This is a genomic window from Vreelandella lionensis, from assembly GCF_002087295.1.
Taxonomy (GTDB): domain Bacteria; phylum Pseudomonadota; class Gammaproteobacteria; order Pseudomonadales; family Halomonadaceae; genus Vreelandella; species Vreelandella lionensis.
Genome location: NZ_MWVI01000012.1, coordinates 1 through 57,671, shown reverse-complemented (window position 1 = coordinate 57,671; position 57,671 = coordinate 1). Strand labels below are relative to the sequence as shown.

Sequence of the window (57,671 nt, the reverse complement as noted above, 5' to 3'; positions counted from 1 at the left end):
CTTTCTAGCCCGCACGCCGCTAGCGGTCATCGTCATCGCCCAGCTGTTTGGCACCTCGCTATGGTTTAGCGTTAACGGTGTCGGCTTAGCGCTGCAGGACGCCGTAGGCCTTAGCGAGAGCGACCTCGGGCTGCTCACCATCTCCGTGCAGGCGGGGTTTATTACCGGCACCCTGCTGATTGCGACCACTGGCTTGGCCGACCGCGTGCGCGCCAGCCACCTGTTTGCGATGTCTGCTGTACTTGGCGCGCTGATTAACGCGGCCTTTATTAGCGTCGCAGATAGCGTCACCTTGGCGGCAGTGGCACGTTTTTTAGTCGGGCTTTGTCTGGCGGGCATTTATCCGCTGGGCATGAAGCTGGTGGTGAGCTGGACACCCACTCACGCAGGCTCGACGCTTGGCTGGCTGGTCGGTATGCTCACCCTCGGCATTGCTTCGCCGCACCTGCTGCGTGGCCTTACCCTACACCTGCCTTGGCAGTGGCCGCTGCTGTTGGCCTCTGCCCTCGCCCTATTGGCTGCGCTGATGATTTTCCAACTCGGCGTTGGGCCACACCTTCCGGCTAAGGCCAACGGCGGGCGGCCCTGGGCGGGGCTTGCCGCATTTAAGCAAAAGAACTTCCGCGCCGCCGCGCTAGGGTACTTTGGCCACTGCTGGGAGCTTTACGCCCTCTGGGCGCTGGTGCCCTTTTTGGTCGCCAGAGAGCTGGAACGCTTAGGCGCGGCCCCGGGCCTGCAGCCGTGGCTAAGCTTTGCGGTCATCGCCTTGGGGCTTCCCGGCTGCGTATGGGCAGGCTGGTGGAGCCGACGTATCGGTAGCGCGCGGGTCGCGTTTATCGCGTTGGCGGTATCTGGCACCCTGTGCCTTATTTATCCGCTGCTAGGCGGCCTCTCCCCCTGGCTGCTGCTGGCGCTGCTTGCCCTATGGGGCGTTAGCGTGATTGCCGACTCTGCCCAGTTCTCTGCCCTGGCGTCTGCCAGCGCGCCGCCGGAGCGGCTGGGCGCGGCGCTGGCCATGATGAATGCGATTGGCTTTGGCCTCACGATTCCCTCCATCGCGCTGGTCACGGCGCTATGGGCAAGCCAAGGGCCTTGGGTGATTTGGTGGTTGCTACCTGGGCCAGTGCTTGGGCTGATAGCCATGCGTGGATTGCACCTACGGACGCATCTCCGCACAACACAACCCTGACGAGCGCGGGGCGTTCGCGCTATACTTGCTCCCATTTTTTGCAAGCCGTGAGCCGACTCCCCATGGAAAAGACCTACCAACCCGAACAGATCGAAACCCGCTGGTACGAACGCTGGGAAGCCGATAACCGCTTCGCCCCGTCTGGCCGCGGCAAGCCCTTCTCGATCATGATTCCGCCGCCCAACGTGACCGGCAGCCTGCACATGGGCCACGCGTTCCAGGACACCATCATGGACACCCTGACGCGCTGGAAGCGAATGCAGGGCAACAACACCCTATGGCAGGTAGGCACCGACCACGCCGGTATCGCCACGCAGATGCTGGTGGAGCGTAAGATTGCCGCCGAAGAGGGCAAAACCCGCCACGATCTCGGCCGCGAGGCGTTCATCGATAAAGTGTGGGAGTGGAAGGAAGAGTCCGGTGGCCACATTACCCGCCAGCTGCGCCGCATGGGCGCCAGCGTAGACTGGAGCCGCGAACGCTTCACCATGGACGACGGCTTCTATAAAGCGGTTCAGGAAGTCTTCGTGCGCCTGCATGAAGAGAAGCTGATCTATCGCGGCAAGCGCTTGGTGAACTGGGACCCTACCCTGCACACCGCCATTTCCGACCTGGAAGTGGAAAACAAAGAGCAGCAGGGCAGCTTCTGGCACTTCCGCTACCCGCTGGCCGACGGCGTCAAAACCGACGACGGTAACGATTACGTGGTGGTCGCCACCACCCGCCCCGAAACCCTGCTGGGCGATACCGGCGTGGCGGTTAACCCGGAAGACCCGCGCTACGCCTCCTTGGTGGGCAAATTCATCGAACTGCCGCTGGTGGGTCGCCGTATTCCTATCGTGGCGGACGAGCACGCCGATATGGAGAAAGGCTCCGGCTGCGTGAAGATCACCCCGGCCCACGACTTCAACGACTACGAAGTCGGCAAGCGCCAGAACCATCTGCTGATCAACGTCTTCACCAAAGATGCGACGATTCTTGAACAGGCGGAAATCTTCGACCTAAAAGGTCAGCCGCAGCCCGATGAAGACGCCAGCCTGCCGGCCAAATACGCGGCTTGGATCGTTTCGAAGCACGCAAGCAGATCGTCGCCGATATGGATGCCCTCGGCCTGCTGGTGCAGGTAGAGAGCGTTAACAACACCCTGCCCTACGGCGACCGCTCCGGCGATGTCATCGAGCCGCTGCTCACTGATCAGTGGTTCGTGGCCGTAGAGAGCCTCGCCAAGCCCGCCATCGAGGCGGTGGAGAACGGCGACATTCAGTTCGTGCCAAAGAACTACGAGAACATGTACTTCGCCTGGATGCGCGACCTGCAGGACTGGTGTATTTCTCGCCAGCTGTGGTGGGGCCACCGCATTCCGGCTTGGTACGACGCCGACGGCAATGTTTACGTGGCCAGAAGCGAAGAGGAAGCCCGCGAGAAGCATGGCCTGGGCGCTGACGTGGCGCTGACCCAAGACGAAGACGTGCTGGACACCTGGTTCAGCTCGGGCCTGTGGACATTTGGCACCCTGGGCTGGCCGGAAAAAACCCCGGAGCTGGAAACCTTCCACCCCTCCAGCGTACTGGTAACGGGGTTTGACATCATCTTCTTCTGGGTCGCCCGGATGATCATGATGACGCTGAAATTCACTGGCGAAGTGCCCTTCAAAACCGTTTACGTACATGGCCTGGTGCGCGACGGCCAGGGTCAGAAGATGTCCAAATCCAAGGGCAACGTGCTGGACCCTATCGACCTGATCGATGGCATCACGCTGGATGACCTGCTGGAAAAACGCACCGGCAACATGATGCAGCCCAAGCAGGCCAAAGCGATTGCCAAAGCCACCAAAGAAGAATTTAAAGACGGCATCGAGCCCCACGGCACCGATGCGCTGCGCTTTACGTTCCTTTCCCAGGCCACCACCGGGCGCGATATCAAGTTTGATATGAACCGCCTGGACGGCTACCGCAACTTCTGCAACAAGCTGTGGAACGCCTCGCGCTATGTGCTGATGAATGCCGAAGGCGAAGATTGCGGCACCAGCGGCGAAGAGGTGGAGCTGTCGCTAGCCGATCGCTGGATCATCTCCCAGCTACAGAAAACCGAAGCGCAAGTCACCAAGGCCATGGACGAGTACCGCTTCGACCACGCGTCCCAAGCGCTGTACGAGTTCGTTTGGAACGAGTACTGCGACTGGTACCTGGAACTTTCCAAGCCGGTCCTGTGGGACGAAGCGGCCAGCGCCGAAGCCAAACGCGGCACCCGCCGCACCCTGGTGCGGGTACTAGAAACCATTCTGCGCCTGGCTCACCCGATGATGCCCTATATCTCTGAAGAGATTTGGCAGCGCGTGGCACCGCTGGCGGGCACCTATTGTGGGCGACGATGCCTCCATCATGCATCAAGCGTGGCCGGAAGCCGACGAGAGCAAGATCGACGAGCAGGCCACCCGCGACATCGAGTGGCTGAAAGGCGTGATCATCGCGGTGCGCAACATCCGCGCCGAGATGAACATCGCCCCCGGTAAGCCGCTGGATGTGCTGCTGACCAAAGGCCAGCCCGAAGATGCCGAGCGCCTGGAACAGAACCGCCGCTTCCTGGCCAAGCTAGCGAAACTGGAAAGCGTGACGTGGCTAGCCAACCCAGAAGACGCCCCGCTTTCAGCCACGCAGCTGGTCGGCGATATGGAAGTCCTGGTGCCGATGGCGGACCTGATCGATAAAGACGCGGAGCTTGCTCGCCTCGCCAAAGAGATCGAGAAACAGGACAAGCTCATCGGTGGCATCGAGAAGAAGCTGGGCAATGAAGGCTTTATCGCCAAAGCCCCCGACGCCGTGATCGAGAAAGAGCGCGGCAAACTGGCGGAATTCCAGTCCGCCAAAAAGCTACTCGAAGAGCAGCAGGCGAAGATCGCCGCAATGTAAGTCAGCGCTAACGGCAGTAGTTCAACGGCACCCCCTGGGGTGCCGTTGTCGTTAATGCGCTTCGCAATCCCAGCCGCTGCGCGCAGCGTCATCGTTTTTTATGATGAACCGTGTAAGGTTGGTCATGATTCTGCCACTGAATGGCAACACCAAAGGTTCAGCCATCGTTAATTCGGCTACCGTTTCTCACACTACGGAATGCGCTATGTCCACACTCTCTGAGGCTCAACTGCAGGCATTAGACACGACCCTGCAGCAAGCGGAGATCGACTACCAATCGCTGTCGCCCATGGCCGATACCGGCCTGGCCCATGACCACGTGTGGATTCACCGCGAAGGGGACGACTGGGTGGCGCGACTGCCCAAGCAGAGCCAGATGAACCTGCCGCCAGCGGAAAACTTGACGTATCAGGCCGCCTGCTACGAACGGGCCAGCCAAGGCGGGCACACGCCACGCCTACACGGTGTACTGCCGCCCAGCGAAGCGGTGCCACGCGGCGCGCTGCTGGTCGAGGCGATTCGCGGACGCTTGGCCGAACTCCCCCAGGACCTGCCTGCCATTGCCGACACACTCGCCAGCCTGCACCGCCAGCCGCTGCCTCGCCAACGCCCGCCGCTGCTGGCCCCCAAATCACCTTGGCAGGCCATGGTGGAGGAAGTGTCTCAGCAGGCCCAGTGGTTGAGCGATGCCCAGCTTCCCAGCGGCATTCACCTGCGTATTCAGCAGGAGCTGGATTTACTGCCCCGCACGCTGGACGACGCCGCTCCTACGCTGATCAGCTTCGATACGCACCCCGGCAACTTTTTAATCACCGACGATGGCCGGGCGGTGCTGGTGGATCTCGAGAAGTGTCGCTATGGCCTGCCGGGCATCGATTTGGCCCACACCTCGCTCTACACCTCGACCACTTGGGACCTCAACAGCCAAGCGGTACTCAGCCTGGATGATGTCGTTGGGTTCTATCGTCGCTGGCAGGCTGCGATGGCCACAGCGCCTGAGATTACGTTGCCAAGTGTCGATACGCTGATTGCTTGCCGACGCGCCACCTGGCTGTGGTCGCTCACCTGGTGTGCCAAGTGGCGCGCTCAGCACCTGCATCGCCAGGATGACGAGCGCCGGGGCGAGGATTGGTCGGCCGAGCTGACCGATGCGGTCGTGATCGACCACGTGCGCGACCGTGTCGAGCACTACCTCTCGCTGCCCATTATCGAACACGTCCACAGTGAACTTCAGTGCCTACAAACCGCTCTATAACCAACTGATTTAATGAGGTGTGCGATGAAACCACGCTCTGCTCTGGCCACCGCCGTGGCGCTTGCTCTAGTCACCTTCACCGCCCCTGCGGTCGCCGCTCCCGACCCGCAAGAGTGGGAGAGCGTACTGGACGCCGCCAATGGCCAAACCGTGTACTGGAATGCCTGGGGCGGCGATGCACGCACCAATCGCTACATTGCCTGGGTCGCAGAGCAGATGCAGGAGAGCTATGGCGTTCGCGTGGAGCACGTGAAACTCGACGATACCAGCAGCGCCGTGGCGCGGGTGCTGGGTGAGCAGCAGGCGGGTAACGACAGCGAGGGCAGCATCGACTTGATTTGGATCAACGGCGAAAACTTCGCCGCCATGCGCGAGCAAGACCTGCTGTTTGGGCCTTTTGCGGAATCGCTGCCGAACTTCGCCCTCACCTATCCTGACGAGAATCTCGAAGTCGTCACCGACTTCACCCTGCCCACCGAGGGCTACGAGTCCCCCTGGGGCAAGGCGCAAATCACCTTCTACTACGACAGTGCCCAAACCGACACGCCGCCTCAAAGCATTGAGGCACTACTCGCCTGGGCCAAAGAGCATCCCGGCCAGTTCAGCTATCCGCGTATCCCCGATTTCACTGGCAGCACGTTCCTCAAGCAGGCACTGATCGAACTGACCGATCAAGATGAAGCGCTTTACGCGCCGGTCGAAGACGCCGATTTCGAGGAGATCACCGCACCGCTGTGGGCTTACTTGGACGAGCTTCACCCACATTTATGGCGCAGCGGCCGTAGCTTTCCCGAATCCGGCCCCAACCTTCGTACGCTAATGAGCGACGGCGAACTCAGCCTCGCTTTCTCGTTCTACCCCACCGATGCCGCCGTGGCGGTGATGGAGTATGAGCTGCCGGAAAGCGTGCGTAGCTATGTGCTGGAAGGCGGCACCCTGGGCAATGTGCACTTCGTGGCGATTCCCTACAACTCACCCCATAAAGCGGGTGCAATGGCGCTAGCCAACTTCCTGCTCTCCCCGGAAGCGCAAGCCCAGAAGCAGTCGCTCAGCATGTGGGGCGACCGCAGCGTGTTAGCGATCCAGCAGCTTGAGCCGAGCGACCAAGCGCTCTTCGAGCAGGGCGAGAGCCACCCAGCAGCGCGGCCCGCCGATGCGCTCTCGCAAACCCTCGCCGAACCCCACCCCAGTTGGATGAACGCCCTACAGGATGCTTGGCTTGAGCGTTACGGTGTCAACTAAACGCACGACTTACACCCGCATGCGACTCACTGAACCATGCTGCGGCTAGCGCCTATTGTGATCATTGCCCTGCTGGTGATGCCCGTCACCGCAGGGCTTGGCATGGTGCTGCTGCCTGCGTTTGGCTACCTGCCGGTATGGGGAGCGAGCAGGCCAATCTCTCCGCTTGGCAAATGCTGTTCGCCCAGCCGGGGCTTGGCCGCTCGGTGGCGGTGAGTTTTGCCAGCGGCTTGGCCAGTACGGCGCTGGCGCTGCTGATCGTCGTGCTGTTTTTAGCCGCCAGCCAAGGCACTTGGCTGGACCGCAGCCTACGCCGCTTGGTATCGCCCCTGCTGGCGATCCCCCACGCGGCGGTGGCGTTCGGCTTTGCGTTCTTGATCGCGCCTTCCGGGCTGATGGCACGGCTCATCTCCCCTTGGCTCTCCGGCTGGGAAGCACCCCCAGATGCGCTGATCGTCAACGACCCCTGGGGGTTGGCGCTCACCTTTGGCCTGGTACTCAAAGAAGCCCCGTTTCTCTTGTTGATGAGCCTGGCGGCGCTGCCCCAATTACAGGCGGAACAGCGCCTGCGACTGGCGCGGTCGCTGGGCTATTCGCCCACGCTTGCCTGGCTCAAAGTAGTGCTTCCTTCGCTCTATCCATTGATACGCCTACCCATCTACGCGGTCATTGCCTACGCCACGTCGGTGGTGGATATGGCGCTGATTTTGGGGCCACGCTTGCCGCCCACCTTGAGCGTCTCGATTCTTGGCTGGTTTAGCGACCCGGACATCACCCACCGCTTTATGGCATCTGCCGCCGCGGTGCTGCAACTGCGCGTGACGCTGGCCGCACTGCTGAGCTGGTGGCTGTTAGAGCAGCTAGCCCGCAGGCTTAGCCAGCGCTGGCTGACCAACGGCGACCGGCAGCGGGGAGAGGCCCTCTTCACCGTAACAGGCCGAGCGGGGCTAACCCTGGCAAGCCTAGCCGCGCTGGCCGCGCTGATCGGGTTAGGGCTTTTCTCGGTGGCCGGGTTTTGGCGTTTTCCTGAGCTGCTGCCGCAGTCGTTTACCTTCGACCACTGGCAGCGCAGCGCCGACATGCTGGCCGGGCCGCTGGTGAATACCGCGCTGGTTGCGCTGCTCTCGACCGGCTTGGCGGCCGTGTTGGTCGTCGCCACTCTTGAAAACGAGCAGCGCCAGCAGATTCACCCTACCCGTTCGCTCTGGCTGCTCTACTTGCCGCTGCTGGTGCCGCAAATCGCATTTTTATATGGCTTAGTGGTGGCCGCCGAGCGCCTGGGCATTCGCCCCCAGCTGGCGCTGGTGGTGGCGGGCCACCTGCTGTTCGTGCTGCCTTATGTGTATCTCTCGCTAGCCGAGGCCTACCGCCGCTTAGATCCTCGCTGGCTCTACATTGCGCAGTCGCTGGGCGTCTCGCGCCGCCGGGCGTTTTGGCGCGTGCGGCTGCCGCTCCTACTCGCCCCGCTGCTTACCGCCGTGGCGGTGGGTTTGGCGGTGAGTATTGGCCAATATTTACCCACCCAACTATTAGGCGCAGGCAGAGTACCAACAGTGACCACTGAAGCCGTGGCGCTGGCCTCTGGAGGAAACCGCCGCTTAATCGGCGTGTGGGCGCTGGTGCAAGCGGGCCTGCCGCTTGTAGGCTTTATGGCCGCCGTCGCCCTGCCCCGGTGGCTAGGCGCTCCACGCCGTGCCCCTCTCAACGTTCAACGCCAAGGTTAAGACGCCCTGTGGATAAGGAACCCCGTGAATAACGCTGCCAATGCCCTGACCCTAGAGCAAGTAAGCATTCACTTAGCTGGCCGCCCGCTACTGCATGTGGACGCCACGGTGGCCCCCGGCGACGTGCTCACCGTGATGGGCCCCTCGGGTTCCGGCAAATCGACACTGCTGGCCTTTATCGCCGGCTTTTTACAGAGCACGTTCACCGCCCAAGGGCAGGTTCGCCTTGGCGACACCGACGTACTCAGCCTGCCCGCCGAGCAGCGCGGCGTTGGCCTGCTGTTTCAAGACCCGCTGCTGTTTCCCCACTTGAGCGTCGGCGGCAACCTGCGTTTTGGCCTGCCCCATCGAAGCTCGCAAAAGAGCGCACAGATTGCCAAAGCGCTCGAGCAGGTAGGACTTGCGGGGTTTGAAGCCCGCGACCCGGCCACGCTCTCTGGCGGGCAGCAGGCTAGGGTGGCGTTGATGCGTTTGCTGCTCTCCCAGCCCCGCGCCGTGCTGCTGGATGAACCCTTCTCCAAACTCGATACGGCGCTGCGCCAAGAGATGCGCGCCCTGGTCTTCGGCCAACTGCGGGAGGCGGGCCTGCCTGCCCTGCTCGTTACCCATGACGAAGCCGATGCCACCGCTGCAGGAGGGCCGATCATTGCCCTTGGCTGATCCACACCCCGCGCCTGCGTCCCTGAGCATCATCATTCCCATGCTCAATGAGGCAGCGGGTATTCAGGCAACGCTCACGCGGCTGCAACCGCTGCGCGCCTCAGGCGTTCAACTCCTCGTCGTGGATGGTGGCAGCACCGATGCCAGCGTGGCCCTCGCAGCACCGCTGGCCGATGCGGTACTCAGCAGCGCCCCCGGACGAGCACGGCAAATGAACCTGGGTGCGCAGCACGCCCACGCCCCGGCGCTGCTTTTTTTGCATGCCGATACCCAACTGCCCCCCGGCGAAGAGCAGCGTGCGGTGGTAGATCTACAAAAGGCGCTGGCCCAACACGCTTGGGGGCGATTCGATATTCAGCTCGCGGGGCGAAGCCATTGGCTGCCGGTGGTCGCGAGCTTGATGAACCTGCGCTCGCGGATTAGCGGTATCGCGACCGGCTGACCAAGGCATCTTTGTGCGCCGCGATACGTTTTGCGCGCTGGGCGGTTTTCCCAATCAGCCGCTGATGGAAGACATCGAACTCAGCAAACGCCTGAAGGCGCATTCGCCCCCCGCCTGCCTGCGCCAGAAGGTGATAAGCTCGGGCAGGCGCTGGGACGAGTTCGGCGCTTGGCCCACCATTCGCCTCATGTGGCGGCTACGCTACCGCTATTGGCGCGGTGTCAGCGCCACTCAATTGGCTAAGGAGTACCGCGATGCACGTTAAGCTCGCCGCGCCCCACCTGCACCTGCTGGCCAAAGCGCCGCTGCCGGGGCAGGCCAAGACGCGTTTGATCCCCTGCTTGGGCGCAGAGGGCGCCGCCGAAGCCCACGCCGCCATGGTGCGCAACTGTGTTGCCCCCGGCTGCGAAGCGCTGGGGGCGGAGAATGTCACGCTGTGGACCTCGTTAGACCCCCACCACCCGCTATTTTTAGAGCTTCAGGCCCAACACGGCATGGCCTTGGCCGCCCAAGAGCAGGGCGATGTGGGCAGGCGCGTTCGCCATGCACTGAACAGCACCGACGGCCCCGCCATGGTGATGGGCACCGACTGCCCCAGCATTACCAGCGCCATGCTCAAACGCTGCCGAGCAGCCTTGAGCACCTTTGCCGTGGTAATTCTACCGGCTGAGGATGGCGGCTACGGGCTGATTGGCAGCCACCAGGATCACCCCAGCCTGTTTGAAGACATTCCCTGGGGCACCGAACAGGTATTGAGCGTGACGCAAGCGCGCCTGGCGGCGCTGGGCCTGGAAGCCGGCCTACCCAGATACCATGTGGGACATCGACCGCCCCGAAGATTGGCAGCGCTGGCAGCAGTTGCGTCACGCCAGCGTGTAAGGAAACGTTCCGTTTTAGCACTGAGTACGAACACCTTTTCCAAGGAGCCTGCCATGAACCGTCAGCGCCTGCTGATGTTTGCCCTACTGCTACTGGCCGTGATTGGCTTCTACGTTAGCGGCGCCCATACGTTCTTCACTCTGGATACCCTGCAGGCCTACCGCAGCGATTTTCAGGCAGCGTTCCAGCAGTCGCCCTGGCAGGTGGCGGGCATTTTCTTTGCGGTGTATGTGGCGATGGCTGCACTCTCGCTGCCCGGCGCGTCGCTGTTAACGCTGCTAGGCGGCGCGTTGTTTGGGTTGGGCTGGGGGCTAGTGATCATCTCATTTGCCAGCGCCATCGGCGCGACGCTCGCCTTTCTACTCTCACGCTTTTTGTTTCGTCAGCCCATCGAAACAACGCTTTCCCCGCCAGTTCCACACGGTGAACCGGGGCGTCGAGAAAGATGGCGCGTTTTATCTGTTCACCCTGCGTTTGGTGCCCATTTTCCCGTTTTTCATGATCAACCTGGTGATGGGGCTAACGCGGATTAAAACCACCACGTTTTACTGGGTGAGCCAGCTCGGGATGCTGCCCGGCACGGCGGTGTACGTGAATGCGGGCGGCCAGCTCGGCGAGCTGGAAAGCCTGAGCGGCATTATCTCGCCTGGGCTCATCGCCTCGTTTGCGCTGCTGGCGGTGTTCCCCTGGGTGGCCCGCCGCATTGCACTGATGGTGCAAAAGCGCAACGCCTACAAAGGCTTCACTCGCCCTAGCCGTTTTGACTACGACATCGTGGTGATTGGCGGCGGCTCGGCGGGGCTGGTGACCAGCTATATCGCCAGCGCCGTGAAAGCCAAGGTGGCTCTCATCGAAAAGCACAAGATGGGCGGCGACTGCCTTAACACTGGCTGCGTGCCTTCCAAAGCCTTGATTCGGGCTGCCCGCGCGGCCCATGAAATTCGCACAGCAGACCGCTTTGGCGTGAGCGCCAGCGAGCCCAGCGTGGATTTCGCCAAGGTGATGGGGCATGTGCATCAGGCCATCCGCGATATCGAGCCCCACGACAGCGTCGAGCGCTACACCAAGCTCGGCGTGGAGGTGTATCAAGAGCACGCCACCCTCGTTTCACCATGGGAAATTCGCGTGGGCGATCAAACCCTCACCGCTCGCCATATCGTGCTGGCCACCGGAGCGCGCCCTCGCGTGCCGCCCTTGCCCGGCATCGAGCACGCGCCGCTGCTCACCTCTGAAAACCTCTGGTCGCTCACAGAGCTGCCCAAACGGCTGGTGGTGCTGGGTGGCGGTGCGATTGGCTGCGAACTGAGCCAAAGTTTTGCCCGCTTAGGTAGCCATGTCGTCTTGGTAGAGGGCGCGCCGCAATTGCTGGGCCGGGAAGATAATGAAGTTGGCGAGCACGTAGAGCGTACGCTCACTCAAGAGGGCGTGACGGTGATGACCGGCGCGAAAGCGCTGGAGGTAAACCAAGTCGACGGGGAGCATCAGCTTGTTATTGAACACTTGGGTGAGCGCAGCACCCTAGCGTTTGATTATCTACTGGTGAGCGCGGGCCGTCAGGCCAACGTGGAAGGGTTAGGACTGGAGGCGCTAGGGATTACCACCACCGACGGCGGCACGCTGGCCCTCAACGAGCGGCTGCAAACGCGCCTGCCTAACATCTGGGCCTGCGGCGACTTAGCGGGCCCCTACCAACTTACCCACGCGGCCGCCCATCAGGCGTGGCACGCCGCCGTGAATGCGCTGTTTGGCGAGCTGAAAAGCTTCGCGGTGGACTACCGCTTTATGCCTACCGTTACCTACGTGCAGCCGGAAGTAGCGCGAGTGGGTTCAACGAAAAAGAGGCCACCGCGAAAGGTGTCGCCTTTGAAGTGACCCGCTACGTCATGAGCGAAAGCGACCGCGCCATTGCCGAAGGCGCGCCCGAAGGCTTTATCAAAGTGCTTACCGTGCCCGGCAAAGACAAAATTCTGGGGGCGACGATCGTCGCGGAGAACGCAGGGGAGTGGCTGGGTGAGTTTACCATCGCCATGAAGCACGGGCTGGGGCTGAATAAACTGCTCGGCACCATTCACCCCTACCCCACACTAGGCGAAGCCGCCAAAGCCACCGCAGGCGTTTGGAAAAACGCCCATAAGCCAGAACGAGTGCTGGCACTGCTGCAGAAGTACTTTAGCTGGCGGCGCGGTGAGGGCCAATGACACGGCAGCTACTGCTCATCGGCGCGGGTCACGCCCACGCCCTTCGTGCTGGAGGCGTTTGCTCAGCGCCCGGATAAAGCGGTGTCGATCACCGTCGTAAGTGACAACCCATTTGCCGCCTACTCGGGCAGCGTGCCTGCGTGGCTTTCTGGGGAGTGCACGCTGCGGGAAACTCAGATGGATATCGCGGCGCTCTGCCTGCGGGCAGGGGCTCGCCTTATTGCATCTCCAGCTGTGGCGTTATGCACGAGCGAGCGTCAGGTAACGCTGGCGGATGGCAGCGTGATTGCGTTTGACGTGGCCTCCTTCAACGTCGGCTCGACGCTCGCGTTACCGCAAGTTATTGCCCCGCAAAGCGATGAGGCGATCGGGCCAAAAGGTATTGAGGAGAATACGCTGCCCACGCTGCTGGCCATGCGCCCGCTCAGCTCGTTGCACCACCGTTGGCAAGCATTACGCGAAGAGGTGGCCAAACTGCCAGCAGGAGCGCATCAGATCGTTGTGAGCGTAGGCGGCGGCGCAGCAGGCTGCGAGACGCTGATGAGCGTCTTGGCGCAGCTTCGCCAGCAGCGCCCGGACATTCACTGGCAAGGCGAGCTGATCAGCGCCGCCAAAACGCTGCTGCCCGGCGCTGGCTGGCTGCCCCGCTGGTTAACGGCGCGAGCGCTCACACGTGCGGGCGTGCGCGTCCATACAGGCGTGCGAGGGCACGCCTTGGTACCCGGCGGCGTGCAAACCGACACCGGCAACCACATCGCCGCGGATATCGTGCTCTGGGCGACCGGAGCCGTGGGGCAAACGTGGCTGCAGCAAACGGCGCTGCCGTTGGATGAGCAAGGCTTTATCCCGGTGGATACGTCACTTGAGGTCATCGGCCAACCGGGCATCTTTGCCGCTGGCGACTGCGCTGCGCTGCGCTCGTCACCGCTGCCTAAGGCAGGCGTTTATGCGGTGCGCATGGGGCCCGTATTGGCAGAGAATTTACGGGCTGCCTGTCACGGCAAACAGCTCACCTCGTGGCAGCCTCCGCGTCGCGTGCTGGCACTGATTGGCACCGGCGACGGTCACGCCATTGCCAGCCGTGGAGCGATTGGCTTTTCGGGGCGCTGGGTATGGCAATGGAAAAAGCGGATTGATGCGCGCTTTATCGCTCGCTTCAACCCGCCTTTTAATGACTAAGCCGATAGCGGCTTAGTTAGCTTCCCGCCAGCCGCCGAGCACACGGCTATCCGGTCCGAAGAACACCAAACGGTCGTGGTCGATCAAGTAACGATACGCGGTATCCAGCATATCGGTGACCCGCTTGGCGTCTTCCATATTGGGGCAGGCCATTCGGGTGGAGGCCAGTTCGCTAACTCAATGCGCTGGCTTTCGCCCAGGCTCACCTTGCCGGTGAACTGGTTGCAGCCATCCGAGCCGCTAACCTTGCCGTCGCGGCCGATGCGGAAAAACGGCGTCTCGGGCATTGATAGCCGTTCATCGGTCCCTACCAACAGCAAGTTCCAGCGCTGCTCGACCACTGGCCCAGAGAGCGTGCCGCCTTGCGGCGCGTCGATTCGCTCTTGCTGCGGTGCGCTGCTGCAGCCCGCCAGCGTGACCATGCTTAGCGCGGCTAGCCATCCCTTTATGCCCTTTGGTTTCATATCGACTCCCTTATCCGATTAGCTCGTTAATCCTGAATCAAACTTGAACCGATGATTTAGTCTCGGTTCAGCAGCGGTTGCGTAGGCTTGGCATTGTCACTTGCGGGGCTAACTCTTCACAAGCTTGCCCCAACTTGCCAACAAGAGGAAACCACTATGCAACCGACTCCATTAAAAGCCCTGGCTGCTGCCATCTGCACCCTTGCCCTCTCCGCTCCGCTGGCGGCGCAGGAAGAGGTGCGCATCAACGGCGAAGTGGTCGAACGCTTCAATGACCTGCTCGTGGTCGATGAAGGCGACCGTCGTCTGCTGGTTCGCCCGCGAGGCAACAGCGGCGAGCGCTTCCAAATAGGCGACGATATTATGGTGGAAGGCCGCTTGGAAGGCGATACCGTCACCGCCGCGTCGCTGCGCGGCTCGGCAGATGAGCCAGGCAACGGTGAGCAGCCACAAAGACGCGTCGTAGCACCCAATGTCGAAAATCTACAGCGCCAGCTTGAAGCACAGGGCTTTGGTGAAATGGTGGAGCTGAAGCGCCGCGACGACGTCTATCGCATTACTAGCGTTAATGAGGAAGGCTACGACGTTCACAGCCTCTTCTCACCGGACGGTGAGTTACTGGAATGGCACATCAAACGTCCTGGGCATGACCGGCCTCACCGTGATGAGAGCCTGTCGAACCTAGAGCAGAGTGACGTGGAGAACGCGCTGAGCGACCAGGGCTACCGTAATGCCGCCCTGGTCGACTTCAAGGGCCGCCATATGGAGTGGATGGCGCAGAATGACGCCGAAGAGCAGGTCATACTGCATGTGGACTACCGCGGCGACGTTTACCGCGAAAAACGCCTCCCCGCGTGGCCCGCTGAATAAACTCACCGCTCTTTTGGCGTTACGATGTACCTGAAAGGTCGCCCTTGGGCGGCCTTTCGGCGGCGGGTAGCGTCAGCTCGACGCGTAACCCGCTGGGCGAGTTGGCGGCAAGCGCCAGGTGCCCCCCGTAAAGCCGCGCCAGATCCTGCACAATGGCAAGCCCCAAGCCATCGCCCGGGGTCGATTCATCGAAGCGCTCGCCTCGCTCCACGGCTTTTAGCCGCTGGGGTTCGGGCATACCCGGGCCGTCATCGCTAATCACCACGGTCAACTGCTCTGGCGATACCAGGCATACCTCGATCATCACCTGCTGACGCGCCCACTTGCAGGCGTTATCCAGCAGGTTGCCCAACAGCTCATCGAGATCCTGGGACTCACCTCGAAACGCTAACGCATCATCGCAATGAACGCTGATATGGAGTGGTGCGGGGCCGCGGGCGTATACATGGCGCATCACGCTCACTAGCCCCTCTAGCGTGGCTGCTACCGGGGTGCGCTCGCCCATGTGGTAACCCGCACCGACGGCCCGAGCGCGGCGCAAATGGTGGTCGACCAAGCGCTGCAGACGCGACAATGCCTCCTCGGTGGTGGCGTCGTGTGTCTGCTGAGCCGATAGGCTGTTGGCTAACATGGCGAGGGGCGTTTTGAGGCCGTGAGCTAAGTTGCCCACGTGTTGACGACTGCGAGCAATCACCTCTCGGTTATGGGTCACCAGCGCATTGATCTCATCCACCAGCGGCTGTAGCTCTTCCACCGTGGCGTGGGCTAACTGTTCGCGGTACCCCTGGCGTACCGCAAGAAGGTCGCGACGCAGCCGGGTGAGCGGCTTTAACCCCCAGCGAACTTGCCACCACACCGCCACCGCTAGCCCGATTCCCAGCAGCGCCAGCGAAGCCACTAAAGGAAGGACGATGCGCGACAGGGCATCATCAATTTCGTTTTGTGGGCCGGCCACGGTGATACTCAACGGCGGGCCGCTGCCTGGGGCTGAGAAGTGACGGCCTCGGGCGCGTAGCGCTTCGCCCTCTGGCCCGGTGAGCGCCAGCGCCTGAGAAACATCGCTGGTCAGCGCGGGCAGGCTGGCATTCAGCAGCGAACGCGAGGCAATCAGCACCTCATCGTCGTGGGCAATTTGCCAATACCAACCCGAGTAGGCGCGATCGAACTGAGGGCCGCCAATATCACGGGTTTTGATCAACTGACCCTGCTCATTGAACTCTACAGAGGCCATCAGCCCCAGTAGGTTGGCGTCCAGTCGGGCGTCAAAGGTGCGCTCGGCGTGATCTTTGAACAGCCAGTAGATAAATAGCCCCACGCCCACTAACGCAATGGCACTCCATAGGCCAGCGGATCCTAGCAGACGCGCTCGCAGTGAGAGTTTCACGAGCGGTCGCACAGCCGATACCCCTGACCACGCAGGGTTTCGATACGCTCTGCCCCCACTTTGCGCCGCAACCGACTGATGATCACTTCGAGGGAGTTATGGTCACGATCGTTATCGTAAGAGTAGAGATGTTCGGAGAGCTCGGTACGGCTGACCACCCGCTCAGCGTTATGAATCAGATACACGAGTAGCTGATGTTCAAAGGCGGTGAGTTTTAACGGCAGGCCAGCGAGATGGAAGGTACCTAGCTGAGTGTCATACTCTAGCTCGCCGCTGCGGATCATCACATCAGCGTGGCCCGACGCACGGCGAATCAGCGCACGCAGCCGCATGATAATCTCCTCCATGCGAAAGGGTTTGGTGACGTAGTCATCCGCCCCGGCGCGGAACCCCTGCACCTTCTCACTCCAGCCATCCCTGGCGGTCAAAATCACCACCGGTAGCGTGCGGCCATGTTGTCGCCAATCGTGCAGAACACTTAAGCCATCCCGCCCAGGCAGACCCAGATCCAGCACCGCCGCGTCATAGGTCTCGTGATTGCCCACGTACACGGCTTCGTTACCGTCGTTGACGACATCGACGACGAAACCATTACCCTCAAGCGCTTCACGCATTTGAGCCGCGAGATGCTGCTCATCTTCTACCACTAACACTCGCATTATTAGGCTCCGCCGTTATCGCTGGTAGGCGGCAAACGCGCCTCAATTTGGCCCCTGCCGTCAATTTCTAGAAAACGACCATCTTCGCGGGCAATGCGAATTTTGAGTACGTTGCCTTGGGCCGTCAGCAGACGCAGCTCATACACCTGCTCGCTATTTTCCCAGCCACGTCCGCTTTTCATTTCGATATCGAGTAGTTCGCCCTCATAGCGCTGCTGTACCACGGCGATGGCGTCATCCACCGTCAGGGCGGATTGAGCGACCACCGGCGTAGGAACGCTGACGAACAAGAGTGTGCTCAGCAGGGCGCAGCGAAGCACGCTGCCACGATGGCCACTGTTCATAAAAGACTCCTGGCAAACGCCATACTCTAAGAGTAATCCAACACTATAACGGGAAGCGCCTTAACCTTGACTGAACAAACGAGCCATTCAAGTTACCGTCAGCTTTAAGCTCGTATACTCGACACATTGGCGCTAAGTGAGGCCCGACCTATGATTTTCTCTATCGTACTGCTAAAGCGGCGTGTTTGGTTACCCTGGGTGAACACGATGCGCGGCTTGTTGCTGTGTACACTCACGCTGCCGCTGCTGGGCTTACCGGTGCTTGCGGCACCACCGTCTCTGGAGACGCCCGCCACCCCGATTGCCACTGCGCAAAGCGCGGGGGTTTACTTGAAAGGCCGCATTAGCGAGCGGTTCGGTAATAGCTTCATTCTTGAAGATGAGAGCGGTCGCGTCTTAGTCGATACCTGGCCGGAGGGGCGTTCAGCACTCACTGCGACAGCGGGTGATGAGATCGGTGTGTTTGGCCTGCCGACGGGCCAGCGCATGCAGGCTCGCTGGCTGTTGATCGGTGAAACGCTCGTAGAAGTGGAGGAGCCCTACGCGTCTCGCTTACCCGGCGACCGCTTGAACCGCTCCGTCCCAATCTCCGCGCCTCCGCTCACCGAGCGGCCTAATAGTGATGCTTTTTTTATGCAGCGCGCCGAGCAGGCGGGTTATCAACCGCTGGGCGGCGTCGAGTACAAGCCTCGCCATGTGGAGCTACGCGCAATGAACCCCTATGGCGAGGTGGTTGAACTCCATATGGAGTTCAGTGGCGACATCTATAAAGAGCGCCACCGAGAGTAGTTTTACCAGCTACCGCTGTTTTCCATGGAAGCCCAGGGCTCCTGGGGGGCCAACGCATCGCCTTTTTGCAGCAGCTCCACGGAGATACCGTCTGGCGATTTCACGAAGGCCATGTGACCATCGCGGGGCGGGCGGTTGATGGTGACGCCGTTATCCTGCAGATGCTGGCAAAGGGCGTAAATGTCGTCGACACGGTGTGCTAGGTGTCCAAAATTACGACCGCCAGTGTACTCCTCTGGGTCCCAGTTGTAGGTCAGCTCAAGCTCAGGGGCCGTGAGGCGCTCGGAGCGCGCTTCATCTTCAGGAGCCGCCAGGAACACCAGCGTAAAACGGCCCTTTTCGTTCTCTTTGCGGCGCACTTCTTTCAGGCCGAGCAGGTCACAATAAAAGTGAAGCGAGGCGTCTAAGTCGCTGACACGTACCATGGTGTGTAAAAACTGCATGTCATTTCCTCTTCATTGAAGAATGGTAATTATATCCCGTGCTACCGCCGAGTGCGGTGCCGAGCCGGTCACGTAGCACCATTAAAACATAGACAATAGTGCGACAGTAAAATAGAAAGTAGACACGTTGTATAATGGCGTCACGGCTGTTCATCTAGTGTGTCACTCTTCAGTGACAATCACGATTCGCTATCAGCACGTCGAGGAGAGGTCTGTGGATTCGATTACGCAAGCGGCGCTTGGCGCAGCGGTAGGTGGTGCCGTGTTAGGTAAGCGCCTGGGCCGCAAGGCCATTCTGATCGGTGCGCTGCTAGGCACCCTGCCCGATCTGGACGTCGCGCTGGATTATGGCGACGCCATTGCCAATGTCACGGAGCATCGCGGGTTTAGCCATTCACTGTTCGCACTGACGGGTCTTGGCACGCTGCTGGCCGTGCTGAGTGCCCGCTTTGCTCCAGCCCGGGACATCTCGTTGGGTCGCTGGTGGTGCTTTTTTACGTTGATATTAGTGACTCACCCGCTGCTCGACTCGCTGACCACCTACGGCACGCAGTTGCTCTGGCCGCTAGACGCCCCGCCCGCCGCGTGGCCTATCGTCTTCATCATCGATCCGTTCTACACGCTACCGCTGCTTATGGCGCTGATCATCGGCAGCGTGTCGGGCAAGGTACGCAGTGCCTGCCGCACGGGGCTGGTCATCTCCTGCGCTTACCTCATGATGGCCGCAGGTGCCAAATGGAGCGTCGAGCAGCGCCTAACGCCAGCCCTAGCCGAGGCGGACTTACAAGCAGCCCCCGTGCTCATCCAACCCACGCCGTTCAATATCGCACTATGGCGGGCAACGGTCATCGATGAAGACCGCTATTACGAGAGTTTGATCAGTGTATTCGATCGTGCCGAGTCCTCGCACTGGAACCGCTGCGTCGTAACGTCGAACTGGAGGCCAGCGCTTTGGAGGGACCGCTAGGGCAGCGGCTGACGTGGTTCACCGGGCCGTTTTTACGTTTCGAAACCCGTGATATCAATGGCCAAGAGACGCTGATCGCCACCGACATTCGGTTGGGCTTCCCAGGCTTTCACCCCTTCAACTTCACCTTGGCAACCCGTGAGGGCGACCACTGGATGCCGGTGGCCGTTAGCGAAGAAGTAGACAGCCCGAGAGGATTACACATGGCCACGCTGGCGCGGCTTGCCGCGCGAGCGGGTGGCGATGTATCAGCTCTGTGCGCCAGCGATTACGTGGAACCGCAGTGGCGCGCAGAGCCGTTTCTGTACCGCTGCTAGTGGCTGAGATGCTAGATCATGATGGCTAGGGCGCGATGCCCTGGCCGCACCCTTTGTACTGTTCGCCACCGATGGTGAGCGTGACGCGAGCAGGATAAGGCTCGCCACTCATGTCATCGAAGCAGGCACCCGATTCAATGCGTACGCGGAAAAACTGCTCGGCGTTAGCGTTCTCGATCACTACCCTGCCTGCCTCGTTGTCCATCACGCTGACCATATAAGGCATGGTGGTGGTGTCGCTGCCGTAGTTGGTAGTCCAGGTCATTACTGGCGCATCGTTCGCCAGTTCAATCGTCCAACCCGGCTCGTTGCCGCGGGCTAACAACATCACGCCTGGGTGGCTTGACCGGGTCGCAATCTCCCGGTCAACCCCTTGCTGGCACTGCAATTGCCCACGGGGCGTTTCAATTTGCGCCTGATCGCCGCGGTTCCAGAAGCTGATATCGCCATTTTGATAGCGGGCACCGCTGGCCACCACGGCTTGAGGCAGTCGCCACGCGCCATGTAGCGACCACAGCCGTAACTCCTCACCATTGACGGCCGTCACTAAGTCTTGATTGGCTGGTTGGCAGTTCCAAGCTTGAAAGCGCTCAGCGCTACCGGGAAACAGCACCGAAGGCAACAATGGTGCGCTGCTCTGCACGGTGGTTTTTACCGGCTGCTCCGGGGCGGGCGCACTGGTCGCGCAGCCCGCTAGCAGTAAACCGGCAGCCACCACCGTGGCGAATCGTAGTGACGTAACATTAGCACTCATTGAATACGCTCCCTGTTAATCCCTCATCGGTAATACCCTTGCGCGCGACTTACTTTTGTTTGAAAGCGCTCAAGTCATGCGGGTCAAACGTGGTGACTTCTTTGGGTAGGCCCAACGCTTCACGCTTCACTTTAACCTGCATTTTTTCCGCTAAACGCTCGGCATCGTCGTCGGTGGTGCGGCCATTTAGCTCGGCAAGCTGGGCCATGCCCTGATGGTAAAAGGTCAGAATATCCAGCGCTAGGCGATTATCCTGCTCCACCTCGCGGCGCAGTGGCTGTAAGTAGCTACTGATGCGCGACAGGTGATGCTTGAGCTGCCAAACATAGCGCATCTCAGTCATCCATGGGCGCTCTCTTAACGCAGCGAACATAGCGCTGGTGGCAAGCAGGCCCAACAATACGCCCAGCGCGTTCAGCCAGACGCTGCTGCCAAAGGTAGTGGTGAGGAGCATGGAAAACAGCAGGCCAAAAATAATCAACTGTCCGGCCATCGCTACGCTGATAATGCGAGCTTTACGCCGGTACGTTTCGGGATCGTGCTGTTCAAGGGAAAAGGCCATGGCCAACCTCGTGATCAAAAGGAACTCTTATGATACGGGGCTGGCCGGGGCAGTCAACGCACTAGGATTTGTACGAAAACTAAGCAATACGCTCAGCGGCAGTTTTTAGCAGTCGCTCAGTGGTTTCCCAGCTTACGCAAGCGTCGGTGACCGATACACCGTAACGCAGCGCGTTGGGGGCAAGCGTTTGCTTGCCTTCGAACAGGTGACTCTCCAACATCAGCGCGACCAAGTTGGCATCGCCCTCTTGACGCTTGGGCTAATACATCCAGCATTACTTCGCTTTGGCGGCGGTGATCTTTGCGGGCATTGGCGTGGCTGCAGTCCACCATCAAACGCGGATTCTGGCCTGCTTCGCGCAGTGTATTAACGGCGCTGCGTACATGGTGGGCTTGGTAGTTGGGCTCGCCGTGGCCGCCGCGTAGCACCACGTGGGTGTGCGGGTTGCCTGCGGTCTCCTGCATGATAGGGCGGCCCTGGCGATCCATGGCGAAACGCTGATGGGAGTGGGCGGCAGCCTGCATAGCATCAATGGCCACCTGCACATCGCCGCTGGTGGCATTTTTGAATCCTACGGCAGCGCTGAGGTCGCTGGCCAGCTCACGGTGCAGCTGGGATTCCGTCGTGCGCGCCCCAATCGCTACCCAGCTCAGCAGGTCATCCAGGTACGGGGCTAACATGGGCTGTAACAGCTCGGTGGCCACCGGCAGGCCGCGGGAGGCGACGGCGTGCATTAGCTCACGGGAAAGCGCGATTCCCCGCGGCATGTCGCCACTGCCATCAAGATCAGGGTCGTAGACCAACCCCTTCCAACCGACCGTGGTGCGCGGCTTTTCAACGTACACTCGCATCACTGGCAAAATCTGCTCGCTCACCTCATCGCTGAGCGCTGCTAGCCGGTCCGCATACTCCAAGGCAGCATCCGGGTCGTGGATTGAGCACGGACCCACTACGACCAGCAGGCGGTTATCTTGCCCGTTAAGGATATGCTGTACCGCTTGGCGCTGCTGGTCGATTTGTGCACTAAGCGTGCTATTCACCGCCACACGCTGGCGCAGCTCAGCGGGTAGCGGCAGCGCCGTCGCAGTCATAAGCGTGGAGGCCTGGGCAGTAGAGGAACAAGCGGTGTTGATTGGGGCATTCATAGGGTTAACTCTCCGAATTCGTATGACATAACGCGTGACATCGCATCATCAACTTGCCACCCAGGTGGGCACGATCGGAGGTGGCAGCTTGCACCGAACGCGCGTCGCTAAATCGCCAGCCATAGCCGAGATAACGGATGGCGTTGGGGCTAGCGATTGGTGGGCGCGATAAGACATGGTGCAGCTCCTTAATAATCTACCTATGAAAAATGAGGGTTAATAAAACGAAAGAAGCCTCGGTGGGGTTACCCACCGAGGCTTCTTTGCATGCGGCAGGCAACCGGGGCGGTGTGCCTGTTGGCGCGACGCTAGGCGTCGGCCAGGGGCACACCGTGGCTAAACCAATACGCTGCATAGTTAAAGCTATAGGAAGTACCCACCTTCGCCCAGGCCCCAACCACCGTTTCCGGTTTGGTGTGAGTGCGCTGTAAAGGCTTGCCATGTGGCATGGTTACTTCCTCAATATGACGTGTGTACTACGTAATGACCTAATCCTGCCTGCCTGCGCGCTAAATGGCAACTAGCAATTACCGCAGAGCGTTCAATTTCCTAGCGACGAGTATTAGCTGCTAAACGCCTGAATCCAGCCAATAGTGGCAGGCAGTGCGCTCATACCTACCAATACCACGATACCGAGAATAATCGGCAGAATGCCGGAATCGTCTTTAAAATTATCGTCGTGATGGGCCATGAAAGCCTCCTAGTGATCAGTAGTATCTACGGTGTATGCCGTACGTCAGAGAGTGGCCGACCATTTTAGTGAGGGCGGGGTGCGTAGGCAAATACATCCGAGAACATTCGCTCACTGCTGACCCCAAGGCGCTCCAGAACATCTACGCAGGCATATACCATGCCCGGCGAGCCTGAAAGATAGATATCGCAGTCGCTGGGCGTGATCGGCGCATTCGACAGCTCGCCCTCTAACACCAAATCAACGCGCCCCTGATGGTGGGCAATGCGCTCGCCTGGTGCCAGCGGCTCGGTCAGCGGAAATTCGGTGACCGCATGAAACGCAACGTTTTCATACTGCTGCGCCCACTCGCAGGCAAGGTCTTCCGCATACAAATCGCGGTGCTCACGGTTCGCCCACCATAGTGAAATGGGCCGTGCGGGCTGGTCACGAAGCGCGGCTTCGACGATGGCCTTCATTTGGGCAAAGCCGGTCCCTGCGGCAATCAACAGCAGCGGGCGCTCACTTTGCGTATCCAGCACGCAATCACCGCTGGGCAGGCGCACCGTTAGCTGGTTGGCTACCTGCAACAGTTGGCGCAGCCGCTGGGAGTTATCACGCTCGGGCCAGTGCTGAATTTGCAGCTCCAGCGTGCCATCGCCACGGTCACAGCTAGCAATCGAGAAAGGCACCCAAGTGGCCTCGTCTAGCATTAGTTCAAGGTACTGACCAGGGGCGTGCTGCATTGCTTCAGCGCGACCGGCAAGCGTGACTTTAAATACGTCAGGATTAAGATCCTCGACGGCGGTGACTTGGCAGGTTAGCGTTTTACACGTTAACGTCCTAGCGCTCATGAAAGCCTCTTTATGGAAAATCGTTCGGCCCATACGGCCGATTAACCGTGGCGCGGTGTGGGTAGCGGAATATCAATGCCCAGCTCATCCCAACGCTCGTCAACGCGGGCTTTCACCGTCTCATCCATCACGATGGGAGTGCCCCACTCCCGGTCGGTTTCGCCGGGCCACTTGTTCGTTGCATCCAGCCCCATCTTGGAGCCAAGTCCGGATACCGGTGAGGCGAAGTCGAGGTAGTCGATAGGCGTGTTTTCCACCATCACCGTGTCGCGGGCAGGATCCATGCGCGTGGTAATCGCCCACATCACGTCTTCCCAGTTACGCGCATCCACATCATCATCCAGCACGATGACGAACTTGGTGTACATAAACTGGCGCAGGAAGCTCCAAACCCCCATCATCACGCGCTTCGCGTGGCCGGGGTACTGCTTCTTCATCGTCACAACCGCCATACGATAGGAGCAGCCTTCCGGCGGTAAATAGAAGTCGACGATCTCGGGGAACTGCTTGCACAGAATGGGCACGAACACTTCGTTAAGCGCTACGCCTAAAATGGCGGGCTCATCGGGTGGACGACCGGTATAGGTAGAGTGATAAATGGCATCACGGCGCATGGTCATCCGCGTCACGGTAAACACAGGGAAATGATCCACTTCGTTATAGTAACCGGTATGGTCACCAAACGGCCCTTCCGGTGCCATATCGTCCGGGTAAATAAAGCCTTCCAGAATAATTTCGCTGGAGGCAGGGACTTCCAGATCTGCGTGACCACATTTCACCAACTCGGTACGCGAACCGCGCAGTAGGCCAGCAAAGGCGTATTCTGAGAGCGAATCGGGCACCGGTGTGACCGCGCCTAAAATAGTCGCCGGGTCAGCGCCTAGCGCCACGGCAACGGGAAAGGGCTCACCGGGATGGGCTTTTTGAAACTCAAGAAAGTCCAGCGCTCCACCGCGGTGGGAGAGCCAGCGCATAATCAGGCGATTCTTGGCGATTTTCTGCTGGCGATAAATCCCCAGGTTCTGGCGCTTTTTATGCGGGCCTTTGGTAATGACCAGCGGCCAAGTGACAAGCGGTGCCGCATCGCCGGGCCAGCAGTGCTGAATCGGCAAACGACCTAAATCCACTTCCTCCCCTTCGTAAACGACTTCCTGCACAGGCGCGCGCTTAACGGTGTTGGGCGCCATGCTGGGCACCTGCTTAAAGATCGGCAGCTTATCCCAGGCATCTTTCAGGCCTTTGGGCGGGTCTGGCTCTTTCAGAAATGCCAGCAGCTTCCCCACTTCACGCAACGCTTCTACTGAATCCTGGCCCATACCCAGCGCTACCCGCTTCGGGGTGCCGAACAGGTTGCCCAGTAGCGGCATATCGTGGCCCTTTACATTTTCAAACAGCAGTGCAGGGCCGCCGGCGCGCAGCGTACGGTCGCAGATTTCAGTAATTTCTAGGTAAGGATCAACTTCCGCTTTAACTCGCTTTAGCTCACCCTGGGCTTCAAGCGCCGCAATAAAATCGCGCAAGTCGTTATACTTCAAAGCACTCTCCTCAACGCGGCTGTCAGACGCTGCTCTTGCAAACGCATGGCAGTAGATGCAGCGCCTTAACGACGCTTCATCGCTTCAAAGAATTCCAGATTGGACTTGGTATCTTTCAGACGATCAATCAGGAACTCGGTCGCTGCGGTATCTTCCATCGGGTTAAGCAGCTTGCGTAGAATCCACATGCGCTGCATTTCTTCTTCAGAGGCCAGCAGGTCTTCACGACGAGTGCCGCTGCGACGAATGTTGATCGCAGGGAAGACGCGTTTTTCAGCCAGCTTGCGGTCAAGGTGCGCTTCCATGTTGCCGGTGCCCTTGAACTCTTCGAAGATGACTTCGTCTATTTTCGAGCCGGTATCGACCAGCGCAGTGGCAATAATCGTCAGGCTGCCGCCCTCTTCGATATTACGCGCCGCACCAAAGAAGCGTTTCGGCTTCTCAAGGGCGAGGGCATCCACACCACCGGTCAGTACTTTGCCAGAGCGAGGCACCACGGTGTTGTAAGCACGCGCCAAACGGGTGATGGAGTCGAGCAGAATCACCACGTCTTTTTTGTGCTCAACCAAACGCTTGGCTTTCTCGATGACCATTTCGGCCACCTGAACGTGGCGGGCGGGAGGCTCGTCGAAGGTAGAGGCGACCACTTCACCGCGTACGGTGCGGGACATCTCGGTGACTTCCTCCGGGCGCTCATCAATCAGTAGCACGATCAGATGGCACTCGGGGTTATTACGCGTGATAGACGTCGCGATGTTCTGCAGCATCAGCGTCTTACCCGCTTTCGGCGGAGACACTAGCAGGCCACGCTGACCCTTACCAATCGGCGCGGTCAGATCAATGATCCGAGCAGTGAGGTCTTCAGTAGACCCGTTACCGATCTCCATGCGCAGACGGTCGTCCGGGAACAGCGGCGTTAAGTTCTCAAAGAGAATCTTATGCTTGGCGTTTTCCGGGCGGTCAAAGTTGATCTGGCTAACTTTGAGCAGGGCAAAGTAGCGCTCGCCCTCTTTGGGCGGGCGGATTTTGCCGGAAATGGAGTCGCCTTTGCGCAGATTGAAACGACGAATCTGTGAGGGCGATACGTAGATATCGTCCGGTCCAGCGAGGTACGAGCTGTCGGCGCTACGCAGGAAGCCGAAGCCATCCTGAAGAATTTCCAGCACACCGTCGCCATAGATATCCTCGCCGCTTTTGGCGTGTTTCTTGAGGATGGCGAAAATGATGTCCTGCTTGCGCGAACGGGCTAAGTTGTCGATACCCATTTAGCGGGCGATATCGAGCAGCTCGGGAACGGTTTTTTGCTTGAGTTCAGTGAGATTCATCGGTGTGTTAGAAAATTGCTCATGAAAGCTAGGCGCTAGGCGCCGGGAATAAGACAGGAGGCTTGGCCTAAATATAGGGCTAAGCGCCGAGTGATGCGTTCAGAACCCCATCTAGGCACACGCTCGAGTGGTGAAAGCTGGGCAGTCGCTGTAACAATGCCTAAAGCATAACAATGACATCAATGACTGCTTGGCGTGAGGGTGCAAACAAACTAGTTAATCTGATTGGCACAGAAAAATGCTGTTTCAGCGGGTTATCTGACGACTTGGACATCTGGCTGATGCCATCTGGATACGTACTGCTCGGGGTGCCCGAGTCAGTGCGCTTGTTAGACGAACAAGCCAACTCGGATCAAGCCAGTAGCTCGATGGTAGTCAAGGCCCGCGACAAACGCAAGCCTTTGGCAATTGACAATAGTCAGAGGTCACCGCAACCTTGGCATAGCCAATTTGAAGGATAGCTCATGCCCAAGGACATTTCGCTCCCCATCGCCGCACCCACTGCCGAATTTGAGAGCGGTGAACCGCAGCGCCTAGCCGCCATTGACCTTGGATCCAATAGCTTTCACCTACTGGTTGCCAACTACCAAAATGAACGTTTACAAGTAGTGGCACGACTAGGTGAAAAGGTCCAACTGGCGGCAGGACTTGACGAGAACGGTTACCTCAGTGAAGCCGCCATGCAGCGCGCGCTCGACTGCTTGGGCCGTTTTGCGCCGTTTTTAACCGATATTGAAGGTCCCAACCTTCGCGTGGTGGGCACTAACGCCCTACGCGACGCCCACAACAGCCAAACGTTTATCGAGCGCGCGGAAGCCCAGCTTGGCCACGCCATCGAGATTATTGCCGGGCGCGAAGAAGCCCGCCTAATTTATTTGGGTGCCGCCCACGCCCTGGCCGAAAGCGGCCGCCGCTTGATTGTCGATATTGGCGGCGGCTCTACCGAGTTTATTATGGTGAAGCCTTTGAGGCCAAAGCGCTGGAAAGCCTGCGCATGGGTTGTGTCACGTTTACCGGACGCTTTTTTGCCGATGGCGAACTTACCGAAAAGCGCATGCGCCGCGCCGAGCTGGCAGCGCTTTCAGAGCTGGCCAACATCCAGCGCCCTTACCAGCGCTTAGGATGGGATGATCCGGTAGGCTCCAGGGCACGATTAAGGCCGCTGCCAGCGTGCTGCACGCTTACGGCGACACGCCCCAAGAGTGGGTGATTACCCGCAGCGGCTTGAAAAAACTGCGCGAGCGCCTGTTGAAATGCAAACATCTGGAAAAGGTCGAGCTGGACGGCCTCAAACCCGATAGGGCTCGGGTATTTCCGGTGGGCATTGCCATTTTGAGCGCCATTTTTGAAGCCTTCGACCTTCACCAAATGCGGTTTGCCGACGGCGCACTGCGTGAAGGCGTGCTCTATGACATGGCGGGGCGCAACAGCGCCGAAGATACCCGCTCCAAAACCCTCGACATGCTCAAGCGAGGGTATGACGTAGATACCCGGCAAGCAGAAAATGGGGCGGAAACCGCCAAGCACTTGTTTGCCGTAGTGAAGCAGCCGTGGGGCTTAACCGCCGAACAGGGCCACTATTTGAGCTGGGCAAGCCATGTGCATGAAATTGGGCTAGCCATCTCCCATAGCCAGTTCCACCGCCACGGCGCGTATCTATTAGAGCATTCGGACCTAGCCGGGTTTTCTCGCCCCGAGCAGCGCTTGTTGGCGTTTTTAGTGCGTGCTCACCCGCGTAAATTCCCGCTTAAGGAGTGGCAAGCGCTGCCTGCCTCACAGCAGCCAAGCGCGGCTAAGCTTGCCCGCTTGCTACGCCTCGCCGTGCTGATTAATCATTCGCGGCCTGAAGGCGCGCCCATGCCGCCCAAAATTGCTGCTGACAGCAACGGCGACGCGCTCACCATTCGCTGCCCCCCAGCGATGAACCCACGCTGCTCAGCACCGATTTAGAGCAGGAGCAGGCATTTATGGCCAACGCCGGGTTTGCGTTCAACCTGAATACGCCTTCCTAACCCTCGCGATGAAACGTCGCCCCTTCCGCCTGCCACAGAACGTTGGCAGGCGGTTGGAGCACGCCCAGACAGCGCCCTCCGACCATCACAACAATCAGCCGCTCCCGCTCCCAAGGCGGAAGCGCCCGTTCTTGCAGCAAGCGTTTGAGGTCGCGTCGGCCACGCCCAGGCAATACGAGCACTTCCCCGCCCTGCCGCCAGCGCAGCATGAACGGTTCTGCTAAGTAGGTGTCGCGTTCCAGGCGAAGCTGTAGCGGCCCAAAAGGAGTACTCACCCCTGGCTCTCCGTTCCAAGGCGCTTGCCAATCCGGCAACGCAGCCAACGGCGTCATAAGATAAAGCCTGCGCCGCCACACCCGCGCCTGGGCTCCGGGCCACTCTACTAGCACCTGGGCATCCTGGGCGGCGGTAAGCTGGCCGAGCAGGCTGGCCAGACGCGCCTGTGGAGGCGTTGGCAGCCTTAGCTGCTGACACAGCGTACGAACGAGCAGCCGCTGACGGGGTAACGGCAACGCGGCCAATGCCGACGCATCGAGACAGCCCGTTCCCAACGTAAGCACGGCCAACTCCTCGGCGGCGTAGCTGGCAAGGAGCGTGTCGGCCTCACCGGCCAAGCCAGCGCTCTTGGCCAACGAACGTACCGCATCAGGCCAGCGCTGAGTCAGCGTTGGCAGCACTTCGTGGCGCAAACGGTTGCGATCAAATTCAATATCGCGATTGGTGGGGTCTTCACACCAAGTCAGTGCCATAGCGTGGGCCGTATCGGCCAGAGTTTGGCGGCTGACGCTGAGCCAAGGGCGCACAAGCGTAATGCCTTGCCACTCCCGTTGATATGGCATGCCCGCCAACCCACGAATACCGCTCCCCCGCAGCGCTGCCAGTAAGAGGGTTTCCGCTTGATCATCCTGATGCTGACCAAGCCATAGCGCGTCACCCGGCTTCACATGCTGCGCAAAGGCCGCGTAGCGAGCGCGCCTAGCAGCGCCCTCTACCCCTTCGCCTCGCGATTCAATCGCCACCGCTCAACCGTTAGCGGCACGCCAAGGCGCTGACACAGCTGTTGGCAGTGGGTTTCAAAGTCGGCCGCCGCCGCCTGTAGGCCGTGATTAACATGTAGGGCGCGTAGCAATTGGCCGCTGTCTTGGCAGGCCTCCGCGGCTAGCATCAGCAGCAGCGACGAGTCCAAGCCACCGGAGAGCGCGACCCAAATGCAACGCCCCGGCGGGGGTTGCGCCAGGGCGTCGTGAAGCAAGCGCAAAAGCCGTTTAGGCGGCTGGGGCGCCATAGCTCATCAGGCGCTCATAGCGGCGCTCAAGCAGGGCATCACTATCCAGCGCTTGCAGGCGCTCAAGGCTGGCAGAGAGCGCGTCTTTAACCCGCGCTGCGGTGTCTATCGGGTGACGATGGGCGCCGCCCAACGGCTCTTTGATCAGCGAATCTACAAAGCCCAGCTCTTTTAAGCGCTCGGCGGTGATTCCCATGGCCTGAGCCGCATCGGAGGCTTTTTCGGCGCTCTTCCACCGAATGGAGGCGCAGCCTTCCGGCGAAATGACCGAGTAAGTGGAGTACTGCAGCATATGCAGTTCGTCGCACACCCCAATCGCCACGCGCCGCCTGAGCCACCCTCGCCCACCACGGTGGAAATAATCGGCGTCTTCAGGCGCGACATCACCGCCAGGTTATAGGCAATCGCTTCCGACTGACCACGCTCTTCCGCGTCGATACCGGGATACGCGCCGGGAGTATCGATAAACGTCAGAATGGGCATTTTAAAGCGCTCAGCCATTTCCATTAAGCGGCACGCTTTGCGGTAGCCTTCCGGGCGCGGCATGCCAAAATTACGGCGCACTTTCTCTTTAACATCGCGGCCTTTTTGGTGGCCAATTACCATCACCGGCGCATCGTTTAGGCGTGCAACGCCGCCAACGAGGGCAGCGTCATCCGCAAATTTTCGGTCACCGTGCAGCTCATCGAAATCGGTAAAAATATGTTCTAATAATCCAGCGTATAGGGGCGCTGGGGGTGCCGCGATAGCTGGGAAACCTGCCAAGGGGTCAAATCTTTGAAGATTGATTCCGTTAACTTGCGGCTCTTCTCCTCCAGCCGTGAAATCTCATCTGAGAGGTTCACCTGGCTGTCGGAGCCCACCAAACGCAGCTCCTCAATTTTTGCCTGGAGTTCCGGCAACGGGCTGTTCAAAATCGAGATAGTTAGGATTCATCGGCTCTGCCTGTAAGCTGCCTATAAAAAATAAGCCTTGTCGAAACGAGCATCTATGGGGCCATTATCGCACCCTGACCCTGCCACGCAAGGCACTACCCGTTCAATTCAGCGCCAGCGCTTTCAAGGACGCTTGCGCTCTTGTTCATTAACGGTAGCGTAACTGGACGCCCACCTGCCCTTGCACATCGCGCAGAGCGAGCAGCAGATCATCGCTAGGCGCGACTTTCCACTCCTCCGCCAGCTCCAGCCAAGCGACAGCATCGGGGTGGCGATATTGAAGTCGCACGGGTAGGCCGGTGTTATCCCGGTAGGGTGTCAAGCTATCCCGCAAGCTTTCGACCAGCCGGCCGTTAATCTGCCCGGCGTCCAATGCCAGCTCAACGGACTGGCCGTAGCGCACCCGCGCGGTCACCATCGGCGTCACGTCTTTACCGCGCAGGCGCAGCCCGCCGGAGAAGTCATCGCTGGAGACTTCGCCCTCCACGATAATGACTTGGTCTGACTCAATTTGGCCACGTAGCTGCTCAAAGAGTTCACCAAACAGCGATGCCTCAATGCGCCCAGTGCGATCATCCAGGGTGATAAACGCCATGGTGTCGCCCCGCTTGGACTTCATGGTACGCATGGCGACCACTAAGCCTGCCACCCGCTGCGGCTCCCGAGAGGGTTTCAAATCGCTGATACGGGTCGACACGAAGCGCTTGAGTTCGCGTTCGTACTCGTCGATGGGGTGTCCGGTCAGGTAGAGCCCCAGAGTGTCTTTTCACCAGAGAGCCGCTCGCGATCGGTCCACTCACGGACATGGCGATACTCGGCGTAGACATCGCTGGCTTCTTCCTCGGCAGCAAAGGCATCGCCAAACATATCCTGCATACCCAGGTTCTGGTTGGCGTGATTCTGCGCGGCGGCTTTGAGCGCATCTTCCATCGCCGCAAACAGCACCGCCCGGTTAGGCCCAAGGTTGTCCAATGCGCCAGAGCGAATAAGCGCTTCCAACGTACGCTTGTTCATCCGCTTTGGGTCGATGCGTCGGCAGAAGTCGAACAGATCTTTGTACGGGCCATCGGCTTGTCGCGCTTCCACAATCGCGCCAATCGGACCTTCACCAACGCCACGGATAGCCCCTAGGCCGTAAACCACGCGGCCTTCCGTATCCACGGTGAACTTGTAGCCACCTACGTTGACATCCGGCGGTGTCACCGTGAGCTTCAAGTGGCGGCACTCTTCGATCAGCGGCACCACTTTGTCCAGGTTGTCCATCTCTGTGGACATCACCGCCGCCATGAAGGGGCCTGGGTAGTGCGCCTTCAGCCATGCGGTCTGATACGACACCAGCGCGTAGGCTGCCGAGTGTGATTTGTTGAAGCCGTAACCGGCGAACTTTTCTACCAGGTCGAAGATGTTGCCCGCCAGGTCTTTATCGATGCCGTTGGCCGCACAGCCTTCCATAAAGCCTGCCCGCTGCTTGGCCATCTCTTCGGGCTTTTTCTTACCCATGGCACGGCGCAGCATGTCGGCTTGGCCGAGGGTATACCCCGCCATCACCTGGGCAATCTGCATGACCTGCTCTTGGTAGAGAATAATCCCGTAAGTGGGCGTCAGCACCGGTTTCAACAGGTCGTGCTGGTAATCAGGGTGTGGATAAGAGACTTCTGCCCGGCCATGCTTACGGTTGATGAAGTCATCCACCATGCCCGACTGCAGCGGGCCAGGGCGGAACAGCGCCACCAAGGCGATCATATCGTCCAAGGAGTCGGGCAGCAGGCGCTTAATAAGCTCCTTCATCCCGCGGGATTCGAGCTGGAAAACTGCCGTGGTCTCTGCCCGTTTGAGCATCTCGAATGTTTTGCCGTCATCCAATGGGATGGCGTCAATATTCAACGGCCCTTGGCCGTTAACGTCACGCACCTTGTCCACCATCTCAAGCGCCCAGTCGATGATGGTAAGGGTACGCAGGCCCAAAAAGTCGAACTTCACCAGCCCGGCGTCTTCGATGTCATTCTTATCAAACTGCACCACCAAGCCAGAGCCATCTTCGTCGCACAGCAGCGGCGAAAAATCGGTGAGCTTGGTGGGGGCAATGACCACGCCGCCTGCGTGTTTACCGGTGCCGCGGGTGGTGCCTTCGAGCTTCAGGGCCATTTCCCAAATCTCTTCGGCCTCTTCGTCGTTGCCAATGAAGTCCTTGAGCGCGGGCTCTTGCTCAATCGCCTTGGCTAGCGTCATTCCCACTTCAAAAGGAATCAGCTTGGAGAGCTTGTCGCCCAGCGAGTAGGGTTTGCCCTGGGCACGGGCCACGTCTCGCACCACCGCTTTGGCGGCCATGGTGCCGAAGGTGACGATCTGAGAAACCGCGTTGCGGCCATAGCGGTCGGCTACGTACTCGATGACCTTGTCACGCTTCTCCATACAGAAATCGACGTCGAAGTCGGGCATGGAGACACGCTCAGGGTTAAGAAAACGCTCGAACAGCAGGTCGTAGCCGATAGGGTCCAGGTCGGTGATTTTCTGCGCGTAGGCCACCAGAGAGCCGGCGCCGGAGCCACGCCCCGGCCCTACCGGCACGTTGTTATCCTTAGCCCACTGGATAAAGTCCATCACGATCAGGAAGTAGCAAGGGAAGCCCATCTGAATGATGACGTTGAGCTCGAACTCCAGACGGTCGCGGTAGCGCTGATCAATCTCGCGGAACGCCTCGCTATCGCGCGGATACTGCTCGGCGGGGAACAGAAAATCGAGCCGCTCCGTTAGGCCATCATGGGAGACCTTGCGGAAGAATTCATCCTGGGTCATGCCCTCGGGGATGCCGAACTCCGGCAGGAAGATCTCTCCCAAACGCACATTCACGCTGCAGCGCTCGGCAATCATCACGCTATTTTCCAGTGCTTCAGGGATATCGGCAAATAGCGCCGCCATCTCTTCTGGGCTTTTTAGGTACTGCTCTTCGGTTACGGCGCTCGCGGCGGGGGTCGTCCAACGCCTTGCCCTCGCCAATCGACACGCGGGTTTCGTGGGCCCAGAAGTCTTCCCGTTCCAGAAAGCGCACATCGTTGGTGGCGACAACCGGCGTATTCGTCTCGATAGCCAGTTGGACACTGGCATGCACACAGGCCTCTTCCAGCGGGCGACCGGTACGGATGAGCTCTAGGTAGAAGCGATCAGGGAACGCCTGCTGCCACTCTTCCAGCAGCAGCCGTGCTTCCCGCTCATGCTCAGAGAGCAAGTGGCGGCCAATCTCGCCCTCTCGACCACCCGACAGCGCGATGAGCCCTTCGCTTTGTGCCAGTACCCACTGCTTATCAAGAATCGCCCGCCCCTGGCGCTGCCCATCGGTCCACCCTTTGGAGATCAGCTCGGTGAGATTGCGGTAACCCACATCGTTCATCGCCAGCAGCGTAATGCGGTACGGGTGGGCTTCGTCGTGGGGTTCGCCAGCCAGAGGTCGCTGCCGACAATCGGCTTCAGCCCGGCGCCCTGGGCGGCTTTGTAGAATTTGACTAAGCCAAACAAGTTGGCTTCATCGGTGAGCGCCAGCGCCGGCATCCCGCGCTCAGCGGTCGTACTGACCAGTGACTTGAGTTTGACCAAGCCATCGACCAGAGAGTATTCACTGTGCAAACGAAGATGAACGAACGGAACCGTCATGAGACTCTCAGCATAAAACGCTAAATAAAATAAATAGAACGGCTACAGCAGCGCTAACTGGCGCTGTACCGGCGCGAAGCTTTTGCGGTGCTCTGCCAGCGGCCCGTGGGCTTCCAGCGCTGCCAGGTGCTCTTTGGTGGGGTAGCCCTTGTGCCGCGCAAACCCGTATTCAGGATAGCGCAGATCCAGCTCGGCCATTTGTGCATCCCGCGCTACTTTGGCCAAAATAGACGCAGCGGCAATGGCCGGATGGCGGGCATCGCCCTTCACTACGGCCTGACCCGGCAGCGCATGCCCCGGCAGCCGGTTACCATCCACCAGCAGATACTCCGCCTGGGGAGCTAGCGCATCCACTGCACGACGCATGGCCAGATGCGTCGCGTGATAGATATTGAGCGAGTCGACCTCCTCTGCGCTCGCTTCCGCTACTGCAAAGGCCAGCGCACGCTCGCGAATCAGCACATCCAGCGACTCACGCCTGCGAGCGGTGAGCTTCTTGGAGTCGGTTAAACCGTCGATGGGGGCCTTGAGGTCAAGAATCACAGCGGCAGCCACCACACTACCCACCAGCGGCCCACGCCCAACCTCATCGACCCCGGCCAAGAAGTCACCGGTATACTCCACGACTAGCGGTGGAAAGTCCGCTGGTTTAACCGCCATCAGGTTTAGCCTCCAGCAGCTCGCCTGCTACCAGGGCGGTAATGGCCTGCGCGGCACGCTCGCTGGCATTACGCTGCAGCGTCGCATGCATTGCGGCAAAGCGCACCTCCAGACCGTGACGCATCTCGGCATCGCTAAGTAGCTGGCCTATTTGCTCGGCAATCGCCTCCGGCGTGGCCTCGTGCTGAATCAGCTCTGGCACCACGCTCTCCTGGGCAATCAAATTTGGCAGCGAGATCCACTGGGTTTTCACCAACCGTTTGGCGAGCCAATGGGTCGCGGGCGCCATTTTGTACGCCACGAGCATGGCGCGGTGGCACAGCATGGCTTCCAACGCCGCCGTACCGGAGGTCAGCAGTACCGCATCGCTGGCGACCATCGCCTCACGGGCTTGGCCCTCCAGAAGCGTTACCTGCTGGGCCAATGCGGGGTAGCCTGCCAGCAGCTCGCGCAGCTCTTGATGGCGCTGAGCGGTTGCCGCGGGTACCACCACCTGTAAGCCCACGTGGCGCTGGCACAGCAGCGTGACTGCGTCCAAAAAAGTGGTGCCCATAAAGCGAATTTCGTTACCCCGGGAACCGGGTAGCAGCGCTAGTACCGGCGCGTTTGAGGCTAAGCCCAGCTCACGGCGAGCCGCGTTACGATCATTCTCCAGCGGCAGCTCGTCGGCCAGTGGGTGACCCACAAAGGCAACCGGCACGTGATGATGATGATAAAAATCGGCTTCAAAAGGCAGCAGCGTGAGCATGGCATCCACGGCTTTGGCGATATTCTTCACCCGGCCCTGACGCCACGCCCATACCGAGGGGCTCACGTAGTGAGCAGTGGTGACGCCAGCGGCGCGAAGCTGCTTCTCTAGGCCGATATTGAAGTCGGGAGCGTCGATGCCGATCATGATATCCGGCTGCCAGGCCAGCGCCTCTTCGCGCAGGGTGCGGCGTACGCGGATCAGTTCAGGCAGGTGCTTAAGCACCTCGACCAGTCCCATTACCGAGAGGGTTTCCAGAGGGAAGCGGCTAACCAGCCCCTGGGCTTCCATGCGGGGGCCGCCCATACCGCGAAACTCCACCTGGGGATGCGGGCGCGCAGCGCCTGCATCAGCCCAGCACCAAGGATATCGCCGGAGAGTTCGCCTGCCACAAGGTATACGCGCTGCAGTGTCATAGTGACGGGAGAGCCGGTTAGATGAGTATTAGCGAACGATACCGCGTGTTGAACGCTCGATGGAGTCAGCGAACAGGGCCACTTCAGGCAAATCAAAGCGATTACGCATTTCGCTCACTGCCTGCTCGACGGTTAAGCCTTGACGATAAACCAGCTTGTAGGCCGTGCTGAGTGCAGCAATCGCTTCGCGGCTAACCCCTCGGCGCTTCAACCCCACGAGGTTAAGCCCACGGGCTTCCGCGGGGTTGCCGTTAATCATCACATAGGCAGGAGTGTCTTTAGTGATAATCGAACCGCCGCCCGCCATGGCGTGATCGCCAAAGTGACAGAACTGATGCACTGCCGCCAGGCCGCCCAAAATAGCGTGATCACCTAGGGTGACATGGCCTGCCAGCGTGACTTGGTTCGCTAAAATGCAGTCATTGCCAATCACACAGTCATGCCCTACATGCACGTAGGCCATAAACAGATTACGTGAACCGATGGTGGTTTCGCTGCGATCCTGAACAGTGCCGCGATGGAGGGTCACCCCTTCACGAATGACGTTATCGTCACCCATCACCAGCCGCGTTGGCTCGCCCGCGTACTTTTTGTCCTGGCAATCTTCGCCCACCGAGGCAAACTGAAAAATACGCGTGCGCTCGCCTAGCACCGTGGGGCCTTTCACCACCACATGGGGGCCAATGACAGAGCCAGCGCCAATCGTGACATCTGGTCCAATCACGCTAAACGGACCGACCTCAACGTCGTCAGCAAGCTGTGCCGCTGGGTCGACCAATGCAGTAGGATGTATCAAGCCACCTTCCTCTCGGCACAAATGATTTCCGCTTCGCAGGCCAGCTCGCCGTCAACCGTGGCACGGCAGGCAAACTTCCAAATACCGCGTTTACCGCGAATCACATTCGCTTCAAGCGTTAATTGATCGCCAGGCATGACCGGGCGCTTAAAACGCACGTTGTCGCTGCCAACGAGATAATACACATAGCCATCAGCGGGCAACTTATTGACCGTTTTAAAGCCTAGAATACCGCATACCTGAGCCAGCGCTTCAACAACCAGTACCCCGGGCATAATCGGGTGATGAGGAAAGTGGCCATTGAAAAACGGCTCGTTGATGCTAACGTTTTTATACGCAACGATGGTTTCGCCCACGGTTAACTGCGTGACTCGATCCACCAGTAAAAATGGATAGCGGTGGGGCAAGTATTCGCGAATTTCGTTGATATCCATAACCATCGTAACGACCTCTAAAATGACAAAAGGCCTGAGCAGTATCAGGCGCGTACCAGCATTCCTGCTGGTAAAAAGGCAGTGGATTATAACCTGCTGCTATTAAGCCTCAAGCCATCTGCCCGGTAATTCTTTCCTTCTCAACCCGACGCCTTACCCGTCGCGCTGGCTTTTTTCCAGCCGCGCCAACCGTTTGGCAATATCCATCAAGCTGTTTAAAGCGCACCGCATTTTTACGCCATTGGGTGTTTGCTCATGGCCCCGGTCCCCGAAGAATAAACCCCCGGCTCATGAATTGAGTTGGTCACTAGGCTCATGCCGGTGACCTGAACGCCATCACAAATTGTGAGATGACCAGATAGGCCCACACCACCGCCCAACATGCAGTGTTTGCCCACTTTGGTGGAGCCTGCAATCCCTACACAGCCTGCTAACGCGCTGTGGTCCCCAATGGTAACGTTGTGGGCAATCTGCACTTGGCTGTCGATTTTGACATCGTTGCCAATGACGGTGTCACCTAACGCGCCTCGGTCAATACTGGAGCAGCTGCCCACTTCGACATCATCACCTAGCACCACGCCGCCAAGCTGAGCAATTTTGTGCCAGCCCGCACCATCATGGGCAAACCCAAAGCCATCACCACCAATCACACAGCCGCTGTGCAAAATCACTCGCTTGCCCACGACCACACCGTGGCAAACGGTGACATTGGCATGCAGCCGCGTGTCGTCACCGATGACACAGTCAGCGCCAATCACGCTACCGGCGCCAACCACTACACGGTCGCCCAGGACAACGCCTGACTCAATCACCGCATTGGCTTGGACGCAAACCTCGGCCCCAAGCGTCACGCCCTCTGCGACTACTGCAGAGGGATGAATACCCGGTACATCCCGCGCTGGCAGCGGATCAAATAGCTGGGAGAGCTTGGCGTAGCCCAAGTAGGGGTTATCCATCTCTAGGCGCGGCACAGGGCAGTTCTTGCCGTGCTCCGGGTGCAGCAGTACCGCTGCCGCTTTGGTGGTAGCGAGATCTTTTAAGTACGCACGGTTGGCTAAAAATGCGACTTGGTCTGGCGCTGCTTCCTTGAGCGTTGCCAAACCACGAATTGGCTGGTCGGCGTCGCCCTCGAAATCAACGTCCAGGTGACGTGCGATATCCGCAAGGGTGAGGTGATGAGAAGCGTGCGTCATGAGAGCCCAAGGAAGCAGTGGTGCGGCTAAGCCGCACCAGTAATCATTAAATTAGTTCAGCGAATCAAAAATCTGAGTGACTTCGTTCGTCACGTTGGGCAGGTCCGTCGAGGAGTGCAGCACGCCCTGAGGCTCAACCAACACGTCGATATTATGACGTTCTAACACCTGCTCTACCGCCTGTTCCAGCTTAGCTTCAGCCCCTTCTAGGAACTGTTGCTCTGAGGTCTGCTGGGCCTGTAGCACTTCACGGCGCAACTGTTCGAAGCGGCCGCCTTTCTGCTGAAGCTCGGCAATCAGCGATTCGCGCTCGGACTGGGACATAGTCTCCCCTTCCTGCTGCAGGCGGGTTTGCAGTTGCTGCAGCTCGCCGCCCAACGCTTCGGCTTCGCGCTGCTGGCTACCAATTTGTCCTTCCAACTGGCTCAGTGATGACTGAGCCGACTGGGTATTCATCAACGCAGTGCGCCAATCCAACACGGCCACTTCGGCAGCATAGGCAGGTAGAGTCATCGCCCCAAACAGGCACACAGCGGCGGTCAGTTTACGCATCATTGTGATACTCCTTAAATTAGAACGTTTGACCCAGCGAGAACTGGAAGAACTGCGTATCGTCACCACTTTCGTCGTTCAGCGGCTCAGCCACGCTGAAGGTCAGCGGGCCAACTGGCGTCAGCCAAGAGAGACCGACACCGACACTGTAGCGCAAGTCACCAAAGTCAACGCCTGAGCTGCACTGCTGACGATCCGCGTCTGCTTCCAGCACGTCGTAGCACGAGCTTAAGAAGGTATTACCCGCATCTAGGAACAGCGAGGGCTGAACCGAGCGCTGGTTTTCCACAAACGGCATGGGGAAGAGCACTTCCGCAGAACCTTCTACCAGAACGTTACCGCCCATCGTCCGGTCACGACCACCCTCGCGGGCAGGAGTGGTTCGCTCGCCCAAAGTGTTAGAGGTAAAGCCACGCACCGAGCCTAAACCACCCGCGTAGAAGTTCTCATAGAACGGATAAGGGTCGTTACTGCCTAGGGTGTCGGCGTAGCCTAAGTTACCGCTAAACTTCAGCGCCCAGGTTTCATCATCGTTAATTGGGAATAGCTGCTGAGCACGGGCCTGAAGCTTGTAGTACTCCGCATCGCTGCCCGGCACGCCGGTTTCAAGCGATACGCGCTGGTAGTTACCGGCGGTGGGCATAATGCCACGGTTCAGGTTGTTGCGCGTCCAGCTAGCGGATAGCTTGAGACTCTGCGCATTCTCACCTTGGTCTTCTACATAGCGGCGAATCTCAGAGGCGGTGTCAAAGTAGGTTTTCACCGTCACATCTTCAACGCTGGCACCAAAATTCAGGCGAGACAGCTCGCTGATGGGGTAGCCTAAGTTGATACCTGCACCGTAAGCATCGGTAGAGAAGGTCGAGATATCCGAGTCGGCATAGTCGGTTTCCCGGTAAAACAGGTTATATCCGCGGGAAATACCATCTAGCGTCCAGTAAGGGTCGGTAAAGGCAAAGTTGACACTGGTAAAGGTGTCACTGCGCTGGGCACCAACGTTGACCCGATTACCAGTACCCAGGAAGTTATTCTGGGCTAGACCTACCCCATAAATCACCCCGGCACTTTGAGAGAAACCGACGCTGGCTGAGACCGAGCCAGAGGGCTGCTCCTCAACGGTATAGGTCACATCCAGCATATCCGGCTCACCCGGAACCGGCTGGGTATCGACTTCCACCTGGCTGAAGAAGCCTAACCGCTCCAAACGCTGACGCGACTGGGTAATAGACTCGGTGGAGGCGGGCCCGCCCTCTAGCTGAATCATTTCCCGACGCAGTACTTCATCCTGTGTCGTGGTATTGCCGTAGAACTCGATGCGGCGAACATAGGCCCGCTGGCCGGGGTTAACGGCAATGACCAAATCGACGGTTTCACCGTCATCGGCCATTTCAGGGACACCCTGCACATCGGCAAAGGCAAAGCCCTCGGCGCCTAAACGCTGGCGCAATGCTTCGGTGGAGGCGTTCACCTCTCCGCGAGAGAAAATATCACCACTGTTGATTTCCAGCAGATTACGAGCTTCGTTCTCGCTGATTTGAAGGTCGCCAGCGAAACGAATATCGCCCACGCGATACTGGTTGCCTTCATCAATATTCAGGGTGATAAAGATTTCTGACTTTTCAGGGCCGATAGAGACTTGCGTGGAAGTAACATCAAAGTTGACGTAGCCACGGTCAAGATAGAACGAGCGTAGGCGTTCGATATCACCAGAGAGCGCTTCTCGGGAGTACTCATCTTTCGAGAACCAGCCGAAGATACGGCCAGGGCGGTCGTTTAGCTCGAACACTTCACGCAGGGTTTCATCGTCGAAATCCTGGTTACCGACGATATTGATCTGGCGGATCTTGGCGACTTCACCTTCATTGATATCGATGTTGACCTGGACCCGGCCCTCATCAATCTCTTCCACCTCAACATTAATGCCAGCGCTGTAGCGACCCTGAGCCTGATACACGCCCTCAAGCTCGCGCTCAATCTCGTCAAGGGTAGAGAGGTGCAGTACCTGACCTTCCGACAGGCCCGACTCACGCAGGCCGTTGCGCAGGTCTTCGTCCGAAATCTGGTCGTTGCCTTCGATGTTCAAGCGCGCGATGGTTGGCCGCTCGACCACTTGGATCACCAACACGTCGCCTTCCCGGGCCAGCGAGACATCTTCAAACAGTCCGGTAGCGAACAGATCGCGGGCGGCAGCGGCTAGCTGCTGCTCGTCCACGCGGTCATTAGCGCTGACGGGAAACGCATTAAAGACCGAGGCGGCGGAAACCCGCTGCAGTCCTTCCACACGAATGTCTGAAACATCAAAGGATTGTGCTTGGGCGCCGCTGGCGCCTACCAGCAAGAGTGCCGCCATTCCAAGGGGCTTGATTTTCATGCAGTCAGTTCGCTCGCGTTGGTCTGCCCGTCGGTTAAGACAGGCACCATATACATTTGTGCAGGCAGATGACAAGGCATCCTGCGCGCTACACGCGTTATTACCACAGGCGCATCAAATCGAAATAGAGCGCCATCAGCATCAGGGTGCCAACCATGGCAAGTCCGATGCGCAGCCCTAGCGCTTGTGTCTGCTCAGATACCGGCCGCCCACGTACGACCTCGCCAAAATAGCAAAGCAAATGACCGCCGTCGAGCACGGGAATGGGCAGCAAATTCAGCACACCTAAACTAATCGAAAGATACGCTAAAAAACCAACAAAGGCTTCTACCCCGGCACGCGCAGAGTCTCCGGAAATTTGCGCAATCGTGATCGGCCCCGATAGATTAGAGGGAGAAATTAACCCCACTAACATTTTGCGAATGGCGTCGACCGTCAGCAGCACCATTTCACCAGTGCGCGACAGCGCTTGTCCAACCGCTTCAATCGGCCCGTAACGAATTTCCCGTTGCAGCGTTTCAGGCAAGCTAAATGGCTCCGCGCCAGCTCCAATGTACCCAACCTCGGCACCACTCTCCAGCGTATTACGTCTTGGCGTGAGCGAAAGCGTTCCTGCTTCGCCATTACGCTGATAACCAACGCTCAGTGTCTCGCCTGCGCTATCGCGGATCACCGCGACAAACTGCATCCAGTCATTAATGGGCTCACCGTTAAGGGCCGACGATGCGATCCCCTGCTTGAAGCCCGGCTTCAGCGGCGGCTTGCCCATCCACTACTTGGCCAAGCACGGCGGGCACATCGGGTCGCCAGGGCCAGAAGCCAAGGCTCTGCAGCGGCTGTGGCGGATCCTGGCGAACCATGTAGGTGTTAAGCGGCAGTTGATAGCTGCGGGTGGCACTAGCGCCTTCCGGCACTACCTCAATGGTTAAATCACCGCTGAAGCCAATCATGGAGACCAGTTTTAAATTGATCTCTTCCCAGGAGCGCATCGCATCGCCCTGAATCGCGGTAATTTCACTCCCCTGCTCCAACCCTGCCTCTGCGGCTGGGGAGTTAGGCGTAATATCACCAACTACTGGCGCTACGGTGGTTGTACCCGCCACAAACAGCGCCCAGTAGGCCACAATAGCCAGCAGGAAATTAGCGATGGGGCCCGCGGCCACAATAGCAATACGTTGCCAAACGGTTTTACGATTAAACGCTTGGTCTAGCTGCTCTTCCGGTACCGGCGCTTCGCGCTCGTCGAGCATTTTGACGTAGCCGCCCAGCGGAATGGCCGCCACAGCGAACTCGGTGCCATGGCGATCAATCGTTGACCAGAGCGGCTTGCCAAACCCTACGGAGAAGCGCAACACCTTGACGCCGCAGCGGCGTGCAACCCAAAAGTGACCAAACTCGTGAAAGGTCACCAGCAGCCCCAGCACCACGATGACGGCTAAGATATTCTGTATCAGGCCCACTTTTTGCTCCTTTGCACGACACGCTGCTCAACAATAGCTGAGGCTAAGCGGTTAACTGGCGTATGGTGTGCGCGGCTTGCTCTCGAGCCCAGCGGTCCGCAGCAAGCACGCGTTCAAGTGAACCCGCCTGACCGGGATACGGCAGGGCCATCACCTTCGCACAACGTCCGGAATCGCACCAAACGCGATGTTCTCCGCTAAAAATGCCTCAACAGCAACTTCATTAGCAGCGTTAAACACCGCCGGAGCGGCCCCTCCTGCCTGCATCGCCTCTCGGGCTAGTCGCAGGCAGGGAAAGCGGGGTTCATCCGGGGCTTCAAAATCGAGCCGCGCAACTTGGAACAGATCTAGCGTTTCTACGCCGGCATCAATGCGCTCTGGCCAAGCAAGCCCATAGGCAATCGGTGTGCGCATATCGGGATTACCCAACTGAGCAATCACGGAACCGTCGTCATAGGCTGCCATAGAGTGGATCACGCTTTGCGGGTGAACAACGACCTGAATCTGCTCGGGGGTGGCATCAAACAGCCAGCACGCTTCGATTAATTCGAGTCCTTTATTCATCAGCGTGGCGCTATCTACGGAGATTTTACGTCCCATGGACCAGTTAGGATGAGCGCAGGCCTGCTCTGGTGTTACGTTAGCAATATCGGCAGCCGACCAGCCGCGAAACGGCCCGCCCGATGCGGTTAGAAGCAGCTGACGCACGCCGTGTTTGGCTAATCCGCCGCGATGCTCGCTGGGTAGACACTGGTAGATGGCATTATGTTCAGAATCGATCGGCAACAGCGCCGCCCCGGAGCGTGCAACGGCATCCATAAACAGCGACCCGCTCATCACCAGGGCCTCCTTATTGGCCAATAGCACGCGCTTACCGGCTTCGGCTGCCGCCAGCGACGGCAACAGGCCTGCCGCCCCGACGATCGCCGCCATCACGGTGTCGACCTCAGGGGCTTGGGCGACCTCGCACAGCGCGTCCTGCCCCGCCAGCGCCACGGTGTTGGAGCCTGCTTGGAGGAGCCCTTGCTGCAACCACTGGGCATCGGCGTCGTCATCCAACACGGCAACCCGGGGAGAGTGCGCTTTACACTGGTCAAGCAGCGCCTCTTTTGAGGTATGCGCCGTTAGGGCATAGACGCGGTAACGCTCCGGATGGCGCGCGATGACATCCAAGGTGCTTTTACCGATGGAGCCGGTGGCACCGAGCACAGTGACCAACTGAACCGAGACGTGACTCATAGCGCGCTCACCTGAAGTGACAGTACCTGCAGATACAACAGCGCAAAGATGGGGATGGCTGCGGTGAGACTATCGATACGGTCCAGCACACCACCATGACCCGGCAGCAGCTGGCTGGAGTCTTTAATATTACGGTAGCGTTTCAACATACTTTCAAACAGGTCGCCAAGCACTGAAGTAAGCGTCACCACTGCGGTAATCACGATCAGCGCCACGCCCCCCATCACTCCAAGGGGCTGCCAAAGGGCAAACAGCAGGGCTAGCAGCATCGTGGCAGCAAGCCCCCCATACACGCCCTCCCAGGACTTGCCTGGACTCACCCGCGGGGCTAATTTTCGCTTACCCCAGCGGCGACCAGCAAAGTAGGCGCCAATGTCTGCCGTCCATACCAGCAGCATCACAAACAGCAGCCACACCACCCCGCTATCACGCAGCACGTTAAAACCCACCCAGCACGGCAGCAGCACCCAAACGCCCATGAGTAGACGGCGTGAAGTGGCTTGCCACTGCTGACTGCTTTCCGGGTAGTGCGTCACCCAGTAAAGGTTCAGCAACCAGCCAGCGGCGGCCAGCCACAACGGCCAAACTGCAAAGGCAGCGCCGCTTAGCCACAGCAGGGCCATGAGCACCGCCATACCGGCCACCAGCGCCAGGCGCGTGCGCGAGACGATAACGCCCGCCAAGTTGGTCCATTCCCAGGTACCTAACAGCACGATCAGCGCTGTAAACAGCGCAAAGGCACCTCCCTGTAATCCAAACAGACCAATTAGCGTGACAGGAGCTAACCAGGCTGCGGTGATCATCCGCTGTTTAAGCACCTTGCGCCTCTATTTGTTCGTCGGTCATGCCAAAACGGCGACGTCGTAAGCAGAAATCATCGAGCGCTTGTCGAAGGCCGCCCCATCAAAATCTGGCCATAACAAGGGCGAAAAGTGCAGCTCGGCATAGGCCAGCTGCCATAACATAAAGTTCGAGAGCCGCTGCTCGCCGCTGGTACGGATACACAGATCCACCGGCGGTACTTGGTCGGTGTTCATGGCCGCATCCAAGCGCGCTTCGTCGATGGCCTCGGGCGCCAGCTCTCCGGCAGCCACCTGCTCGGCGAGCTGGCGGGCGGCGCGGGCGATGTCCCACTGGCCGCCGTAGTTCGCGGCAATCACCAGATGCATGCCCGTGTTCTCGGCGGTCAGCGCTTCGGCGCGCTGAATAAGCTTTTGAATCGCGTGGGAAAAGCCACGCTGTTCGCCAATAATCGACAGACGGATATTGCGCTCATTAAGTTTTTTGACTTCGCGTTTAAGCGCCATCAAAAACAGCTCCATCAGCGCATTCACCTCAGCGGCAGGACGTTTCCAGTTTTCGCTGGAGAACGCAAACAGGCTTAGCGTTTGAACGCCTCGCTCAGCTGCACGCTCAATCACCGCTCTCACGGCTTCGACACCGGCGCGGTGGCCGCGCACACCCGAAAGCCCACGTGCCCGCGCCCAGCGGTTGTTACCATCCATAATGATAGCAACATGAGACGGCAGTGCTTCCTCGGATCGAGAAAGCGTCGTGCCGCCCGGCTGCTCTTGGGGAAGCTGCGGAGACGTCATGGGTTCTCGCACCAAAGATCAGTCATAAGTAAGCCAAGCGATGGCCCACGGGCAGCTGAGCTACCCGTGGCTAAGTGAACGCAGGCAGTGATGTTAACAACAATCACTAAACCTGCATGAGATCCTGTTCTTTTGCGGCAAGTGGCTTATCGCACTCAGAGATATACTTGTCGGTCAGCTTCTGGATTTCGTCTTCGCCCTGGCGCTGATCGTCCTCGGTAATTTCTTTATCCTTAAGCAAGGATTTGAAATCACCGTTAGCATCACGACGAACGTGACGCACAGACACGCGCGCGTTTTCTGCTTCACTACGTGCCTGCTTAATGTAACCCTTGCGTGTCTCTTCGGTCAGCATCGGCATTGGCACACGAATCACGTTGCCTGCGCTTGAGGGGTTGAGGCCCAAGTCAGAGGTCATGATCGCTTTTTCGATCTTGGCCACCATGGACTGCTCCCAAGGAGCCACCGCCAGGGTACGGGCATCTTCAACGTTGACAGAAGCCACTTGGTTCAGCGGCACTTGGCCACCGTAATACTCAACGGTCACTGCATCCAGGATGCTGGGGTGAGCACGACCCGTGCGGATCTTGTTGAAGTTGCTGTGCAGCGCCTCAACGCTCTTCTTCATGCGAGACTCTGCATCTTTCTTGATGTCGTTGATCACGTTGTTACCCTCTGTCTATCAGCGTGCCTTCCTTGCCTCCAACCACGAGGTTAAGCAGGGCACCAGGCTTGTTCATATCAAATACCCGCACCGGCATATTATGGTCACGTACCAGGCAGATTGCGGTCAAATCCATTACGCCCAGCTTCTGATCCAGAGCGTCGTCATAGGAGAGCTGGTCGTATTTCACGGCGTCAGGGTGCTTCACCGGGTCCTTATTGTACACGCCGTCCACCTTGGTGGCCTTGATGACATCGTCTACATCCACTTCAATGCCGCGCAAACAAGCAGCAGAGTCGGTGGTAAAGAAAGGGTTACCGGTGCCAGCAGAGAACAGCACCACGTCGCCAGACGTTAAATAACGGATGGCAGTGCGGCGGTCATAGTGCTCCACCACACCGCTCCTGGGAATCGCTGACATCACCCGCGAGCGAATATTAGAGCGCTCCAGGGCATCACGCATGGCGAGGGCATTCATCACCGTTGCCAGCATTCCCATGTGGTCACCCTGACCCGATCCATTCCGGCTTCGTTCAACGCCGCACCACGGAACAGGTTACCACCACCAATCACAATACCGACCTGTACGCCAATACCGACCAGCTGGCCGATCTCGAGCGCCATACGATCCAGCACTTTCGGATCAATACCAAAATCGTGCTCACCCATCAGCGCTTCGCCCGATAGCTTCAGCAAAATACGCTTGTATTTTGACTTTGACTTGTCGATTTTGGGGGCAGCAGTGGGGGTAGACTCTTGAACATCACGTGACATGGCAGCTCTCCTGAGGCAGACCTGGGCACAGGTGGGCGAGGTGGCACCTGTATTTCACAGGGGCCGGATACACGAAGGCGTGCGCTCGCGCGCACGCCATCTTCTTACTGGAACCTCTGACCTTAGCGACGGCCAGCCTGTTCCATGACTTCTTTAGCGAAGTCGACTTCTTCTTTCTCGATGCCTTCGCCCACTTCAAAGCGAGTGAAGCTAACCACTTCACCACCAGCTGCTTTGACGAACTCAGCAACGGACTGGTTCGGGTCTTTAACAAACGGCTGCTCGGTCAGGCTGTTCTCGGCCAGGTACTTCTTCAGGCGGCCTTGAACCTTCTTCTCAGCGATTTGCTCAGGCTTACCGGCCATGTCCGGCTGAGCCAGGATGATTGCCTTCTCTTTGTCCAGCTGCTCTTGCGGCATCTCTTCAGGATGCGCAACCGCCGGGTTGATCGCCGCTACGTGCATCGCAACATCTTTGGCTGCTTCGCTGGTGCCGCCTTTCAGAACGGTCAGAACGCCAATGCGGCCACCGTGAACGTATTCGCCCACCAGACCACCTTCAACGGCATTCACGACAACGGCACGACGCACGCCGATGTTTTCGCCGATTTTCTGAACCAGCTGCTCCCGAGGGGACTCAAGGTCACCCGCCATCACCGCTGCAACGTCTTCGTTTTTCGCCGCAAAGAACGCATCAGCGATCTTGTTGGAGAAGTCGATGAAGTTGTCGTCACGGGCAACGAAATCGGTTTCAGAGTTGATTTCGACCATTACGCCGTAGCTGCCATCTTCTGCTACACGAGTAACAACCGCACCTTCTGCAGCGGTACGACCCGCTTTTTTCGCGGCTTTAAGACCAGAGCTTTTACGCAGGTTTTCGATCGCGACTTCGATGTCACCGTCGGCTTCGGTGAGTGCTTTTTTACACTCCATCATGCCAAGACCGGTACGTTCGCGCAGTTCCTTAACCTGAGAGGCGCTGATAGCTGCCATGAGATTTCACCTTGAAATGGTTCTAACTGAGAGTTAAACGCGCTACAGAGTATAAGCACGATAGATGACCGTTGCGTATCACTGTGCAGAGCGCTTGCCGGCATTAATCCGGCATGATCGGCCCGCCTGAGCGAACTCAAAGCGGGAAAAAGGGGGCATAAGGCCCCCTCTTAACACAGGGCGGCTCAACCTGCCCGCCGCACCACTGCAGCCTTACTCGGCAGCTGCGTTAGTGTCGGCGGAAGCGGCTTCTTCAGTCACTTCGCCGAACTCGTCCGGACGACCTTCTTTCGCGCGACCACACGCGTCGGCAATCGCCTTCACGTAGATCTGGATAGCGCGGATGGAGTCATCGTTACCCGGGATCACGTAATCAACGCCATCTGGGTTAGAGTTGGTATCTACCACGCCAATACCCGGGATCCCCAGCTTGTTGGCTTCGTTAATCGCGATGCGCTCGTGGTCAACGTCAATCACGAACAGTGCGTCCGGCAGGCCGCCCATGTTCTTGATACCGCCGATAGAACGCTCAAGCTTCTCTTGCTCACGCGTTGCCATCAAGACTTCTTTCTTGGTCAGCTTCTCGAAGGTACCGTCTTCGCGCATCACTTCCAGATCACGCAGACGTTTGATGGACTGACGAATGGTCTTGAAGTTGGTCAGCATGCCGCCCAACCAGCGATGGTTGACGAACGGCTGGCCAACGCGATTCGCTTCTTCTTTGATGATCTTGCTAGCGCTGCGCTTGGTGCCAACAAACAGAATTTTGTTGTTGGATGCCGCCATCTTCTCGACCACGTCGATCGCTTCGTTCAGCGCCGGCAGGGTGTGCTCGAGGTTGATGATGTGAATCTTGTTGCGCGCGCCGAAGATGAATTTACCCATCTTCGGATTCCAGTACTTGGTTTGGTGACCGAAGTGAGCACCTGCTTTCAGCAGGTCACGCATATTAACGTGAGACATGGTAAAACTCCTGAAACTCGGGTTAGGCCTCCACGCACCCCATGGATCCGACCAGTAGCGTCGTTGAACGTCGCTAAAGGCACCCGGGACCATGTGCCGGTGCATGTGTGTTTTCAAGGCTTGCTGTTGTGCAACCCAGCGGTGCTGCGTTGCGATCTCGTTGCCCTTTCGCGTAGCGCCAGCCAGTATAGAAGCATTGGATGGCGATTGCAGGAAAGCGCGCGGCTTTATACCATAGATCATTGCCAAGATGAAGTCGCGGCCGCGTTTCGGCATTTTCATTTGCGACCCATCACTTACCCAGAAGCCACATCGAGAATTCATGAACGTTCCTATTAAGACGCCTTCTGAAATCGAGAAAATGCGCGAAGCCGGTCGCCAGGCAGCCAGCGTTATCGAAATGATCACTCCCCACGTTAAAGCGGGCATTAGCACTGGCGAGATCGTCCCTCTGTGCCACGAGTACATTGTTAACGAGCTGGGCTCGACGCCGGCACCGCTGAACTACCACGGCTTTCCCAAAGCAACCTGTACCTCCATCAACCACGTGGTGTGCCACGGCATCCCCGATGACGCCAAAAAGCTCAAAAACGGCGACATCATGAACCTGGACATCACCGTGCGCACACCGGATGGCTACCACGGCGACTCCAGCGTGATGTTCGTGGTGGGCGACACCATTCAGGGCGAACGGCTGTGCCGCATCACCCAAGAGTGCCTGTATAAAAGCATTGAGCTGGTGAAACCCGGCGTGCGTCTTTCTGAGCTTGCCCGTGTGATTCAGCAGCACGCCGAAGCCCATGGTTACTCGGTGGTACGTGATTTCTGCGGCCACGGCATTGGCGCGGACTTTCACGAAGACCCGCAGTTCCTGCACTACGACGGCTATGCACCGGATGCTGACATCCGCCTAGGAGCGGGCATGTGCTTCACCATCGAGCCGATGATTAACGTGGGCGGCTACAAAACCAAAGTGCTGCGCGACGGCTGGACCGCCGTCACCAAAGACCGCAGCCTGTCGGCCCAGTGGGAACACACCCTGCTAGTGACCGACACCGGCGTTGACGTGCTCACTGCACGCAGCGACGAAGACTTTAGCTTTCTGAACGCCTGATGCTCCTTCACCACTACCGGTTCGAGCCGGACACGTCGCTTTATGATCTAGACCTGTTTCGCACTGAGCTTGCCGGGTCGCGCTCTCCTATCGCCCCGTTTAAAGCCGCGCTGCGGGAAATCCAGGCACGCCTGGATGAACGCTTTCGCGCAGGCAGCGATATTCGCGATCTGGTACGCGGCAGGGCTTGGTATCTTGTCCAGCTTCTCGCCATTGCCTGGGCGCAGCATGCTTGGCCCGATGACGGCGTTGCGCTGGTGGCCGTGGGCGGCTACGGGCGTGGTGAACTGCATCCCCATTCGGATATTGATCTGCTCTTGCTGCTTGAGCACGACGACGATACCCCCTACCGGGAGCCGCTGAGCGCTTTTATCACCTTCCTCTGGGATATCGGTCTGGAGATTGGCCACAGCGTTCGCTCGCTCAACGACTGCGAGCGGGAAGCCGAAGCAGACGTCACGGTGATTACCAACCTGCTGGAGTCGCGCCTCATTGCCGGGCCGGAAAGTCTGCGTGAGAAGATGCGCGAGCGCCTGAGCACCCCGAACCTGTGGCCCGCCGACCGCTTTTTTGAAGCCAAGTGGCAAGAGCAAATTGCTCGCCACGACCGCTACAACAACTCCGAGTACCACCTGGAGCCCAACTTAAAAAGCTCTCCCGGTAGCCTGCGGGATATCCAGATGATTGGCTGGGTGGCTAAGCGTCATTTCGGCACCGAGCAGTACACCGACATCGTCGCCAACGGCTTTATGAATGACGCGGAGCTGCGCATTCTCAGCCAGGGCCAGGCGTTTCTTTGGCAGGTGCGCTACGCCCTGCCTATGCTCACAGGCCGAGCCGAAGACCGCCTGCTGTTTGATCACCAGCGCACCATTGCCGAGATGTTTGGCTTTAGGGATACCCCCGAGCGGCTCGCGGTCGAGCAGTTCATGAAACGCTACTACCGCCACGTGACGGCCCTCGCCGGGCTCAACGATATGCTGCTACAGCACTTCGACGAAGCGATTTTGCGCGGCAAGGAGTCGTTGGAAACCGTTAAGCTGAACGAACGCTTTGAAACCAAGGGCGGCTACATCCAGGTGCGCTCCCGCAACCTGTTCCGCGAGCGCCCGGCGGCCATGCTAGAACTCTTCCTGCTAATGGCCAAGCACCCGGAGATCGAAGGCGTGCGCGCCGATACCATGCGGCTGATTCGCGACCACCGCCACCAGATTGACGACCACTACCGGGAAGCCCCGCGCCCCCAACGGCTGTTCATGGCCCTTATGCGGGCACCGGGCAACGTCCCCCGTCAGCTGCGTCGCATGAACCGCTACGGCATTCTTGGCAAGTACCTACCGGAGTTTGGCCGTGCCGTAGGACTGATGCAGCACGACCTGTTCCATATCTATACGGTGGATGCCCACACCCTGCGCCTGCTGAAGTTTCTTCACGGCTTCCGCAAGCCAGATGCCAAACGCGACTTCCCCGTCGCGGCCACGCTGATCCATCAACTGCCCAAGCTTGATTTACTCTGGGTAGCCGGACTGTTTCACGACATCGGCAAAGGGCGCGGCGGCGACCACTCAGAACCCGGCGCGCGGGACGTCGAGCAGTTCTGCCATCGCCACCATATTTCCCAGCACGACACCAACTTGGTGAGCTGGCTGGTGGAGCATCACCTGCTGATGTCGATGACCGCCCAAAAGCGAGATATCAGCGACCCGGATGTGATCCGCGACTTCGCACTGATCGTGCGCGACGAGACCCGCCTGGACTACCTTTACGTGCTCACCGTTGCCGATATCAACGCCCCAATCCCACACTGTGGAACGGCTGGCGGGCGTCGCTGCTTCGTCAGCTTCACGCGGAAACCAAACGCGCCCTGCGCCGTGGGCTGAAAAATCCACCGGACCGGGACGACTGGGTGCGCGAAACCCGCACCGAAGCACGCTCGCTGCTGCAAACAGTCGGAGTCGATAGTGGCCAAATAGACCAGCTCTGGGAGTCGCTGGGGGAAGATAACTTCCTGCAGTACGCACCCAGCGAAATTGTCTGGCAGACTCAAGGCATTCTGGCGCACCAGCCGTCACCGCTGCCGTTGGTGCTGATCAGTGCTCCCACCGCCGACATGGCCGAAGGCGGCACCAAAGTGTTCATCCACACCCGCTCGGTGGATGACCTGTTCGCCGCCACTGCTGCCGCCATGGAGCAGCTCGGACTCTCGATCCACGATGCCCGCATCGCCATCGCACAACGACTGGACGCTCAACACCTTTATCGTGTTGGATAGCCACGGCCAGCCGATTCGTGACCCGGAGCGCATCGAAGAGATGCGCAGCCATTTGGTAGAAGAGCTGGATGACCCGGACGACTACCCCGAGATTGTCACTCGGCACACGCCGCGCCAGCTCAAGCACTTCAAAGTGCCGACCGAAGTGGTGATCGAGCAGGATCCGGCCAATGAACGCACCCTACTGGAACTGACCGCCCCCGGCCGCCCCGGTCTGCTGGCTCGGGTAGGGCGCATTTTCATGGAGCAGGATATCTCGCTCTCAGCCGCTAAAATTGCCACGCTAGGCGAACGGGTAGAGGACGTTTTCTTCATCACTACCAAAGCAGGCGAGCCGCTCACCGACCCAGAACGCCAGCAGCAGCTTCGTGAACGGCTGATAGAAGTGCTAGGCGTCTAAACCATAAAGTCGCCCTGCCCTGGTGGTTAGGTTTGAGCCTGCACCAGGGCTTGCCTATAATCGGCGGTTCGATAAATGGTTTTGCCTACCGCTCCCGCCCTTAAGCTCTCAACGGACGCACCATGAACCCTGATCTCAATTCCCTACATCCCTATCCGTTTGAAAAGCTGGCCGCTCTCAAAGCGAGCCTAACGCCACCGGCGGGACTGACGCACATTCCGCTCACCATTGGCGAACCCCAACATGCCCCCTATCAAGGCGCGCTGGACGCTCTCATTGTCCACCAGCTAGAAATGGCCCGCTACCCGGCCACCAACGGCCTTCCCACCCTACGCGACGCGATTGCGACCTGGGCCACCCAACGCTTCCAACGGGCGGGGTTGGATACCGAGCGCCCAGTACTGCCGGTGAACGGCACTCGCGAAGCCATCTTCGCTTTTGTACAGGCCGCGTTGGACCGCACCCGCCCCGCAAAAGTGGCCGTACCCAACCCCTTCTACCAGATTTACGAAGGCGCCACTCTGCTGGCAGGCGGCGAGCCACTCTACCTGTGGACTGCACCGCCGAGAACGGCTTTCGCCCCGATTTTGCAGCGGTCAGCGCCGACACTTGGCGCGACGTGCAGATCGTGTTTATCTGCTCGCCGGGCAACCCGACCGGTGCCGTCACGCCGCTGGCCGAGTTCAAACAGCTGATTGCTCTGGCCGATGAGCACGACTTCATCATCGCCTCCGACGAGTGTTACTCCGAACTCTACCTGGATGAAAACGCACCGCCGCCTGGACTTTTACAGGCCTGCGTCGAGCTTGGCCGCGATGACTACCGCCGCTGCGTGGTCTTCCACTCGCTCTCCAAGCGCTCCAACCTGCCGGGCCTACGCTCTGGCTTCGTGGCAGGCGATGCAGACCTACTCGCCCCGTTTAAGCGCTACCGCACCTATCACGGCTGTGCCATGTCGCTGCCGCTACAGCATGCCTCCATTGCCGCTTGGCAAGACGAAACCCACGTGCGCACCAACCGCGATGCCTACCGCGAAAAATTCAGCGCGGTGACGGATGTGCTGGCCCCGGTGATGGATTTTCCCACTCCGGAAGCGAGCTTCTACCTCTGGCCTGCGGTGCCGGGTGGCGACGATATCGCCTTTACCCAGCGGCTATTCAGCGAACAGCACGTAAGCGTGCTTCCTGGGAGCTTGATGGGCCGCCCAGGACAAAACGGCCATAACCCGGGCGCAGGTCGGCTACGCTTAGCGTTAGTGGCGGAGCTTGAGCCGACCTTAGAAGCGGCAAAGCGCCTTCGCCAACTGATCGAGCGCGGCTAACGCGCCGCGCCGCTTAAGACGACGACGGGAGGCTCTATGCTGACGCTCTACATCATTCATAACCTGCGACACCTGCCGCAAAGCGCGCCAAGCGCTGGACGACAAAGCGCTGATGTATAAAACCCACGACCTGCGTAAAGATGGCGCCTTTGCGGCGCTGCTTGAGCACATCTTGAATCGCGTACCGTTGGTTGAGGTGATCAACAAACGCAGCAAAACGTGGCGCGATCTTTCTGACGAAGAGAAAGATTACGATGGCAACTCGGCGCGACAGCTGCTGCTCACCTACCCAACGCTACTGAAACGGCCGCTACTGGAGCTCGACGACGGCTCCATTCAGATCGGCTACCGCGATGGCGACTATGACAAGCTAAGCGGCTAACCCTGAATCACTTTCTCTCACCCACTTTCTCTCACTAACCTCTAAGGAATACGCGTTATGCTGAGCTTCGCGCTTGGAATCGGCACCCAAAACACCCAGGGCGACTGGCTGGAAATCTACTACCCGGCCCCGCTGCTCAATCCGGATGCGAGCCTGGTCGCCGCCGCCAAAGAAGCGCTGGATGCACCGGCAGGCAATGCCCCGGTGAGCTTCCTGCCGGAAGATTGCACCCGCCTGGCCAAAGCGCTGGAAGCGGCAGGCCACTCCGAGCAGGCCGCCCTGGCCGAGTCGCTGGCCACTAGCAAGCGCCCGCTGGTGGCGATGTTCCTGGAGAGCGACCAGCCGCCGCAAACCGCCCCTGAGGTATACCTGAAGCTACACCTGCTGTCGCATCGCTGAGTGAAGCCCCACGGCCTGGACCTGACCGGCATGTTCGGCCTGCTGCGTAACATCGCCTGGACCAACGCAGGCGCAATCGATATCGAAGAGCTGCCCACGCGCCGCCTGAAGGCGCGCCTGGCTGGCCGTACGCTGTCCGTCGACTGCGTGGACAAATTCCCCAAAATGACCGATTACGTGGTGCCCACCGGCATCCGCATCGGCGACACCGCTCGTGTGCGCTTGGGCGCTTACCTGGGTGAAGGCACCACGGTCATGCATGAAGGGTTTGTTAACTTCAACGCAGGCACCGAAGGCCCCGGCATGATCGAAGGGCGCATTTCCGCAGGCGTTATGGTCGGCAAAGGCTCTGATCTGGGCGGCGGCTGCTCCACCATGGGCACGCTCTCTGGCGGCGGTAACATCATCATTAAAGTGGGCGAAGGCTGCCTAATTGGTGCCAATGCCGGTATCGGCATTCCGCTGGGCGACCGTTGCACCGTGGAAGCCGGCCTCTACATCACCGCAGGCTCCAAAGTGACGCTGCTGGATGACCAGGGCCAGGAAGTGAACACCGTTGCCGCCCGCGAGCTGGCGGGCCAAGACGACCTGCTGCTGCGCCGCAACTTACAAACTCGACGCATCGAGTGCCTGACCAATAAAAGCGCCATTGCGCTGAACGAGGCGCTGCATGCCCATAACGGAGCCTGCCTCACTGTCGCCTACGCTGAAGCTGGCCTTTGAGCTGCTTGGCCGGGCGTCGGTGACCCCCGACGATGAAGGCTGCCAGGACCTGATGATCGAGCGCTTAACGGCGCTCGGTTTCCATATCGAGCAGCTACCGTTTGGCGATGTGAAGAATTTTTGGGCGGTTCGTGGTCACCACGGCCCGGTGCTGGCGTTTGCGGGGCACACCGACGTGGTGCCCAGCGGGCCACACACTAACTGGGAATTTCCGCCTTTCGAGCCCTGCATCGACGACCAAGGCATGCTCTGCGGGCGCGGCGCGGCGGACATGAAAGGCAGCCTGGCAGCGATGCTGACGGCAGTGGAGCGCTTTGTCGTCCGCTATCCTGATCATGACGGCCGCATTGCGTTTTTGATTACCTCCGATGAGGAAGGCCCGGCCATCGACGGCACCCGTGCGGTGGTCGAACATCTTCGCGAGCGCAATGACCGCCTGGATTACTGCATCGTTGGCGAGCCCTCCTCTACCACTCGCCTAGGCGATGTGATCAAAAACGGTCGTCGTGGCTCTTTGGGCGGTGTGCTGCATGTGAAAGGCGTGCAGGGCCATGTGGCCTATCCTCACCTAGCGCGCAACCCCATCCACCAAGCCATGCCGGCGCTGGATGCGCTCGCCAACGAGCACTGGGATGCGGGCAACGACTTCTTCCCTGCAACCAGTTTTCAGATATCTAATCTGCGTGCCGGTAAAGGGGCGACTAACGTCATTCCTGGCGACGTGGAGGTGGGGTTCAACTTCCGCTACTCCACCGAAGTCACCCATGACGAATTAAAGTCGCGCACCGAGGCAATTCTGGATCAGCATGGCCTTGAGTATCACATCGACTGGACGCTGAACGGCGAACCGTTCCTGACGGCCGAAGGTGAGCTAGTAGAGGCGGCGATTCGTGGCGTAGAAGCCGTGACTGGCGAACGCCCAGCGCTTTCTACCAGCGGCGGCACCTCGGATGGCCGTTTCATTGCCACACTGGGTGCACAGGTGGTCGAGCTGGGCCCGTTAAACGACACCATTCACAAGGTGCACGAGCGCGGGCGCGCTAGCGATTTGGATGCGCTGAGCCGCATCTACGAAGCAACCCTTCAAGCGCTACTGACCACCGACGATGTAAGCGTATGATGGAGCGGTTTCCGGATATCGAAGTGTATCTGGCGCGGGTCACGCTGGATGACATTAACGCCTGGCTGGCTGACGTGCTGAGTGCACCGCCCCTTAGCCCAGCAGGAAAAGGCAAGTGGAAAACCCGTGGCCAGTATCAGGGCGATAGCGTCCCGGTGCTGCTGGTGGATAACGCCGCGGATGGTTTGGCCAGCCTCTGGTTCGATAGCGGTCACACCCCGTGGCACACCGACCAGGAGTGCGCCCAGCACGCCGCTGAAGCGCTGCAGGTGGAAGTCCGCTGTTCGCTGGGGGGCTGGCACCCTGGCGACGACCCAGACCGCTTTTGGCAGGTGCTGCCCGGCGGCCAGGAAAAACCTATCGACTGGCCGGACTCAGGCCGTTAAGCGCAAAAACCCCCGCAAGCGCGGGGGTTTCAGACTGCTGACGAACCCACCTGTTTTG

The 57,671-nt window shown here is 59.2% G+C and carries 33 protein-coding genes and 21 pseudogenes (1 of these 54 running past the window's edge); 22 read left to right on the top strand and 32 right to left on the bottom strand.

Annotation, left to right across the window (positions count from 1 at the left end; all coding sequences use genetic code 11):
* The 11 genes and pseudogenes from B4967_RS01510 to B4967_RS01465 all read left to right on the top strand — a co-directional run.
* On the top strand, positions 1-1,189 hold the 3' portion of the coding sequence (locus B4967_RS01510) for an MFS transporter (protein ID WP_083023164.1). 14 nt of this gene lie to the left of the window's left edge; the window shows 1,189 of its 1,203 coding nt (coding positions 15-1,203); its start codon lies beyond the left edge, outside the window; it ends in the stop codon at positions 1,187-1,189.
* A gap of 62 nt (positions 1,190-1,251) precedes the next feature.
* Positions 1,252-4,098 (top strand): annotated as a pseudogene (locus B4967_RS01505) (valine--tRNA ligase).
* A 205-nt stretch (positions 4,099-4,303) separates the two neighbouring features.
* The gene (locus tag B4967_RS01500; RefSeq protein WP_083023162.1) at positions 4,304-5,353 is read left to right on the top strand and encodes an aminoglycoside phosphotransferase family protein; all 1,050 of its coding nucleotides are present in this window, start codon (positions 4,304-4,306) and stop codon (positions 5,351-5,353) included.
* 24 nt (positions 5,354-5,377) lie between these two features.
* Positions 5,378-6,595 (top strand): ABC transporter substrate-binding protein, encoded by a 1,218-nt coding sequence (locus tag B4967_RS01495; protein ID WP_083023161.1) that lies wholly within the window; start codon positions 5,378-5,380, stop codon positions 6,593-6,595.
* A gap of 36 nt (positions 6,596-6,631) precedes the next feature.
* Positions 6,632-8,319: pseudogene (locus B4967_RS01490) on the top strand (ABC transporter permease).
* A 24-nt stretch (positions 8,320-8,343) separates the two neighbouring features.
* Positions 8,344-8,979, top strand: coding sequence for an ATP-binding cassette domain-containing protein (locus B4967_RS01485; RefSeq protein WP_083023159.1), 636 nt, complete (start codon positions 8,344-8,346; stop codon positions 8,977-8,979).
* A complete protein-coding gene (locus B4967_RS20610) occupies positions 8,966-9,421 on the top strand; it encodes a glycosyltransferase (protein ID WP_340638664.1) in 456 nt (151 codons plus the stop codon). The genes B4967_RS01485 and B4967_RS20610 overlap by 14 nt, the downstream gene beginning before the upstream one ends.
* A 13-nt stretch (positions 9,422-9,434) precedes the next feature.
* Complete coding sequence (locus B4967_RS20605) at positions 9,435-9,686, top strand: hypothetical protein (RefSeq protein WP_340638663.1); 252 nt, start codon at positions 9,435-9,437, stop codon at positions 9,684-9,686.
* A pseudogene (locus B4967_RS01475) lies at positions 9,676-10,161 on the top strand (TIGR04282 family arsenosugar biosynthesis glycosyltransferase); the annotation flags it as partial. The gene B4967_RS20605 and the pseudogene B4967_RS01475, both read left to right, overlap by 11 nt.
* Before the next feature lie 192 nt (positions 10,162-10,353).
* Positions 10,354-12,498: pseudogene (locus tag B4967_RS01470) on the top strand (FAD-dependent oxidoreductase).
* 45 nt (positions 12,499-12,543) lie between these two features.
* On the top strand, positions 12,544-13,677 hold the full coding sequence (locus B4967_RS01465; protein WP_340638662.1) for an FAD-dependent oxidoreductase: 1,134 nt from the start codon (positions 12,544-12,546) through the stop codon (positions 13,675-13,677).
* 12 nt (positions 13,678-13,689) lie between these two features.
* On the opposite strand, the pseudogene B4967_RS01460 reads toward B4967_RS01465, so the two are convergent.
* Positions 13,690-14,141, bottom strand: a pseudogene (locus tag B4967_RS01460) (META domain-containing protein).
* A gap of 156 nt (positions 14,142-14,297) precedes the next feature.
* On the opposite strand from B4967_RS01460, the gene B4967_RS01455 reads away from it, so the two are divergent.
* A complete protein-coding gene (locus B4967_RS01455) occupies positions 14,298-15,011 on the top strand; it encodes a hypothetical protein (protein WP_083023157.1) in 714 nt (237 codons plus the stop codon).
* 19 nt (positions 15,012-15,030) lie between these two features.
* On the opposite strand, the gene B4967_RS01450 is transcribed toward B4967_RS01455, so the two are convergent.
* The 3 genes from B4967_RS01450 to B4967_RS01440 are packed head-to-tail and all read right to left on the bottom strand — an operon-like array spanning position 15,031 to position 17,398.
* On the bottom strand, positions 15,031-16,395 hold the full coding sequence (locus tag B4967_RS01450; RefSeq protein ID WP_161491460.1) for an ATP-binding protein: 1,365 nt from the start codon (positions 16,393-16,395) through the stop codon (positions 15,031-15,033).
* The gene (locus B4967_RS01445) at positions 16,392-17,054 is read right to left on the bottom strand and encodes a response regulator transcription factor (protein ID WP_083023154.1); all 663 of its coding nucleotides are present in this window, start codon (positions 17,052-17,054) and stop codon (positions 16,392-16,394) included. The genes B4967_RS01450 and B4967_RS01445 overlap by 4 nt, the downstream gene beginning before the upstream one ends.
* A 2-nt stretch (positions 17,055-17,056) precedes the next feature.
* Entirely contained in the window at positions 17,057-17,398 is a 342-nt protein-coding gene (locus B4967_RS01440; RefSeq protein ID WP_083023153.1) for a hypothetical protein, read from the bottom strand.
* A gap of 150 nt (positions 17,399-17,548) precedes the next feature.
* Between B4967_RS01440 and B4967_RS01435 the strand changes: the two genes are divergently transcribed.
* The gene (locus B4967_RS01435; RefSeq protein ID WP_083023151.1) at positions 17,549-18,187 is read left to right on the top strand and encodes a hypothetical protein; all 639 of its coding nucleotides are present in this window, start codon (positions 17,549-17,551) and stop codon (positions 18,185-18,187) included.
* A gap of 2 nt (positions 18,188-18,189) precedes the next feature.
* On the opposite strand, the gene gloA is transcribed toward B4967_RS01435, so the two are convergent.
* Entirely contained in the window at positions 18,190-18,630 is a 441-nt protein-coding gene (gene gloA, locus B4967_RS01430; RefSeq protein ID WP_083023148.1) for a lactoylglutathione lyase, read from the bottom strand.
* Positions 18,631-18,844: 214 nt separating this feature from the next.
* On the opposite strand from gloA, the pseudogene B4967_RS01425 reads away from it, so the two are divergent.
* Positions 18,845-19,914, top strand: a pseudogene (locus tag B4967_RS01425) (metal-dependent hydrolase).
* Between the two features lie 25 nt (positions 19,915-19,939).
* Here B4967_RS01425 and B4967_RS01420 read toward each other — a convergent pair.
* The 8 genes and pseudogenes from B4967_RS01420 to rho form a co-directional block, all read right to left on the bottom strand.
* The gene (locus B4967_RS01420; protein WP_083023146.1) at positions 19,940-20,668 is read right to left on the bottom strand and encodes an MliC family protein; all 729 of its coding nucleotides are present in this window, start codon (positions 20,666-20,668) and stop codon (positions 19,940-19,942) included.
* Between the two features lie 49 nt (positions 20,669-20,717).
* Positions 20,718-21,230 carry a DUF3087 family protein gene (locus tag B4967_RS01415; RefSeq protein ID WP_083023145.1) on the bottom strand — a complete coding sequence of 171 codons (513 nt, stop codon included), beginning with the start codon at positions 21,228-21,230 and terminating at the stop codon, positions 20,718-20,720.
* Between the two features lie 79 nt (positions 21,231-21,309).
* Positions 21,310-22,375: pseudogene (locus B4967_RS01410) on the bottom strand (3-deoxy-7-phosphoheptulonate synthase).
* Between the two features lie 308 nt (positions 22,376-22,683).
* Positions 22,684-22,824, bottom strand: coding sequence for a hypothetical protein (locus B4967_RS17990; RefSeq protein WP_161491459.1), 141 nt, complete (start codon positions 22,822-22,824; stop codon positions 22,684-22,686).
* A gap of 113 nt (positions 22,825-22,937) precedes the next feature.
* Positions 22,938-23,066 carry a hypothetical protein gene (locus B4967_RS19990; protein ID WP_279384626.1) on the bottom strand — a complete coding sequence of 43 codons (129 nt, stop codon included), beginning with the start codon at positions 23,064-23,066 and terminating at the stop codon, positions 22,938-22,940.
* Positions 23,067-23,131: 65 nt separating this feature from the next.
* Positions 23,132-23,899 (bottom strand): NAD(P)H-flavin reductase, encoded by a 768-nt coding sequence (locus B4967_RS01400; RefSeq protein WP_083023141.1) that lies wholly within the window; start codon positions 23,897-23,899, stop codon positions 23,132-23,134.
* A gap of 41 nt (positions 23,900-23,940) precedes the next feature.
* Positions 23,941-25,434, bottom strand: coding sequence for a 4-hydroxy-3-polyprenylbenzoate decarboxylase (gene ubiD, locus B4967_RS01395; RefSeq protein WP_083023139.1), 1,494 nt, complete (start codon positions 25,432-25,434; stop codon positions 23,941-23,943).
* 65 nt (positions 25,435-25,499) lie between these two features.
* Positions 25,500-26,699, bottom strand: coding sequence for a transcription termination factor Rho (gene rho, locus B4967_RS01390; RefSeq protein ID WP_083023137.1), 1,200 nt, complete (start codon positions 26,697-26,699; stop codon positions 25,500-25,502).
* Positions 26,700-27,223: 524 nt separating this feature from the next.
* Here rho and ppx point away from each other — a divergent pair.
* Positions 27,224-28,771, top strand: a pseudogene (ppx, locus tag B4967_RS01380) (exopolyphosphatase).
* Here ppx and tilS (B4967_RS18580) read toward each other — a convergent pair.
* The 19 genes and pseudogenes from tilS (B4967_RS18580) to rpsB all read right to left on the bottom strand — a co-directional run bounded on the left by tilS (B4967_RS18580) (position 28,768) and on the right by rpsB (position 49,496).
* The gene (gene tilS / locus B4967_RS18580) at positions 28,768-28,980 is read right to left on the bottom strand and encodes a tRNA lysidine(34) synthetase TilS (RefSeq protein ID WP_243470270.1); all 213 of its coding nucleotides are present in this window, start codon (positions 28,978-28,980) and stop codon (positions 28,768-28,770) included. The pseudogene ppx and the gene tilS (B4967_RS18580) sit on opposite strands and share 4 nt — an antisense overlap.
* A 186-nt stretch (positions 28,981-29,166) precedes the next feature.
* Positions 29,167-29,936, bottom strand: a pseudogene (gene tilS / locus B4967_RS18575) (tRNA lysidine(34) synthetase TilS); the annotation flags it as partial.
* Positions 29,937-30,036: 100 nt separating this feature from the next.
* Positions 30,037-30,919: pseudogene (locus B4967_RS01370) on the bottom strand (acetyl-CoA carboxylase carboxyltransferase subunit alpha).
* 220 nt (positions 30,920-31,139) lie between these two features.
* Positions 31,140-34,639, bottom strand: a pseudogene (gene dnaE, locus B4967_RS01365) (DNA polymerase III subunit alpha).
* 42 nt (positions 34,640-34,681) lie between these two features.
* The gene (gene rnhB / locus B4967_RS01360) at positions 34,682-35,299 is read right to left on the bottom strand and encodes a ribonuclease HII (protein WP_062373289.1); all 618 of its coding nucleotides are present in this window, start codon (positions 35,297-35,299) and stop codon (positions 34,682-34,684) included.
* Positions 35,289-36,463, bottom strand: a pseudogene (gene lpxB, locus B4967_RS01355) (lipid-A-disaccharide synthase). The gene rnhB and the pseudogene lpxB overlap by 11 nt, the downstream one beginning before the upstream one ends.
* Before the next feature lie 28 nt (positions 36,464-36,491).
* The gene (lpxA, locus tag B4967_RS01350; protein WP_083023134.1) at positions 36,492-37,259 is read right to left on the bottom strand and encodes an acyl-ACP--UDP-N-acetylglucosamine O-acyltransferase; all 768 of its coding nucleotides are present in this window, start codon (positions 37,257-37,259) and stop codon (positions 36,492-36,494) included.
* Complete coding sequence (gene fabZ, locus B4967_RS01345) at positions 37,256-37,699, bottom strand: 3-hydroxyacyl-ACP dehydratase FabZ (protein ID WP_044629712.1); 444 nt, start codon at positions 37,697-37,699, stop codon at positions 37,256-37,258. The genes lpxA and fabZ overlap by 4 nt, the downstream gene beginning before the upstream one ends.
* Before the next feature lie 147 nt (positions 37,700-37,846).
* Positions 37,847-38,886 (bottom strand): annotated as a pseudogene (gene lpxD, locus B4967_RS01340) (UDP-3-O-(3-hydroxymyristoyl)glucosamine N-acyltransferase).
* 51 nt (positions 38,887-38,937) lie between these two features.
* Entirely contained in the window at positions 38,938-39,438 is a 501-nt protein-coding gene (locus B4967_RS01335; RefSeq protein WP_083023188.1) for an OmpH/Skp family outer membrane protein, read from the bottom strand.
* A gap of 19 nt (positions 39,439-39,457) precedes the next feature.
* Positions 39,458-41,809 (bottom strand): outer membrane protein assembly factor BamA, encoded by a 2,352-nt coding sequence (bamA, locus tag B4967_RS01330; RefSeq protein ID WP_422821831.1) that lies wholly within the window; start codon positions 41,807-41,809, stop codon positions 39,458-39,460.
* Positions 41,810-41,909: 100 nt separating this feature from the next.
* Positions 41,910-43,269, bottom strand: a pseudogene (rseP, locus tag B4967_RS01325) (RIP metalloprotease RseP).
* Between the two features lie 43 nt (positions 43,270-43,312).
* Positions 43,313-44,508, bottom strand: a pseudogene (ispC, locus tag B4967_RS01320) (1-deoxy-D-xylulose-5-phosphate reductoisomerase).
* Entirely contained in the window at positions 44,505-45,326 is an 822-nt protein-coding gene (locus tag B4967_RS01315) for a phosphatidate cytidylyltransferase (protein WP_083023133.1), read from the bottom strand. The pseudogene ispC and the gene B4967_RS01315 overlap by 4 nt, the downstream one beginning before the upstream one ends.
* Positions 45,319-46,103, bottom strand: a pseudogene (uppS, locus tag B4967_RS01310) (polyprenyl diphosphate synthase). Before uppS ends, B4967_RS01315 begins: the two are co-directional and overlap by 8 nt.
* A gap of 106 nt (positions 46,104-46,209) precedes the next feature.
* Complete coding sequence (frr, locus tag B4967_RS01305) at positions 46,210-46,767, bottom strand: ribosome recycling factor (protein ID WP_083023130.1); 558 nt, start codon at positions 46,765-46,767, stop codon at positions 46,210-46,212.
* Between the two features lie 4 nt (positions 46,768-46,771).
* A pseudogene (gene pyrH / locus B4967_RS01300) lies at positions 46,772-47,541 on the bottom strand (UMP kinase).
* A gap of 122 nt (positions 47,542-47,663) precedes the next feature.
* Complete coding sequence (tsf, locus tag B4967_RS01295) at positions 47,664-48,533, bottom strand: translation elongation factor Ts (protein WP_083023129.1); 870 nt, start codon at positions 48,531-48,533, stop codon at positions 47,664-47,666.
* A gap of 213 nt (positions 48,534-48,746) precedes the next feature.
* Positions 48,747-49,496, bottom strand: a complete 750-nt coding sequence (rpsB, locus tag B4967_RS01290) for a 30S ribosomal protein S2 (RefSeq protein ID WP_083023127.1) — start codon at positions 49,494-49,496, stop codon at positions 48,747-48,749.
* 322 nt (positions 49,497-49,818) lie between these two features.
* On the opposite strand from rpsB, the gene map reads away from it, so the two are divergent.
* The 7 genes and pseudogenes from map (at position 49,819) to B4967_RS01255 (ending at position 57,613) form a co-directional block, all read left to right on the top strand.
* Positions 49,819-50,610 carry a type I methionyl aminopeptidase gene (gene map / locus B4967_RS01285; protein ID WP_083023126.1) on the top strand — a complete coding sequence of 264 codons (792 nt, stop codon included), beginning with the start codon at positions 49,819-49,821 and terminating at the stop codon, positions 50,608-50,610.
* Positions 50,610-53,282 (top strand): annotated as a pseudogene (locus B4967_RS01280) ([protein-PII] uridylyltransferase). The gene map and the pseudogene B4967_RS01280 overlap by 1 nt, the downstream one beginning before the upstream one ends.
* A 122-nt stretch (positions 53,283-53,404) precedes the next feature.
* Positions 53,405-54,603: pseudogene (gene dapC / locus B4967_RS01275) on the top strand (succinyldiaminopimelate transaminase).
* Between the two features lie 36 nt (positions 54,604-54,639).
* Positions 54,640-54,985: pseudogene (locus B4967_RS01270) on the top strand (Spx/MgsR family RNA polymerase-binding regulatory protein).
* 57 nt (positions 54,986-55,042) lie between these two features.
* Positions 55,043-56,107 (top strand): annotated as a pseudogene (gene dapD / locus B4967_RS01265) (2,3,4,5-tetrahydropyridine-2,6-dicarboxylate N-succinyltransferase).
* Complete coding sequence (gene dapE, locus B4967_RS01260; protein ID WP_083023123.1) at positions 56,055-57,227, top strand: succinyl-diaminopimelate desuccinylase; 1,173 nt, start codon at positions 56,055-56,057, stop codon at positions 57,225-57,227. The pseudogene dapD and the gene dapE overlap by 53 nt, the downstream one beginning before the upstream one ends.
* Positions 57,224-57,613, top strand: coding sequence for a hypothetical protein (locus tag B4967_RS01255; RefSeq protein WP_083023121.1), 390 nt, complete (start codon positions 57,224-57,226; stop codon positions 57,611-57,613). Before dapE ends, B4967_RS01255 begins: the two co-directional genes overlap by 4 nt.
* Positions 57,614-57,671 lie beyond the last annotated feature (58 nt).

Coding starts and splice junctions, on each gene's coding strand:
- rpsB (WP_083023127.1), bottom strand. CDS start 49,496: ATGTCTCACGTTAATATGCGTGACCTGCTGAAAGCAGGTGCTCACTTC.
- B4967_RS01255 (WP_083023121.1), top strand. CDS start 57,224: ATGATGGAGCGGTTTCCGGATATCGAAGTGTATCTGGCGCGGGTCACG.
- B4967_RS01420 (WP_083023146.1), bottom strand. CDS start 20,668: ATGAGTGCTAATGTTACGTCACTACGATTCGCCACGGTGGTGGCTGCC.
- rho (WP_083023137.1), bottom strand. CDS start 26,699: ATGGGTATCGACAACTTAGCCCGTTCGCGCAAGCAGGACATCATTTTC.
- B4967_RS01445 (WP_083023154.1), bottom strand. CDS start 17,054: ATGCGAGTGTTAGTGGTAGAAGATGAGCAGCATCTCGCGGCTCAAATG.
- B4967_RS19990 (WP_279384626.1), bottom strand. CDS start 23,066: ATGGCCCATCACGACGATAATTTTAAAGACGATTCCGGCATTCTGCCG.
- B4967_RS01500 (WP_083023162.1), top strand. CDS start 4,304: ATGTCCACACTCTCTGAGGCTCAACTGCAGGCATTAGACACGACCCTG.
- gloA (WP_083023148.1), bottom strand. CDS start 18,630: ATGCAGTTTTTACACACCATGGTACGTGTCAGCGACTTAGACGCCTCG.
- B4967_RS01440 (WP_083023153.1), bottom strand. CDS start 17,398: ATGAACAGTGGCCATCGTGGCAGCGTGCTTCGCTGCGCCCTGCTGAGC.
- dapE (WP_083023123.1), top strand. CDS start 56,055: ATGCCCATAACGGAGCCTGCCTCACTGTCGCCTACGCTGAAGCTGGCC.
- tilS (WP_243470270.1), bottom strand. CDS start 28,980: ATGCTGCGCTGGCGGCAGGGCGGGGAAGTGCTCGTATTGCCTGGGCGT.
- B4967_RS01495 (WP_083023161.1), top strand. CDS start 5,378: ATGAAACCACGCTCTGCTCTGGCCACCGCCGTGGCGCTTGCTCTAGTC.
- rnhB (WP_062373289.1), bottom strand. CDS start 35,299: ATGGCGGTTAAACCAGCGGACTTTCCACCGCTAGTCGTGGAGTATACC.
- fabZ (WP_044629712.1), bottom strand. CDS start 37,699: ATGGTTATGGATATCAACGAAATTCGCGAATACTTGCCCCACCGCTAT.
- B4967_RS01335 (WP_083023188.1), bottom strand. CDS start 39,438: ATGCGTAAACTGACCGCCGCTGTGTGCCTGTTTGGGGCGATGACTCTA.
- B4967_RS01435 (WP_083023151.1), top strand. CDS start 17,549: ATGATTTTCTCTATCGTACTGCTAAAGCGGCGTGTTTGGTTACCCTGG.
- B4967_RS17990 (WP_161491459.1), bottom strand. CDS start 22,824: ATGCCACATGGCAAGCCTTTACAGCGCACTCACACCAAACCGGAAACG.
- tsf (WP_083023129.1), bottom strand. CDS start 48,533: ATGGCAGCTATCAGCGCCTCTCAGGTTAAGGAACTGCGCGAACGTACC.
- B4967_RS01400 (WP_083023141.1), bottom strand. CDS start 23,899: ATGAGCGCTAGGACGTTAACGTGTAAAACGCTAACCTGCCAAGTCACC.
- B4967_RS01455 (WP_083023157.1), top strand. CDS start 14,298: ATGCAACCGACTCCATTAAAAGCCCTGGCTGCTGCCATCTGCACCCTT.
- B4967_RS01415 (WP_083023145.1), bottom strand. CDS start 21,230: ATGGCCTTTTCCCTTGAACAGCACGATCCCGAAACGTACCGGCGTAAA.
- map (WP_083023126.1), top strand. CDS start 49,819: ATGAACGTTCCTATTAAGACGCCTTCTGAAATCGAGAAAATGCGCGAA.
- bamA (WP_422821831.1), bottom strand. CDS start 41,809: ATGAAAATCAAGCCCCTTGGAATGGCGGCACTCTTGCTGGTAGGCGCC.